Here is a 49,254-nt window from a genome sequence, read left to right as displayed (position 1 = left end):
GGAGCCAGACGGGCATTACCGTGGGACATGAAGACCTCTTGGGTTCGGCTGTGTGTGGTAACCACCAAACCTAAGAGGTCTTCACCCTATTCACGTGTAACCAACGTGGTGTCTCAGTACACCTAGGCCGACCGGACTGCTGCTTCCCCGGCGTCGCGTGCCAGCAGGTCACCGCGGAATCCGGCCTGGTAGGCGCGCCGGCCCAGGATCAGCGTGTATGCCCAGTAGGCCGCCAGCACCAGCGCACCAATGGTGATCCGCAGCCAGGCGGGAAGGCCGCTGGGAGTAACGAATCCTTCCACGAGGCCGGAAATGAACAGGACCACCACCAGCCCCAAGGCCACGGTCATCAGGGACCGGCCCTCCTGCGCCAGCGCGGCAATCCGGGTGCGCGGCCCGGGAGCAACCATGGCCCAGAAGATGTGCAGGCCCGCTGCCGCGGCGATGAAGATGGCCGTCAGCTCCATGAACCCGTGCGGCAGGATGTAGGTGAAGAAAGTGTCCAGTTCACCGAAGGAGGCCATGGTTCCGGCCGCGGTGCCCACGCCCACGGCGTTTTGGTAGAGGATGTAGGGCCCCCAGATTCCGGTGACGCCGAAAGCAACTGCCTGCAGTGCGATCCAGGCATTGTTTGTCCACACCATGCCGGCAAAGGACGCTGCCGGGTTCTCCGAGTAATAGGCGGCGAAGTCGGATTCAACGTACCGGCGCAGCTCGGCATCAGTTCCGAGTGCTGCCAGGACGCCGGGGGTGTTCACCACCCAGTAGCCGGTCAGCGCCGACACCAGGACGAACAGCACCCCGATGATGACGGTGAGCACACGGACGCGGTAAAACGCAGCGGGCAGTGAATAGACGAAGAACCCGGCAAGATCCTCCAGGAAGTTCGACCGGGCACCAGTGAACCGCGTCCTGGCCCGGGAAAGGCGCATGGACAGGGCAGCCGAGAGGGCCCCTTCCGGAGCCACCGAGCGGATGACGGAAAGGTGGGTGGAGGCGCGCTGGTAAAGCTGCAGCAGTTCATCTGCCTCGGCTCCGCTGAGGCGGCGGCGGGCAATCAATTCATCAAGCCGCTTCCAGTCCTGGCTGTGTACGGCGGCGAAGGCATCCAAGTCCACGCCTCCACCCTAGCGGGCGCAGCGGCGTTGCCCGCATGACGACGGTCCGGATGGGTAAAGTGGGTCCCCAGGGAAGAAGGCACCGCGCAGCATACCGGCCGCGCGGGCCTGCGGGACACGCTGAGATGGAAGCAGGGGGCTGGCATGAGCGCGATCGTAACCGGAGAGGCCGTTGTCCTCGAGCTGCGTCCGGCGTCTTTTGCGGCCCGGGGACTCAGCGTCCTGATCGACGTCGTTTCCCAGCTGCTGCTACTGCTGCTGCTGTTTTTTCTCATCGGGAACACCCTCGACGGCGCGCTGGACCCGGCACTGACGCGTGCGCTGCTGCTGGCCTGCGTCGTCCTGGTGATCGTGGCGCTTCCCGTGGCAGTGGAAACGCTGACCCGGGGCAAGTCGCTGGGCCGGCTGGCGATGGGCCTGCGGATCGTACGTGACGACGGCGGTGCAGTGCGGTTCCGCCAGGCGTTCACCCGGGGGATCCTGGCCGTGCTGGAGATCTACATGCTCGCCGGGTCCCTGGCTTTCGTCACGGCGGTCTTCAACGAAAAGTCCAAGCGCCTGGGCGACATGCTTGCCGGGACGTATTCAATGCGTGAGCGGGTCAAGGCACCGGAGCCCCCGGCAGTGGACATGCCCGCAGAGCTCGCTCCCTGGGCAGACCTGGCGGACATCGGCCGGCTGCCCGATCCCCTCTCCCGCCGGGTGTCCCGCTTCCTGTCCCAGGCCGCACGGATGGCGCCGCCCGCCCGCTCGGCGATGGCTGCCTCGCTGGCGTCCGAGGTTTCTGCCTTTGTTTCCCCGCCGCCGCCTGCCGGGACCTTTCCCGAGACGTACCTCCGCGCCGTCGTGGTTCAGCGGAGGGAGCGGGACTATGCGCGGCTGAGCGCGCAGCATGAACGGACCGAACAGCTGGGACGGCGCCTGCACCGGCTTCCCTTCACTGACGCCTAGCGGAACTGCTCCCCCAACGCAGGCAGCCGTGCCGCTTCGCGAAGAAGCGGCACGGCTGCCCTGTTGCTGCCTGCGTTTCGGCTTAGTACCGGTAGTGGTCCGGCTTGTACGGTCCGGCCACGTCCACGCCGAGGTACTCGGCCTGGGACTTGGTGAGTTCACTCAGTTCGACGCCGAGGGCGCCGAGGTGCAGCCGGGCCACCTTCTCGTCGAGGATCTTGGGCAGCACGTACACCTGGTTGGCGTACTCCGGCGTGCCGTCTTCCTTGTTCTGCCCGTACTTGGTGAACAGCTCAATCTGGGCGATGGTCTGGTTCGCGAAGGAATTGGACATCACGAAGGACGGGTGGCCGGTGGCGTTGCCGAGGTTCAGCAGGCGGCCTTCGGAGAGCACGATGATGCTGCGCTGGTTCTCCGTTCCTTCGTCGAAGATCCATTCGTGGACCTGCGGCTTGATTTCAACCTTGCGGATGCCGGACACCCGGGCCAGGCCCGCCATGTCGATCTCATTGTCGAAGTGGCCCACATTGCCCACAATCGCCTGGTGTTTCATCTGCGCCATGTGGGAGGCCATGATGATGTCCTTGTTCCCGGTGGTGGTGATGAAGATGTCGCCCTGGCCAACAACCGATTCCAGGCGCGCCACCTGGTATCCGTCCATGGCAGCCTGAAGAGCGCAGATCGGGTCGATTTCAGTGACGATCACGCGGGCGCCCTGCCCGCGCAGCGCTTCGGCTGCACCCTTGCCAACATCGCCGTAGCCGCAGACGACGGCGACCTTGCCGCCGATCAGGGTGTCCGTGGCACGGTTCAGGCCGTCCGGCAGCGAGTGGCGGATGCCGTACTTGTTGTCGAACTTGGACTTGGTGACCGAGTCGTTGACGTTGATCGCCGGGAACAGCAGCGCACCGTCAGCAGCAAGCTGGTAGAGCCGGAGCACACCCGTGGTGGTCTCTTCCGTCACGCCGCGGATGCCCTTGGCAATTTCAGTCCACTTGCCCGGAGCTTCGGCCAGCGAGCGGCGCAGGGTATCCAGGATAACCGTGTACTCGTAGGAGTAATCGGGGTCGTCTTCGGACGGGTTGGCCGGAACGGCGCCTGCTGCTTCGAACTCAACGCCCTTGTGCAGCAGGAGCGTGGCGTCGCCGCCGTCGTCCAGGATCATGTTCGGCCCGCCGGAGCCTTCCGGCCAGGTGAGGATCTGCTCGGCAGTCCACCAGTATTCCTCGAGGGTCTCGTTCTTCCAGGCGAAGACCGGAACGCCCTTGGGGTCCTCCGGCGTCCCGTCCCCCACGACCACGGCGGCAGCGGCCTCGTCCTGGGTGGAGAAGATGTTGCAGGAGGCCCAGCGGACCTCGGCACCCAGGGCCGTCAGGGTTTCAATCAGCACGGCGGTCTGCACGGTCATGTGCAGCGAGCCTGCGATCCGTGCACCGGCCAGCGGCTGGCTGGGGCCGTATTCGCGCCGCAGCGCCATCAGCCCGGGCATTTCGTGCTCGGCCAGGCGGATCTGGTGGCGGCCGGCTTCGGCCAGGGACAGGTCAGCTACTTTGAAGTCGATGCTCACAGGTTCAGTGTCCTCAGTTCTTCGGTGTTTCGGCCGGGGCTTCGGATGCCGGCAGCAGCACCGGTATGCCCTCTTCAATGGCATAGCGCACTGGCTTGCCGTCCGGTCCGGGGGCGGTGGAAAGGAGTTCGTTCCCCTCCTGCACCAGGTGCGAGTGGGTCTGCGGGCAACGCAGGACATCCAGGAGATCGGCGGTCAGGTTAGCCATGGCTGCGGCACTTCCTTGCGAAACGGTTGACTGGTCACGGCCGCGGTTCATCCCCGGCTGATTTCTCCAGCCTATAGCGTGCGGCGCAGCACGGCTTAGCTCAGCTGGGTTCGCTGACTTCTTCGCGCAACACACGAAGGTGGGAACGCCGGGAACCGGGGAGCTCCGCCGGCGGTTCCAGTGCGTGTTTGCCGCTGCGCCGGGCCGGCTCTTCGGCCGCGGGAGCTTCTTCGGCCTCGCGGACGGCGTCCACCAGGGCTGAGAGCTCGTCCGGACCGGGCGTGCGCGGCACGGTTCCGAGGTCCAGCCGGAGGACCTGCCAGCCGCGCGGGGCAGTCAGCCGCTGGGCATGCAGCTCGCACAGGTCATAGCAGTGCGGTTCGGCATAGGTTGCCAGCGGGCCAAGCACCGCCGTGGAATCCGCGTACACGTACGTCAAAGTTGCGACGGCGGCCTGCCGGCACGCTGAACGTGAACAAAGACGTAAGGATCCCACGGATCAATACTCTACCCCGGGGCACCTGCCGGTCCGGGCAGCCACGCCGGGGCCGGCTGCGGCCCCGGTACGGTCTCCCCGGGGCGCGGAGTGCGGGCTAGAGTAGGTGCCATGCCTCCAGGATCTTCCTCAAGCATCGACGGCGGATCCGGCGCGGGCGAGCCGGGTCCTGCTGCGGCGCGCCCGTTCCGCCGGCGGCGCCGCAACCGGCACGGACGCGGTCTGCGCGGGGAGCTGCTCCCTGCCCACCTTGCCGGTTCCCGTACCCGCGCTGAACGTTTCGACGACTGGGTCATGGAGTCCGCGCAGCGGCTGGAGCGGCTCTGGGGCGAGGACATCCAGACCTACCAGTTCATCGTCCAGGAAATCCCGGACGGCCTTGAGGAACTGGTGCGCCGGGGCGGCTCCATCCCGCTGGCATCCTCAAGCCCGGGGAACGGGCCCAGGCCTCCGGTGATCACCATTTACCGCCGCCCGGTGGAGTCCACGGCGCGCGGCCTTGTCCCGGTGAACGAGCTCATCCACGACGTCGTGGTGGAACAGCTTGCGTCGCTGAAAGGCATGGACCCGGAATCCATCGATCCCACCTACGGCCGCTTCCGCCCGCTCTAGGCACAGGCGGCAGGCTAGTAGCCGATTCCCACCTGGATGGACCGGCTGCCTGAGGTGCCCTCGGGAAGCGGCAGCACCGAGATGCCCGGCCCTTCGCCGGTCACAAGCTGCGCTCCGTAAACCGCTTCACCAACAGCGCTGACGAGGACGGCTGCCAGATCTCCGCTGCCGAGGTCGGATGGCTGCAGTGAAAGGGTCCTGCCGCCGGGAACCTTGATGGTTTTTTCTTCCTGCAGGGTTCCGTTTGCACCTACCGCCCGGACCCGGACCTCGGCGTCACCGTCAGGTGCCGTCAGGACCAGGGCGGAGCTGCCGCCGGGAACGGCGACGGCAAGGTGCTCACTGCCCAGCCTGGTGTCTGCCGGGGCTATGGCCAGCTCTACCGGCTCTTCGGGTTCAGTGCCGCGGCTGAAGACGGCGGATGCTGCGACGGCGACGTCGGCAGACAAATCAAGTGAGTACGTGCCGGCCGGCAGTTCAGCCAGCGGTATCTTTCCAACCGACCCGGCCGGAACGCTGAAGATGCCGCCGCCCGGAATGTCCACCTCTCCCTTTTCCCCGAAGACCCGCAGGTGCACTGAAGCGTCCGAGGTACCGGGAACTGCAACGTTGAGCACGGGCTGGACTGATTCGTAGCCTTCCTGTTTCTGGAGGGCCCGGGTTGCCTCCGGAGACTGAAGTGCCACGCCCGTAATTACCTGGCGGGGCGCAGGAGCTGCGGTGGGTTCGATGATTTCCACACCGCCGGCGGTCAGGCCGCGCAGGATGCTCTGTTCGATGAAGGCGCTGACCGGTCCCCCGGAGCTGCGCACCCGCACGGCTGCCGATTCCTGCCCGGATGCCAGTCCAGCAAGGACGATGGAACGAGTCTGGCCCGGAGCCACGACGATCCCCCGGCTGCCGCCGGCTTCCACCCGTCCGTCCGAGCCGAAGATCTCCAGGTCGACCGTTGCGGCTGTCACTGACGGGTTGTTCAGCCTCAGCACCGCCGTGGCGCCGACCGTGGTCCTGGCGCCAAGGAGCCACATGTCATTCGAAGGGGTCTGGCAGTTGGCCGCCGCCAGTCCGGCAAGGTCGCCGTCAGTGGCGGTGTAGCCCATGACGGCGTTGGCCGTGGCCGGCTGCTCACCGGCAGGTTCGGCTTCGAAGGCAGTCACCCCGTCGACCTTCTGCTTGGCCAGCACCCCGGCCAGCCGGGTGCCGGCGAGCGGAACTTCGTCATTTTCCGCGAGGGAGGCCACGGCTTCGCCGCTGTTCAGCAGCGAAAGCCGGGCTGGAGGCAGGGATGCTCCCGCCGCACCCACCACCGCGGTTGTGACCGCCGTGGAAGCTGACTCGGATACCGGGCTGAACTCCGCGTCGGTGGACGTCACATTCCCGGCGAGCAGGCGCAGCGGCTCCGGGCATACTCCGGTAAGCACTCCGGCCGGGACTCCCGTAGCCGGCGGCGGCACCGCCAGCTCGGAACGGGAGGGCGCGGCGATGGCGCCAGCAGCCACGAGGGCTCCCGCCGTGCCCAGCACGACGGTACCGGAGATTGCGGCATAGGCCTTCCGGCGGCCGGCAGCGCGCCGGCCGCGTCCCTCCGCCCGCGATGCCCCGGTCCCTGGAGTCCCCGTGGGATCGGTCATCAGTGCACTCCTTCAGAAGAATTTTCGGTAGCCGGCACGCCCGTCTGGGGCAAGTCCCGGCGGGCAGCTCCGCTGCCTCCGCGGTTCCTGCCCCGGGCCGTCCTGCCCCGGCGGGAACGGCCTGCGTTCCGGTCCCTGGCCATGGCCGGTTCCGGGTCAGGTGCCTGCCCTCCGGAGCCGGCAGCCGGTTCCGCTGCGGCGTCGTCCGCGGTTTGGCCGGTCTCCGCAGCCGCGGCACGCACCGGTCCCTGTTTTCCGGGCAGGCGGATGACGCCGGAGCGCGACGGCGTGGGAACCGCCAGCAGGATTGTCAGGCCAAAGACGATCACCTGCACGATTCCGGTCCACGGTTCCCAGGGGCTCGAGTAGCTGACGCTGAGAGATCCGCCCGCCGCCGGAAGGTCAAACGCCTGTGCCCAGCCGTCCGTGGACGGTTCAAGCTTCTTTCCGTCCAGGGTCGCCTGCCAGCCGGTGTCGGCACGTTCAGCCAGCACCAGACGGCGGCCCTCCGGCCCCTCCGGGATGTCTGCATCGACCGTTGTCTGGGCGGACGGAACCAGTTCCAGGGTCTGGCCGTCGGCATCGACTATGCGAACCCGCGCCGTCTCGCCGGCGACTGTTTCGGTACCCTGTTCATCCAGCGACCCGGTAACCCGCCACAGCCATCCGGAACCGGTCTGGCCTACGGCCGTCAGGCCCGGCACAGCGTCCAGCCGGTCGGCCAGCAGCTCGGCAGCGGTATCGGAAGTCTGGAGAACCACGAAGCCGACACCCAGCCGGCTGAGTTCTTCCCGCGGATCCACTCCGGTTCCCGCGGTAATTACCGCGACAGCGCTGCGCAGGGCGGCGCTGGCGCCGTCGTCGGCTGCCGGCGTTTCCTGCCCCGGCGCGCCTTCGACACCGCGGGCTGCGTAGGCAGCGTTGAGGCCGTCCAGCGTACTGCCGCCGGAACGCATCAGCGTGGCGGTGATTTCGTCCCCGGGACCCACTGACAGCACCAGGGACCGGGTCTGGTCCTCGCTGTTGCCGCGGTCTGCAGCAGTAGCTGGCAGTACCCGCGTCTCTGTCTCCCGGACGGCCAGCCGGGTTCCCGGCTGCACTCCCCCGGTACCCTCGGCTGTCACCGTTCCGGTGGCCTGCGGAACTGTCCAGGCTGCCAGGCTCGCCGCCGGTCCGGCTCCAAGCAGGACGGCCAGGACAACGACGGCGGCAGCGGCGGGGCGGCGGGTGAGCCCGGTTTCGGTCTTGCGGGCAGCGAGCAGGCTGTCCAGGGCCGGCAGGGCAGCGCACAGCAGCGCGAACACGGCCGCAGACACGAGTGGACCGGGGAACGGTGTCACCAGCGCCGCGGCAGCGCTTCCCGTGACGAAGTAGGCTGCGGCGCCGGACAGCGCGAGGGCCGCGATCGCCATGATCCAGCCCAGCCTTGCCGTCGCCGCCCGTCCGGGAAGGAAGAGCGCCGCAGCGGAGAGGGCAGCCAGCGGCCCCCCTACCAGTACGGCGAGCACCAGTGCCCAGGGACCTTCCGGCAGGAAACCAAGTCCGGTGAGCGGGTCGGAGATGCCGAACGCCTCCGGGTAGCCAAGCAGCTGCTGCCACAGTGCCGCAGGAGTGAACGCCAGCGGCACACCGGGATCCGCAGCAGCTGCCCTGAGGTTGGCGGACAGCACCACCGGGAGCAGGAGGGCGGCGGACGGGAGCAGAGACCACCAGAGGGTCCGTGCCCGCGAGCGAAGCCACAGCGAGAGCACCAGGACCAGCAGGACGCCGAGGACGAACAGCAGCGGGGCGCTGGCGGTCAGCACCGACAGCAGCAGTCCGGCGGCGGCCGCGGCCGTCCAGCTCGGAACTCCGTGGACTCCGGGTTTACGCGGAGCCGTGTGGCCGTGATCCGCCGTGCTGCCGGTATCCGGTGCTGCCGTGCCTGCTCCTACCGCCCGTGCCATCGCCAGCACTGTCAGCGGCAGGACAATATGGGCCACCAGCGCACCGAGGCGGCCTTCCCCGAGGGAGGCCTGCAGGGCAGGCACTGAGCCCCAGGCCATGGCTGCCCAGAAACGCGCGCCGGGGCGCCGGGTGAGGGTCCCGGAAGCCACCCAGGCGGCCAGTCCGGCAAGCGGCATGGCCAGCAGGACCAGCACCACCACTGCTGCACTGGCGTTGCCCAGGCCGGCCGCGCCGAGCAGCCACAGGACGTAGTCGAACGGATCCCCGTGACCGGGGTAACCGGCTCCGACTTCGCTCCACCAGCCGCTGGCGTTGGCCCAGATGGCCGAAAGTGAGTCAGAGACCGGGAGGAGGGCTCCGCCGGTAAGTGCGGGGGCGCCGGCAAGCCGGTGCAGGCCGGTCAGCGACGCGGCAGTGAGCAGCAGGGCCGCAGCCAGGGCGCCTGCCCCGGACCAGGCCCGGCCGCGGGTGGCCAGCGCGGCAAAATCGTCGTGAGCGTCGCCGCTGGGTTCGTAGGCCTGGGGTGCAGGCTCGTTCTCGGTCCGGTAGGCGTTTGCTGCTGCCTCCGATTCATGGACTGAGCGCCGGTGCTCGCGCACCTCACGGGGCGTCGTCACCAGGGCACGGACGGTACTGCGTGGCAGCCTGCGGGTGGCTGCCGCTTTCCGCCGTGAGCGGTAGAGGTCCACTGGCCGCAGCACAGCGGCGATGCTGGAGATCAGGGAACCCGCGGCGTAACCCGGGTCCTTTGCGAGCATGCCCAGGAGGAACCGGCCGAGTCCGCCCAGGACGGCGCCCAGCGCCAGGAAAGGCACCTGCCAGGCGGGAGCATGCTTGAGGCGCAGGAACACTTCGGCCTTGCGGGCCGCCCTCGAGGAGGCCGCGGAGTTGGGACGGCTGCCGGCATGCCGGATGCGTGCGGAGGGCACCACTACTACGCGGTTGCCTGCCAGCCGGTTCCGCCAGCAGAGGTCAATGTCGTCTCCGGTGCCGGGCAGGGCCGGATCAAAGCCGCCGAGGGCATCCCAGGCGTCACGCCGGATCAGCATGCCTGCGGAGTTGACCGCAAAGATGTCGCTGCGGGAGTCGTACTGGCCCTGGTCCAGTTCGTCGACGTCGATCATGGTCAGGCGTTCGGCCCAGCGGCTAATGGAGACACCCACGTCAATGAGCTTGCGCGGGTTTTCCCATTCCACCTGCTTGGCCCCCGCAATGGTGACCGAGGGTGCCAGCTCGACGGCGCGCAGCAGCTGGGTGAGCGCTTCGGGGTCGGGGGCGGAATCGTCGTGGAGGAGCCACAGCCATTCATGGGTGGCGTCGTCGTGCCCGGCGCGCCGGGGCAGCTGCTCCAGGCCCGCCTTCACTGCTGCGCCAAAGCCGGACCGGGCGGGAGCGCCGATGACGGGGCTGCCGACCGGGAGTCCCAGCTGCAGGCGGGACGCCGACGCGTCAGTGGATCCGGCGTCGACGCCGATGCAGAAATCTGCCGGCCGGGTCTGGGCCGCCAGTGCGGAAAGTGTTTCGGGGAGGTACTCGGCACCGTTGTGGGCAACCACTACGGCACATACGCGGACGTGCGAAAGAATTAGACTGCCTGCTTTCGAAGCCGGCGGCGTTCCCGCTCGGAGAGCCCGCCCCAAATACCAAAGCGTTCATCGTTGGCCAGCGCATACTCGAGGCACTGGGAGCGCACCGTGCAGGCTGCGCAGACCTTCTTGGCATCCCTGGTGGAGCCGCCCTTTTCCGGGAAGAACGCCTCCGGATCGGTCTGCGCGCACAGCGCGTCAGCCTGCCAGCCGAGTTCACTTTCGTCCGCATAGCCGTCGCCCATGCCGGGCAGCCCGATCCAAACCGGACGCTGCTCCGTCTCCGCCGGGGCCGAGAAGAGCGAGACCGGCGGATCCAGCAGGTCTTCTCCGCCCTGAACCTCGCCGCCGGCGAGGGCCTCATGGGCAGCCAGGAAAGCCGTGGCCGCATCTTCCAGGCTTGCGCCTGCTCCCTCGCGGTAGCGGTCCGCGGCTTCGGGATCAGCGGGATCGACGTACCAGTCTCCGGGCACGCCGCGTGAGCCGTAACTCGTGGAAGCCTGCGCCTGGATGTCCGGCCGGCCCTGAATCTTCTCTGCTTGCCCCATGGAGTCCTCCCGGTGTAAATGCCCCAGCAGCGGATATCTGGATTCACCCAGGCGACAATCAGCCTGCTGTGAACGCATGTAGTTCATGGTTTGCTGGAACAAATCCGTTCCCTAATTACACGCGTGTAATACGGTCACGTCAAGCTGTTTCGGCATCCTATAGAGTCGGAACCGTCTGACGGCGGCGCGCCACGCCGCGAATTTGCCCAGCGTGGCTCCCGCGGCCCGGTCCAACCACAGCGAAAGCGAAAAGTACATGACGCAAAACCCGGTCCCCCGCATCCTGAACACGCTCAGGACGGAGCAGGCAACCTCTCCCGCCCTGATCTGGTACGGACCGGAGTCCGAGCGGGTTGAGCTCTCCGGAAAGGTCCTGGACAACTGGGTTGCCAAGACCTCTAACTACCTTGCGGAAGAACTTGACGTCGAACCGGGCACCACCGTAGAGCTGGATCTGCCCGTCCACTGGAAAACCCTCGTTTGGGCCCTCGGAGCCTGGCAGGCCGGCTGCTCAATTGCCTTATCGGCAGATTCAGCCGCGCAGGTAAGGGCAACGGCGGATAAACCCGCGCCCCGCGGCCCGGCGGAGATCGTCGCGGCGGTTGCCCTGCCGGCCCTGGCCATGTCCTGGCCGGGAACGCTGCCGGCGGAAACCAGCGATTATGCCGCGGAGGTACGCTCATTCGCCGACACCTGGGCCGGGCCGGAATACGGCGGCGAGCCCGCGGTGGCGGTTGCCGGCGGCCCGGGGACGGCGGGAACCCCGTTCGATGCCCTGCCTGAAGCAGGCCGCGGCGCTGCCGGTGCGCAGATTGTGCTGGCTCCCGCGGAAGCAGGAACAGCGAGGATCCTTGGAGCAGCACTCGGGGTCTGGTCCGCAGGCGGAACCCTGGTGCTGACCGGAGACGGAGTCGAAGCCACCGAGCGGATGCTCGCAGCGGAGAAGGTTACTGCTCGGCTTGGGGCCTGACCGGCTTGGCAGTCCCCGCCTCGGGTTCCTGGACCGCGGAGTGGGCCGGGTCCACGGTTAGTTCCATGGCCCGCTCCTCGGCTTCGGCGTCGCTGGCGGAGTTGTTGAACACCCAGTACCGGTAGGCGAAGAAACGGACCACGGTGGCGACGCCGATTCCTATGACACCTGCCATGAACAGCGTCCCGTTATCGGTGATGCCCATGGGGTAGCGGGCGATCCAGGTAAAGCCGGTGGAGATAAAGATCCCGATTCCGTTGATCAGGATGAACTGCCCGAACTCACGGGCCACGTTGGACTGGCGGCGGTGGCGGAAGGTCCACCAGCGGTTGGCCACCCAGGAAAAGATCGTGGCGATGGTCGCTCCGGCAAAACGTGCCTTGGCCGGGCTGCCCTCCATGACGGTGTGCATGAAGATCCATGTCAGGCCGTTGTCCACCACGAATGCGACTGCGCCCACGGTGCCGAACTTTGCCACCTCGCGCCAAAAAGCGGACGCCAGGGACCTGAGCCAGGAAATAAATGATCGAATCATGACCCTCCGCGGCCAATCATGTACGCACGGGGATCCCCGCCGGACGAAGGAACTGCCGCGCTATGGCACGGCAGAGACAACCCACTTTACCTTCAGTTGCCGGGATTTGGCCCTCGGCCCCCGGGTTTGGCCGGTGACACAGGGCGGGAAGTTGGCGCAGCTTCGGTAACCTGTACACGTGAGATTTCCTATTATCGGCGTTGTCGGCGGCGGCCAGCTGGCCCGGATGATGGCCCCGGCGGCCACCGAACTCGGGTTTGAGCTGCGCGTCCTGGCAGAAGGCCCCGACGTATCCGCTGTTCCCGCTGTAGCCCATGCCCCGGTTGGCGACTACACCGACTACGAGACCCTGCTGGACTTCGCCCGCGGAGTGGACGTAGTTACGTTCGACCACGAGCACGTCCCCGGTGAGCACCTGCGTGCGCTCCAGGCGGAAGGCGTGAATGTCCAGCCCGGACCGGACGCCCTGGTCCATGCCCAGGACAAGCTGGTGATGCGCGCCGCGGTGGACCGCCTTGGGCTGCCCAACCCCGGCTGGGCCGCTGTGTCCTCGGTTGCGGACCTCATCGATTTCGGCAAGGCCACCGGATGGCCCGTGGTGCTGAAGACTCCGCGCGGAGGCTACGACGGCAAGGGCGTGCGCATTATCGACGACGCCGCAGCAGCCGAAGCCGCCGCTGACTGGTTCACCGGCACTCCCCTGCTGGCAGAGGAAAAGGTTCCCTTTACCCGGGAGCTCTCTGCCCTGGTCGCCCGCACGCCCGGCGGCGAGTCCGCAGCCTGGCCGGTGGTCCACTCGATCCAGGTCAACGGCGTCTGCGACGAGGTGATTGCTCCGGCCCAGGACCTGGCCCCTGAGACGGCCGCCGCCGCGGCCGAAGCAGCCCTGCGGATCGCCGCGGAGCTGGGAGTTACCGGTGTCATGGCCGTGGAACTGTTCGAAACCCCGGGCCGCGGACCCGGTTTCCTGATCAACGAGCTGGCAATGCGGCCGCACAACTCCGGGCACTGGACCATGGACGGCTCCGTGACCGGACAGTTCGAACAGCACCTGCGCGCCGTACTTGACCTGCCGCTGGGCAGCACCGCCCTGCTGGGCGGCGTGGCCGTGATGAAGAACTTCCTCGGCGCCGACAACCCCGACCTGTACCTTGGTACCCGGCTGGCCCTTGCAGCCGAGCCTGCCGCCAAGGTCCATAATTACGGCAAGTCGGTGCGTCCGGGGCGCAAGGTCGGCCACGTCAATGTAGTCGGAGCGTCCGCGGCGGACCTGCCGGCCGTCCGGCGCAGCGCCGAGAGGGCCGCAGCAATTATCCGCGACGGCCGCGAACCGAATGAGGAGAAGGCATGAGCACCGCCAACAAGCCGCTGGTCGGCCTGGTCATGGGGTCCGATTCGGACTGGCCCGTCATGGACGCAGCCGCAGCAGCCCTGGCCGAATTCGGCATTCCCTACGAAGCCGACGTCGTCTCCGCGCACCGTATGCCGGCTGACATGATCGCCTACGGCCAGGAGGCCCACCGCCGCGGCCTGCGCGTCATCATTGCCGGTGCCGGCGGCGCCGCTCACCTGCCGGGCATGCTTGCCTCCGTGACTCCCCTGCCCGTCATCGGCGTTCCGGTTCCGCTGAAGTACCTGGACGGCATGGACTCCCTTCTGTCCATCGTCCAGATGCCTGCCGGCGTCCCGGTGGCAACGGTATCCATCGGCGGCGCCCGCAACGCAGGCCTCCTCGCCGTGCGCATGCTCGCCGCAGGAACTGATCCGCTTGCCGCCAGCCTGCAGGAAAAGCTGATCGACTTCGCCTCAGAGCTGCGCCAGAGCGCAATGGCAAAGGGCGCGCGGCTGCGCACTTCCGTTTCGGAAAGCGCCTAGGGCAGGCGCATGGCCAGCACAACGCCAGGTTCATCCGGAGCCGTCTACACTGACCCGGTCCGCTACCCCCAGTCGGCATCGCCGCGCCTGCGCAGCAAACGGGCCTTCCTGCTCCTGTTCCTGACCCTTGTGCTGCCCGGCTCGGCCCAGATCGTTGCGGGAGACCGCAGGCTGGGCCGCACGGCCCTTCGCATCACGTTCCTCGTCTGGGCAGCCGTGATCGCGGTAGCCGTGGTGGCTGTCACCAACCGGATCCTGCTGGTGAACATCTTCACCAACAGCTGGGCCTCTTTCCTCATCATGGCGCTGCTGGCAGCACTGGCCGTGGGCTGGGCCCTCCTGTTCCTGAACACCTTCCGCATCATCCGCCCGCCCCTGCTGCAGCGGAACGTACGCCCGGCCGTTGCCGGTGCCATGGTCCTGCTCATGGTCCTCACCAGCGGTTCCCTGGGCTACGGCGCGTGGCTGCTGAACGTCAGCCGGCAGACCTTCGACAACATCTTCGCTTCCGGTCCCGCCTTCGACCCGGTGGACGGACGCTACAACTTCCTCCTGCTCGGCGGGGACGCCGGTGCCGACCGCACCGGACTTCGACCGGACAGCATGTCCGTGTTCAGCGTTGATGCGGACACCGGCCAGATCGTCACGCTTAGCCTGCCCCGCAACTTCCAGAACGCCCAGTTCAGCGCGGATTCCCCGCTCTGGCAGGTATTCCCGGAGGGCTATAACTGCGGTGACGAGTGCATCCTGAACAGCCTCTACCCCGTGGTCACCGAGCAGTATCCCGATCTCTACCCGGAGTCCGAAGATCCCGGTGCCGAGGCGATGATGGATGCAGCCGGCGGAATCCTGGGCCTTGAAATCCAGTCGTACGTCATCGTGGACATGGAGGGCTTCTCCAGCCTGATCGATGCCATGGGCGGCGTGAAGATCGACGTCGGCGGCTGGGTTCCCATCACTGCCGGTGAGATCCCCGGCACCAACCGCCACTACCCGCCGGACGGCTGGATCGCACCCGGAGTCCAGACCATGGACGGCTACACGGCCCTCTGGTACGCCCGATCCCGCGAATTCGTCACCGACTACCACCGCATTGCGCGCCAGCAGTGCGTCCAGCAGGCAATGGTCGCCCAGCTTGATCCGGCGACCCTGCTGACCCGCTTCCAGGCCATCGCCTCCGCCGGAGAAGAGGTGGTCCACACGGACATTCCGCAGGACCAGCTGGGCAGCTTCGTGGACCTTGCCCTGAAATCCAAGAACCACGAGGTCCAGCGGATGACCATCGGCCCGCCGGACTTCGGCACGGCAGCGGACAACTTCGTGACGTACCCGGACTTCGACCTTATCCATACCCGGGTGCAGGAGATGCTCACCAAGTCCGCTGCTGCTGCAACGGAGGCTGCTGAGCAGCCGGCTCCGGAACCCGTGGACGACGGCGCGATCGGCCAGTCCGACCCCGCGGAACCCGCACAGCCCGAGGAACCGGCCGCACCCGCACCGGAACCCGCAGCGCCTGCCGGACCTGAAATCACCGAGGAATACCTCCAGGAACTGGCGACCATCGGCGACACCGCTACGCTGGGCATGCTGCTGGACAACAACGGGAACTGCAGCGCAGGCTGACCCGCCGGATCCTCATCCCTCCAAAGCCCGTGTTTCCGGTTCCCCGGCACACGGCCAGACGCACCGAAGAGAGAGACATGTATCTGCTTTCAGGCACCCTCCGCCCCTACGCCTGGGGCTCCCTGACAGCCATGGCTGAGCTCTTCGGCCGTGATCCCAGCGGGGACCCCGAAGCCGAGCTCTGGTTCGGTGCCCATCCGGGAGCTCCGTCCGCAGTCCTGGGAGCGGAAGGCGGCACGCTGGACGAGCTCATCGCGGCTGACCCCGAACGCCTGCTGGGCCGGGAGACCACGGCAGTGCACGGACCGGCACTGCCGTTCCTGGCGAAGGTGCTCGCTGCCGGTTCCCCCCTCTCCCTCCAGGTCCATCCCACCAGGGAGCAGGCTGCTGCCGGCTTCGCTGCCGAGGAGGCAGCGGGGGTTGACCGTGCTGCGGCAGACCGGAACTACAAGGACGCCAACCACAAGCCGGAAATGATCTTCGCGCTGACGGATTTCGAAGCGCTGTGCGGGTTCCGCCGTCCCCAAGATGCGGCCCTGCTCTTCCGGGCCGCTGCCGGACTGGTAGAGGCATCCGGCCGCCCTACACCTGAGCTGTTCGCCCAGACGGCCTCCGACCTTGAATCCGGCCGCCCCGAACCAGAGCGCCTGGAGAGTGTTTTCCGCCGCCTGATCGGCGGCGGCGAGGAGGTCCGCGCAGCGGTGGCAGCCGCAGCCGAAGCAGTCCGGTCGCTGGACGGGCCTGCCCTCGCGGAGCTGGATCCGGCGGTCGCTGAGCTCGGCGCGCTGGACGGCTACTATCCCGGAGACCCCGGAGTCCTGATTTCCCTGCTCCTGAACCGGGTGTCGCTCTCCCCCGGCGAGGCGATCTACCTCCCGGCAGGGAATGTCCATGCCTACCTGCGCGGCCTTGGCGTGGAGGTCATGGCGTCTTCGGACAATGTGCTGCGCGGGGGCCTCACCCCCAAGCACGTGGACCTGCAGGAACTGCTCAGGACCATCGACTTCCAGGCCCTGGGAATCCCCCGAGTTGAGGCAGAACGCACGGGACTGGGCCAGGAACTCTACCGGCCGCCGTTCTCCGAGTTCGCGCTCCAGCGGCTGGAACTGGCGCAGACGGCCGGTCCGGCCAGCATGTCGGCAGCGGATGTTCCGCTGCTGCAGAACGGACCCACGCTGGTCATCGCGCTGCGCGGCTCGCTGGTGCTGGACTCACCGAAACAGGACCTGATCCTCAACCCGGGCGACTGCGCGTTCGTTGGCGCCGATGAGGCGCCCGTGATCGCCAAGCTGGCGTCCCATTCTGCCCAGCACGACGACGGCGCGCTGGCTTTCGCCGTGACCGTCGGGTCAGCTGCCCCGGCAGCTGACCCGGACGCCCCCACCCTGCGGCTCTAGCACCTGGTACGGCGGGAGCCGGGAGCCGGAACTAGCGTCCCAGCCTGTTCCGGAGGGCACTGACGCCGCCGCGGACCTTCCGCAGGGCGGTCTTGGCCAGCGGAAGCGCGGTGGTAAAGACCGGGTAGAGCGGCGAAAGCGGCTTGTCCCAGGTTCCGGCCAGCATGTTCTCGTGCTGCGCCCAGCCCATCTTGAACTTGGAGACGCCGTCATTGAGCAGGCCGTTGAAGTCGTAGCGGGTAATGCCGCGGGCCTTCATCTCCTGGATGGCAAGCCACTTCAGGGCATAGTTCGCGCGCAGGCGTTCGCCCTCCTCGCTCATCCCGCCGTACAGCTCGAACGCGGTGAAACCGCTGGCAGAAAGCCACAGGAACGCCACCACGTCGCTGCCCTTGAACGCGGCGTAAACCGGGGAGTCCTCGCCCAGGTTGTCGAAGATGTCCAGGTAGTAGCCGTCTTCATGGATGCCGAAACCTGCGCGTTCGGCGGTCTGCTTGTACACCGCCAGGCACTGCTGCAGCTCTTCTCGCCGCACGGCCCGGTACTGCAGGTCTTCGCGCCCGGACTTGCGGATGTACTGCCGGTGCTTTTTGCTCATGGCTCCGAGCAGTTCCTCTTCGTCCCTGCCCAGGTCGAGGATGAGGGTGCGCGGAATCAGGATGGTGTTCGTGCTGGGCCGGAACCCGGCTGCGGGCAGCGCGGCTGCCGGCTGGGAGTCAGCGTCCCAGTCCGGTTCAATGGTCAGCGCCACTGCATGGTGTTTTTCCCTGGCGTAGCCCGCAACCGCTGCGAGCAGTTCGGCTTCCCTGCCCGGCTCTCCCTGCGGGCCGCGCGGAATGTAGGCCAGCGACCGGAAGGGGAACGGGAGCCGGCGCAGCAGCAGCTGGGCCGTGCCAACCACGCTGCCGCCGTCGGAAAGAAGCAGCCGCTCGGCCTGCCAGCCGTGCTCGGCCTTGGTCTTTCCCCAGCCCCACAGCTGCTGCGGGTGCCCGTTGAACTGGTTGACGAGGCTGTTCCAGCGGGACGGGTCAGTGCAGGGAGTAACGCTCAATGTCATGCCAACTAGCCTACGTTGAAGCCGGCACAGGCTTCGAACGCGGGGTTGTTATGGAGCTGAAACCGATGGCGGTCCAAAAACCCCGAAAATAGTAAGCATGCTTTGTTAGGCTCGAATATGGCTACTTCGACCCCCAGAACATCCAGTCCATCCGAACCGGCAGGCGCGGGAGTCCAGGGATCGCAAAGCTACTCGGGCAGGGACCTGGCCCGGCAGCTTACGGTCACCGTGTCCTTCATCATCTGCATCGCCGGGTCAGTTGTCGGCGTTGGAGTCTTCGGCGGCACCCCCATCGCCGAAGCAGCCGGCGGGGCCCTGAGCGCGGACGCCACCTACCTTGCCCCGGCAAGCCCGGCCTTCTCGATCTGGTCCGTCATCTACACCGGCCTCGGCGCGTACACCATCTACCAGTGGCTGCCCTCGCAGCGCGCCTCCAACCGCCAGCGGCGGCTTGGCTGGCTGGTGTCCGCTTCACTGATCCTTAACGCCGCCTGGATCCTCAGCGTGCAGGCCGGTTCCGTTCCGCTCTCCGTCGTTGTGATTGCGGCACTGCTGGTGGTCCTGGCGCTCATCTTCAAGCGTTACGCCCGCAGCCGTCCAGACAGCCTGCTGGGCGCCGTCGTCGTCGATGGAACCCTGGGCCTGTATTTGGGCTGGGTCTGCGTGGCCATCTGCGCCAACATTGCCTCGGCCCTGACCTCCGGCGGCTTTGACGGCTTTGGGCTGGACCCGGTGGTCTGGGCAGGCATCGTGCTGGCTGCTGCCGCCGCCGTCGGCGTTGGACTGGCACTCTACGGCCGCGGCCGCCTCGCCCCGGCTGCGGCGCTGGCCTGGGGCCTGTCCTGGATCGCCGTCTCACGGATCAATGGAGAGCTGCTTTCAACCCCGACGGCTGTCATGGCCGCCGTGGCTGCCGCCGTCGTTGTGGTCGCGGCGGTTGGGGCGAGGGTGGCGGACATCCGCCGCAGCTAGCCCACACAGAAGGGAAGGGGCCCGGACATTGTCCGGGCCCCTTCCCTTCTGCAGCTGTCGCTCAGCGCAGGCGGGCGTAGGACTCCCACTTGTGCGACTGGTGCTCACCGTCAACCACGCGGATGGTGCCGGACTTTGAGCGCATCACGATGGACTGGGTGAGGACGCGGTCCTTCTTGTAGCGCACACCGCGGACCAGGTCGCCGTCGGTGATGCCGGTGGCGGCGAAGTAGCAGTTGTCGCTGGTGACCAGGTCGTTGGTGGAGAGCACTCGGTCAAGGTCGTGGCCGGCGTCGATAGCCTTCTGCTTTTCCTCGTCCGAGGTGGGCCACAGGCGGCCCTGGATGACACCGCCGAGGGTCTTGACGGCGCAGGCGGTGATGATGCCCTCGGGCGTGCCGCCAATGCCCATCAGCGCGTCGACGTCGGTGCCCTCGCGGGCTGCCGCGATGCCGCCGGCAACGTCGCCGTCCATCAGCATCCGGGTGCGTGCCCCGGCGTCGCGGATTTCCTGGACCAGCGGCTTGTGCCGGTCACGCTCAAGGATCATGACGTTGAGCTGGTTGATCTTCTTGCCCTTGGCCTTGGCGATCAGGTGCAGGTTCTGCTTGACCGGCAGGCGGAGGTCCACCATGTCTGCGGCTTCCGGACCGGTGACCAGCTTCTCCATGTAGAAGACGGCGGAGGGGTCGAACATGGTTCCGCGTTCAGCTACGGCCAGCACGGCCAGGGCGTTGTTGATGCCCAGGGCAGTGAGGCGGGTGCCGTCGATCGGATCCACGGCGACGTCGCAGAGCGCACCGGTGCCGTCACCCACGTGTTCGCCGTTGTAAAGCATGGGGGCTTCGTCCTTCTCGCCTTCACCGATCACCACGACGCCGTTGAAGTGGACGGTGGAGATCAGGGAGCGCATTGCATCCACGGCAGCGCCGTCGGCGGCGTTCTTGTCGCCGAACCCTACCCAGTGGCCGCCGGCTATGGCGGCAGCTTCGGTAACGCGGACCAGTTCGAGCGCGAGGTTCCGGTCCGGCTCGTCGTCTCCGACTGCCAGCGCGGGTGAAAGAGTTGAGTACTGGGCACCTTGGGACACGTCTAACCTCATCTTTGAAATTCGGGCCGCGCTGTCTGGAATTGTCTGGAACTGTCCGTAAAACAGTCCCAAACAGCGCGCCCGCCTGCTGTTCCTTGCTCCGATCATAGTCGCCAAGTGGCCCGCGCCACCGCTGGCCGCCGGGATTTCACGCCTTCAGGCTGCCCGATGAGGCTGCCGGCAGCCGCGCAGGAATAGGACTTGCCGCCCTGGATAGGCGATCATGGAAGGGTGAGTGAGCAGCAGCAGCCCGAAGAGCCCGTAACCCCCACCCTGACCACCAAGCAGGCCAAGCGTGCCAACGCTACGGTCATTGGAATGCTCATTGCCACCGGACTTACGCTGGCAATTGTGCTGGTGCCGGTGCTGCTGAACCCGTATCAGAAGGCCCAGCCGCGCAACGTGGACGTACAGGCCATTGCCGCCGAAGCAGCCGGCGACGCCGGGTACGATCCGCTGGCCCCCGACCTGCCCGAGGGCTGGACCTCCAATTACGCCCGGTGGGATTCCGGCGTCAACAGCGGCGTACCGGCCTGGGAAGTGGGATATCTCACCCCGGACACCGAGTTCATCCGCATGACACAGACCAATAACGCGAACCCCACCTGGGTATCGCAGACCACCAAGGACTCCTTGGTCGCCGGTGAACGGACCGCAGGCGGCGCCACCTGGCAGCTGCGGGACAGCGCCAACGGCGAAGCCCACCTGGTCACGGAGGTCAACGGCATGACCGTTGTCCTCAGCTCGGAGGGCGACCTGTCCTCCGTGGACGTACTGGCTGAAGCTGCACTCTCCGACCTCGCTTCTTCCGGCCAGTAGCACAACAGCCCCCGCTGTGGCCGACTTGGGGCGGTAACAGACAGCGCATCCGCACCGACGGGCCGTATTCTTGACCTGTGACCGAATTGAACAGCCCCCTTACTGCTCCCACCACTCCCGCCCAGGCCTGGCAGCGCCTGCGTGAAGGCAACGAGCGTTTTGTAGCCGGCACCTCCCGCCATCCGAACCAGGATGCCCCCCGGCGCAGCTCCCTGGTAAACGAGCAGAATCCCTTCGCGGTCATCTTCGGCTGCTCGGATTCCCGGCTCGCCGCCGAAATCATCTTCGACCTCGGCCTGGGCGACGTTTTTGTTGTCCGCACTGCCGGGCAGGTCACCGACGACGCCGTCCTCGGGTCGCTCGAATACAGCGTCGGCGTCCTGGGTGTCCCGCTCATCGTGATCCTTGGCCATGACAGCTGCGGAGCCGTGACCGCAGCCAAGCACACCGTGGACACCGGTTCAATGCCGGCCGGCTACGTCCGCAACCTGGTTGAGCGGATCACCCCGTCCGTCCTCGCTGCCCGCCGGAACGGCCTCGAGGACGTCAACGACATGGTGGTTGAGCACACCCGCCAGACCGCGGAGCGCCTGGTGGAAAGTTCCCGCCTGATTTCCGACGCCGTTGCCTCCGGCTCCACCGCCGTCGTCGGGCTCTCCTACCGCCTGGCCGAAGGCCGTGCCGATCTGGTGTCCAGCATCGGCCGCCTGGAGGCGGAAACCCCGGATCTCGCCGCCGGCTAGGCCGGGACGGGCCCCGCCCCAATCCGACACGCGTTTTCAGCGCCGGCGGGCACGCCGACTAGGCTGGTAGCCATGACTTCCAACTCCGCTGAATACCGCATTGAACATGACACGATGGGAGAGGTCCGCGTCCCGGTAAACGCCCTTTACCGCGCCCAGACCCAGCGCGCCGTGGAGAACTTCCCGATTTCCGGCAAGCCGCTGGACGACGCCCACATCGAGGCACTCGCCCGGATCAAGAAGGCAGCCGCGACCGCCAACGCCGAACTGGGAGTGCTCGACGACGAGCGCGCCAAGGCGATCGCCGCAGCAGCTGACGAGGTTGCCGCCGGCAAGCACAACGGACAGTTCCCGATCGACGTGTTCCAGACCGGCTCCGGCACCTCCTCGAACATGAACACCAACGAGGTTCTGGCCGAGCTTGCCACGCGCGCCCTGAAGGCCGCCGGCAGCGAGACTTCCGTCCACCCGAACGACCACGTAAATGCGTCGCAGTCCTCCAACGACGTCTTCCCGACCTCCGTGCACGTTGCCGCTACCTCCGCCCTGATCAACAACCTGATCCCGGCGCTGGAACACCTGGCCGCCTCGCTGGAGCGCAAGGCCGAAGAATTCAAGGACGTCGTCAAGTCCGGCCGCACGCACCTCATGGATGCAACCCCGGTGACCCTGGGCCAGGAATTCGGCGGCTACGCCGCACAGGTCCGCTACGGCATCGAGCGCGTGCAGGCTTCCCTGCCCCGCGTTGCCGAGGTTCCGCTGGGCGGCACCGCCGTGGGTACCGGCATCAATACCCCGGCAGGCTTCCCGCAGCGCGTGATCGAGCTGCTGGCTGCGGACACCGGACTGCCGCTCACCGAAGCACGGGACCACTTCGAGTCCCAGGCCAACCGCGACGCCCTCGTTGAGGTCTCCGGCATGCTGCGCACCATTGCGGTGTCCTTCTCCAAGATCGCGAACGATCTCCGCTGGATGGGCTCCGGCCCCAACACCGGCCTGGGCGAAATCGCCATCCCCGACCTGCAGCCGGGCTCCTCGATCATGCCGGGCAAGGTCAACCCGGTCATCTCCGAGGCCGTCATGCAGGTTGCCGCACAGGTAGTGGGCAACGACGCCGCCATCGCCTGGGCAGGCACCTTCGGCTACTTCGAGCTCAACGTCGGCATCCCCGTCATTGCCTCGAACCTGCTGGAGTCGATCCGCCTGCTGGCCAACTCCTCCGTCATCATGGCGGACAAGATGATCGACGGCATCGAAGCCAACGTGGAGCGCGCCCGCTACCTCGCAGAGGCCTCCCCCTCGATCGTCACGCCGCTGAACAAGTACATCGGCTACGAGAACGCGGCCAAGATCGCCAAGTTCGCGGTCAAGGAAGGCAAGACCATCCGCCAGGCCGTCGTCGAACTCGGCTTCGTCGAGCGCGGCGAGGTCACCGAGGAACAGCTCGACGCCGCCCTCGACGTCCTCTCCATGACCAAGCCGCCGCAGGCTTAGTTTCCGGCGAAAGTGACAAGGGGGCCGCCCGCAGGCGGCCCCCTTTTTGCTGCCCCGGACTGCCGCCGCCGGGGAGCTATTTGCACTCATGCTGTCAGCGTGCAAAAGTTTACTTCGTGAAGAATAGTGCAGCTTTCGACGGCGGCCTCCGGGAACGCAAACGGGCAGCGACCCACAGCGCCATCACCAGCGCCGCCCGCGGACTCACTGCCGAACACGGTCTGGCCGGCTTCACGGTGGAGGAACTCTGCGAGCAGGTGGGAATCTCCCGCCGTACTTTCTTCAATTACTTCCCGGCGAAGGAAGATGCCGTGCTTGGGGCCCCCGCCGCGCTTCCGGAAGAACTCACCGAACCGTTCACCGCGGCCGGATCACCGGGGCCCGGTCTGTCTTCCAGCCTGCTGCAGGACCTCGTTGACCTCTCCGTGGCGTACATGGAGTCAATGGCCGTTTCCCGCGCGGAGCTGGCCCAGCTCAAGGACGCCCTGTCCACCGAACCGCGGCTTGTCCTGAAACTCATGCAGGGCACCCGGGAAGCCGATGAACGCCTGCGCGGGCTCATTGCCCGCCGCGAGCACCTCGATCCCGCGGATCCCCAGGTGGTTGCCGTGTCCACAGTCTTTTCCGCGCTCATCCAGCGGGCCGGACCGGAATTCTTCGATCCGGACAACAAACTCAGCTACCGGGCGGTGCTGACCTCCGCGGTGGAGTCCGCCCGGGCCGTGTTTTCTTCCTTCTCCCCCGTCACTTCCAGCAAGGACCCTTCATGACCACCACCGCCGCGCGCTCCTCCGGACCGCTGCTGCTGACCCAGAAACGCATCTGGATCATTTTCTCCGCCCTCATCGCGGGCATGCTTCTCTCATCCCTTGACCAGACCATCGTCTCCACGGCCATGCCCACCATCGTGGGCGAGCTTGGCGGCGTCGAGCACCAGACCTGGATCACCACGGCCTATCTGCTGGCCACCACCATCGTGATGCCGATCTACGGCAAGTTCGGTGACGTCCTGGGCCGGCGCAACCTCTTCCTCTTCGCAATCGCCCTGTTCACCATGGCCTCCGTGGGCTGCGCCTTTGCGACCGACTTTTGGATGTTCGTCCTTTTCCGCGCCATCCAGGGCCTGGGCGGCGGCGGCCTGATGATCCTCTCCCAGGCGATCATCGCGGACATCGTTCCGGCCAATGAACGCGGCAAGTACATGGGCCCGCTGGGCGGCATCTTCGGCCTCTCCGCCGTGGCCGGCCCGCTGCTCGGCGGCTTCTTCGTGGACCACATGACCTGGCAGTGGGCGTTCTACATCAACATCCCGATCGGCATCGCCGCCTTCCTGATCGCGTTCTTCACCCTCACCCTGCCCAGCAAGAAGGCGGAGAAGCGCATCGACCTTCCCGGCGTCGTCCTGCTGTCAATCGCCACCACCTGCCTGATCTTCTTCACGGACTTCGGCGGCGACGCCGACCGCGGCTGGACCGATCCGCTCACGCTCGTTTTCGGTGCCGGCCTCCTGACCGCAGCGTTCGCCTTCGTGATGGCGGAGAGGCGGGCACAGGATCCGATCATTCCGCTGAGCCTGTTCAAGAACCCGATCTTCGTCAACAGCACCGCGATCGGCTTCACGCTGGGCATGGGCATGTTCGCCGCCCTCGCCTTCGTGCCGACTTTCCTGCAGATGTCCACCGGCACCTCCGCCGCTGCCTCGGGCCTGCTGATGCTGCCGATGATGGTGGGCATGATGGGCACCTCCATCTGGTCCGGCCTGGCCATCACCAAGACAGGCAAATACAAGAAGTACCCCATCTCCGGTGCGGTCCTGGTCCTCGCTGCCCTGCTGTGGATGACCATGCTGACGGCACAGACACCCGTGTGGGTCATCTGCTCGCAGCTGTTCGTCTTCGGCGCCGGGCTCGGCCTGATCATGCAGGTTGTGGTGCTGGTAGTGCAGAACTCCGTTCCGGTGGACCAGATCGGCACCGCCACGTCCTCAAACAACTACTTCCGTGAGGTCGGCGCCTCGCTGGGCGTAGCGATCTTCGGCGCCATGTTCACCACCCGCCTCTCCGAGAACCTCATGGGTGTCTTCGAAGGCGCCGGGTTCGACGCCGCAGCGGCCGGAGAGGCAACGGCCACGCTGCAGCCCGCCGCCATGGCCGCCCTCCCCGAGCCGATCCGGGACGGGATCGTCAACGCCTACGCGGAGTCCCTGGCGCCGGTCTTCTGGTACCTGGTGCCCTTCCTGGCACTCGCGCTGATCCTGGCCTTCTTCCTGAAGGAGATTCCGCTCTCCGACGTTGCCGGCATGGTGGCGCGGGGCGAGGCCGTAGGCGGCGCGGAAGCGGACCGGCTGGAGGCCGAGCGGCTGGCCGGTGCCAGTTCGCCGGCGGACGGCAAGGCTGATGCTGCTCCGGAGGAGACGGATGCGTCCGGTCCGGAGAACACCCCGGAACAGAGCCGGTAAGGCCGATAAAAGGAGCGGGACCCGCGCCTACACCTCGAAGACGGGCACGCCCGTCGAGTTCCGGGCCAGTTCTATGAGCATGCGGTGCCGGGTGTTCAGCTCCGGAAGCCCGTCGAGGGCGAACCAGCCCACCTCGGTGGACTCGTCGTCGTTCACCCGGGCGTTTCCGGAAACCCAGGCGCACCGGAAGACCAGGTTCAGGAACTGGCAGCGGTCTTGGTTGGGGAACATGATCGGGTCTGTGGTGCCCACGTGGATCAGGTGTTCCAGGCGTGCCTGCACCCCGGTCTCTTCCTCGACCTCGCGCAGCAGGCCAGGGCCCGGTTCCTCGCCCGGTTCAAGGATGCCGGTGATGAGCGTCCAGCGTCCGTTGTCCGCCCGGCGGCAGAGCAGCACTTCGCCTGCGGGGTTGAAGACGACGGCGGCGACTCCGGGCAGCCACAGCAGTTCGTGGCCCACTTTTTCGCGCAGGGAAAGGATGAAGTCCGGTGTGGGCATGGCTCTACTCTAGGCCAGGGACTGCGAGCGCCAGCAAAGCACCGGCGAGCATAAACGGACCGAAGGCTATCCGTGTTTTGCCGGTTCCCCGGCGGGAGACCACCAGTCCCAGCCCCCACAGGCCACCGAGCACGAATCCGGCTGCGGCTCCGGCCAGCAGGTAGCCAAAGCCCGCGAATCCGAGGTAGAGGCCCAGGACTCCGGCCAGCTTCACGTCTCCCAGGCCCAGGCCGGACGGCGATGCAGCGCGCAGCAGGAGGTACCCGGAGAGCAGCAGCACCCCGCCGAGTGCCATCGACGTGAAGCGTCCAGGCTCCCCGGCGGTGAGCGCGGCCGCGCCGAGCAGAAGCGCGGATACGGGATAGGCCGGGACTACCAGCCGGTCCGGCAGGCGCCGTGTCCGGATGTCAGCAACCGTCAGCTTCCACGCCAGCACCACCAGGTAACCCAGCGCCGCCAGCAGCAGCAGCGCGGACAGCCACGGTCCGCTCCAGTACTCCCCCAGGATCCCCCACATGCGCCCTACGGTACGCCACGGCCGAACCGGGCATACCGCAGGACGCAGCGGCTGTGGATTACCTACCCGATCGCGCCCTCTTCCAGGAGATCCGTCACCAGTGCCGCGATGGGAGACCTTTCGGAACGGGTCAGTGTCATATGCCCAAACAGCGGATGGCCCTTGAGTGTCTCCACCACGGCCGCTATCCCGTCATGGCGGCCCACCCGCAGGTTGTCCCGCTGGGCAACGTCATGGGTCAGGACCACCTTGGAGTTCTGCCCAATCCGGGACAGCACGGTAAGCAGGACGTTCTTCTCAAGTGACTGTGCCTCATCGACGATCACGAAGCTGTCGTGCAGTGAACGTCCGCGGATATGGGTCAGCGGCAGCACCTCAAGCATGCCCCTGTCCAGGACTTCCTCCACCACTTCCCGTGAGACCAGGGCCTCCAGGGTGTCGAAGACGGCCTGGCCCCACGGCCCCATCTTCTCCGCCTCGCTGCCGGGCAGGTAGCCCAGTTCCTGGCCGCCCACGGCGTACAGCGGGCGGAAGACCACCACTTTGCGGTGCTCCCGGCGTTCCAGGACGGCTTCCAGCCCGGCACAGAGCGCCAGCGCGGACTTGCCTGTTCCGGCCCTGCCGCCAAGGGACACGATGCCAATCTCCGGGTCCATCAGCATGTCGATGGCGAGCCGCTGCTCCGCGGAGCGTCCGTGAAGCCCGAAGACGTCCCGGTCGCCGCGGACCAGCCTCACCTGCTTGTCGGCTCCGAGCCTGCCCAGTGCCGACGAACGCCCGGAGAGCAGCACCAGGCCTGTGTTGACCGGCAGGTCTGCCGCTTCGGGCACGAACACCGGCTGGTGTTCGTACAGTGCGCTGACCTCGGCGTCGCCGGTCTCGACTTCCACCAGGCCGGTCCAGCCGGTGTCCCGGACAAGTTCGTTGCGGTACTCATCAGCAGTAAGTCCAACCGCCGCCGCTTTCACGCGCAGCGGCAGGTCCTTGGAAACCACCGTGATGGTGCGTCCCTCATCGGCGAGGTTCCTGGCCACAGCGAGGATTCGGCTGTCGTTTTCCGAGCCGCGGATTCCGAGCGGCAGCACCTCGAGCGAAACATGGTTCAGTTCCACCCGCAGGGTTCCCCCGGAGTCCCCGATGGGCACCGGCCGGTCCAGGCCCCCGTGCTCCACACGCAGGTCATCAAGCAGGCGCAGAGCGGCACGGGCAAAGTAGCCGAGCTCCGGGTCGTTGCGTTTGCTTTCAAGTTCGCTGATGACCACCAGCGGAAGAATGACCTCGTGTTCGGCGAAGCGCAGGATGGCCTTGGGATCGGACAGCAGGACAGAAGTATCAAGCACGAACCCCTGGGGCTGGCCGGCGGCGCCGGTGTGTTCAGGCAGGGATGCTTTGGTTACGGCCACTTAGAACTCCAGTCAGGGACCGCAGGCCCCGAATAGCTAGAAGTGTTCTTCTCCGCAGTCCGGCACGGGATGCCGGACTGCGGCCTCCCTGCAAACACACTGTGCAAAGCATGTCCGAGCATCCGGCCTCCGGTTCCATCAGCATGGGGCTGATCGATACGTAAAAGCTACGCCCGGCTGCGTGCTGCCGGACACAGGGACACGAACGAGTTGGATTTGTTCACACCATGTTTACGTACCGGGAGCCAGGCTGCCCGGAGTCAGCCGTGCAGGTGTCCGGGATGCCCCCACGACGCCGCTGCGGCCGCCGCCAGGGCGACGATCGCCGGCCCAAGGGCGGCCAGTCCCAGCAGCAGGTATCCGGCGCCCCCGCACAGCGAACCAAGGGTCAGTGAAGACCAGAGCAGCAGGTACCGGTGCCAGCCGTTGCCGCGTTCCCCGAACAGCGCGGCCGTGACCTTTTGCCCCAGCTTGACCAGGGTTCCGGTCATGTACGTGATCCCGATCGAGACTTCCCCGCCCCGCTCAAAGACCGCGTTGAGCAGGCCCATGGACGCCGCGAGTGCCGGAGCCAGGACGCCTTCGGCGCCGGGCAGGGTACTACTGGCCCACGCGGCCCCGAGGACTGCTGCAGACAGCAGGCAGATGGCCGGGCGGCGGTGGCGGTTCAGGACCCGGCGCAGGACGGAGGCGGCCACCACGCCCAGGAAGAAGGCGGCAATCAGTCCGAAAGCCTGCAGGAAGCCGCTTAGCGAGGTATTTGCCACCGCCGCTCCGGCCCGGGTTGAATTCCCGGTCATAAAGGACACGAAGTAGCCGCCAAGGTGCAGGAAGCCGACGGCGTCAACGTAGCCGGCGGTCCAGGCCAGACCGGAGGCCAGCGCAATTTCCGAACGGGTGTGCTGCAGCATTTCCAGTTGTACCGGTCAGGATCCGAATCGCCGCTGGCGGCTGGCATAGTCACGCAGCGCCCGGAGGAAGTCGACCCGGCGGAAGTCCGGCCACAGGGCTTCGCAGAAGTAGAACTCGCTGTAGGCGCTCTGCCACATCAGGAAACCGGAAAGCCGCTGCTCTCCGGAGGTACGGATCACCAGCTCGGGATCGGGCTGGCCGCGCGTGTACAGGTACTCGGAGATCTGGGCATCGCTGAGCTCGGCGGTGATCTCTTCGATCGGCTTGCCCTGGGCCTGTGCGTCGCGCAGCAGCTCCTTCACGGCGTCGACGATCTCCCGCCGCCCTCCGTACCCGATGGCCACGTTCACGTGCAGTCCGGTGGCCGACGCCGTCGCCTCGCCCAGGCGCTCAAGCTGGCAGCTCAGTTCGGTCGGCAGGATGTCCAGCGCACCCACAGGCTGGACCCGGAGGTCGCCCTTCTCCCCCAGCCGGTCCAGGGTATTGGCAATGATGCCCAGCAGCGGCTCCAGCTCGTCCGGATCGCGGTTAAGGTTGTCAGTGGAGAGCATGTACAGGGTCACTACCCGCACACCGAGTTCCCCGCACCAGCCCAGGAATTCGAGGATCTTGTCTGCCCCGGCTTGATGCCCGTCGGACGTCGGCGCCCCGGCAAGCTTGGCCCAGCGGCGGTTGCCGTCCACCATCACGCCGATGTGCTCGGGGATCCGGTCCTTGACCAGGCTGCGGCGCAGGCGGCGTTCGTAGTAGGCGTAGACCACACCGGGAAAGCGCACGGGTGACTCACCTGCCTATCATTCTGAACGGGGGCCGCGGAACGCGGTGGCTTTTCTCATCTCAAGGCTACCGCGCAGCGGCGGTCCACCTGTGCAGGAGGGAGCCGAGCCGTGGCTACCGTCAGGTAACCTACCGGGTCGTAAGTTAGGATTGGCAGCATGAGTTCATCCCCGGAACGAGTACCGGTCCAGCAGGATCCCGAATCCCGCCAGTCCCCGGGACCGCTGGAATCAGCCGTTGAATCCGTGGCCGACGCCCTGGACATCAAACCCCGCCTGAGAGGGTGGCTCCACGCCGGGGCCGCGCCCCTGGCGCTGGCTGCAGGCATAGTGCTCGTGGTCCTTGCACCCACCACCGGCACCCGCATCGCCTCCGCCGTGTACGCCCTCACCGGCATCCTGCTGTTCGGTGTCTCGGCGGTTTACCACCGCGGCAACTGGAGCCCGAAGGTCAAGACGGTCCTGAAGCGGCTGGACCACACGAACATCATGCTGGTGATTGCCGGGTCCTACACTCCGCTGGCCTGGTCGCTGCTGCCGCGGGAGCAGGCCGTGGTGCTGCTGGTCATTATCTGGAGCGGCGCCCTGGCCGGGATAGCGTTCCGCCTGCTGTGGCTGCACGCTCCGCGCTGGCTGTACACGCCGGTCTACATCGCCCTGGGCTGCGCGGCTGTCTTCTACATTCCGGATTTCTGGACGGTGAACATGCCCGCAGCCATCCTGGTGATTGCCGGCGGTGCCGCGTACATTGCCGGCGCGGTCATCTACGCCATGAAGCGGCCCAATCCCTCGGTCAACTGGTTCGGCTTCCACGAGATCTTCCATGCCTTCACGCTGGCCGGATTCACCTGCCACTACATTGCGATCATGCTGGCGGTCCTGTCCGTCCAGGGCTAGTTCGGGCCAGGTGCCGGTCGGGCCGGCCGCACAAGGATTAGGTCCGGGCGGCCAATTCGGCTTCCAGTCCGGCAACCGATTCCACCGGCCGCCTGCACACCATCCCGCGGCAGACAAAGGCCAGGGCCGGAGCGTCCGTTTCCCGGCCTTCGAGCAGGCCGATGCTGTCTGCTTCCCCGTGGGCGATCACCAGCCCCGGGCCCCCGGCGGCCCGGCCTGCGGAGAGCAGCTGCGCCACCTTCCCGGGATCGGTTCCGGTGACGGCCAGTTCCTGCGGGCCGTCCAGGAGGAACTGCTGCACGGCCATGGACCAGCCCACGGCCTGGGGAATCGCCGGTGCCGCACGCTGTACATGCGCCGTGAGTCCTTCGGCCAGACCGCGGTGCCATCCGGGCCCGCCGTAGGAAGCGGAGGTGAGGAGCACTCCGGCCAGGAGTGCGGTTCCGCTGGGAACGGCGTCGTCGAGGGGGTTTGCGGCGGACTGCCCTCCCTGTGCCTGCCGGATTTGCTCAGCTTCCAGCGCCGTGTCAGAGAGTCCGTCGGGCCCCAGGAACCGGTCGACGGCGGTGGCCGCCAAATCCTGTGCGGCACGGTGCCAGCGCGGGTTGCCCGTTGCCGCGTACAGCGCGAAGAGGCCTTCAGCCACGCCGGCGTAGTCCTCCAGCAGCCCTTCGATCCCCTGTGCCTGTCCGCCGCTTGAAACCCGGCGCAGGATCCGGCCGTCCCAGTGCACATCAAGCAGGTAGCCGGCCGCGGTCTCGGCAGCGGGGAGCATCCATTCTTCGGGCATTCCGGCGTCCGCAAGGGCCAGCGCGGCGTCAGCGAGTCCAGCGACTGCCAGCCCGTTCCAGCCGGCCACGACTTTCCCGTCACGTTCAGGCTGCGGGCGGACGGACCGCGCCGCTGCCAGGGCCGCGCGGGCATCCTGCCACACCGCTGCCTGGGCGTCGTCCGGTATGGCGCGCAGCCGCAGCGTGCTTCCGGGCAAACGATGGGACGCGCCGTCGTCGGCATCTAGATCAAGCAGGTCCAGGGCGGCGGAGCCTGCACCCAGGATCTCTTCGAGCTCAGCCCGGGTGAACACGTAGGTTGCGCCCTCAACCCGGTGTCCGTCCACCAGGGTGTCGGCGTCCAGGGAGGAGGCGAATGCCCCGCCGGGAACGGACAGGCCAGCGGATATCCACTGCGCGGTCTCCCGTGTAACCCGAAGCGCCAGCGATTTCAGGTCGACGTCTGCTGCCAGCCGGGAGAAGTGTGCGTAGATCCGCAGCAGCTGGGCGTTGTCGTAGAGCATTTTCTCGAAGTGCGGCACCTGCCAGCGCCGGTCGACCGCGTACCGGGCGAAGCCTCCCCCGACCTGGTCATACAGTCCCCCCAGCGCCATGGCGGTGAGGGTGCGTCCGGCCAGCTCCGCGGCGGTGCCAGCCGTCGCGGCGCTGCCATGGGCGTGGGCGAGGAGGAAACGCAGCAGGGGCGACGGCGGAAACTTGGGTGCTCCGCCAAACCCGCCGTATTCAGTGTCTTCAGCCGCGGCCAGGGCGGCGACGGCCGCCTCCAGCGCCTCTGCTGCACCGCTGGCGGGTTCAGGGAGCGGAACCGATGCTGAGAGGTTTCCCAGCAGGCTGCGGTTCGCCAGCTGGTTCGAGGCAAGATGCTCGGCGATCTGCGCTGCGCTTTGCTCGACGTCGCTGCGCCGGTCGCGCCAGGCAGCGGAGACTGCTTCGAGTACCTGGCGGAAAGACGGGGTGCCCTGGAGCTGCCGGGGCGGAAAGTAGGTCCCGGCGTAGTAGGTCCTGCCGTCGGGAAGGGTGAAGACGCTCATGGGCCAGCCGCCCTGCCCGGTGAGGGCCTGGGTGGCTGCCATGTAGGCGGAGTCGACGTCGGGACGTTCCTCCCGGTCCACCTTGATGCTGACGAAGTCCCGGTTCAGCAGCCGGGCAATCTCCGGGTCTTCGAAGGATTCGTGCGCCATGACATGGCACCAGTGGCACGCTGCGTAGCCAATGGAGATAAAAACGGGCACGTCACGCCGCCGGGCTTCATCGAACGCGTCGTCCCCGAAAGGCCACCAGTCCACCGGGTTTCCGGCATGCTGGCGCAGGTAGGCGGAGGCCTGGTTCTTCAGCCGCTCCGCCATTGCCGCTATCCTGCCGGGTTGGAGCTCGAGGGCCGGGGGCCGGCGTGGTCCGTCTTCTCAGCGGCGTCGAGGGCCGCATCCTCTGCAGCTTCATCACCGGCGGACGCCTCAGCGTCCGTTCCGTCAGCTTCGCCGGTCACCTGGGAGCGGTACCGGACCCGCCGGATCCGCTTGACCATGTCCCGGATCAGGAACACTACGCACAGCGCCAGGAACAGCGTTGCCAGGAAGCCCAGCAGGCCGGGAGTGATGTCCCCTTCCTCAAGGCCGGGCTTCAGGTCGCCCTCAATGGGGTTGGTGACAGTCAGGGTCAGGCTGTACAGCAGGTTCACGAAGTTTCTCTCTCTTGGCAGAAGTCGGCGCACAGGGCACCGGATCTACCCTCTATCGTATGCCAGCGAAGAGGTCGTTTTCAGGGACCTGTGACGGGACCCGGGATTCAATCAGCGAATAGTCTTCCCAGGGCCATACCCTGCGCTGCATGTCGGTGCTGACGGCGAAGAAGAAACCTTCGGGGTCCACCTGCGTGCGATGGGCCTTCAGGGCTTCGTCACGCACCGGGAAGTACTCGCCGCATTCAACCTGCGTGGTGGTGGGGTGAAGCGGAGCGGGCGGCTGGTGACCCTCGGTGTCTGCTTCAAGCCAGGCAGCCAGGCGCTCGGCGTAGGGAGACTCCAGCCCGGCCGCCGTCAGCGCCTCATGCAGGGCACGGAAACGTTCCGGGTTGAACCCGCGGTCGTAGTAGAGCTTCAGGGGTTCCCAGGGTTCCCCGGTGCCCGGGTACTTTTCCGCGTCACCGGCTGCGTGGAAGGCTTCCACCGCAACCTTGTGCGCCATGATGTGGTCCGGGTGGGGGTAGCCGCCGTTTTCGTCGTAGCTGACAATCACGTGGGGACGGAACTCCCTGACCAGCTTCACCAGCGGAGCTGCAGCAGTCTCAAGCGGGCGCAGGGCGAAGCAGCCTGCCGGCAGTTCCGGCAGCGGGTCGCCTTCGGGCAGGCCGGAATCCATGAAGCCCAGCCAGCGGTGCTCAATGCCCAGTGCGGCCTGGGACGCCGCCATTTCACTGCGCCGCAGGCCTGCCAGGTCCCGCTTGGCCGCGGGAATATCTGCTGCGGCGGGATTGAGTACGTCTCCGCGCTCTCCGCCCGTGCAGGTGGCGACCATCACGCGGACGCCCTGGGCCGCATAGGCGGCCATGGTCGCTGCGCCCTTGCTCGCCTCGTCATCGGGGTGGGCGTGAACCGCCAGCAGGCGCAGTTCTCCGGGCACTGAATTGGTTTCGCTGGACAACGCGGCTACTCCTGACAGCCGGCGAAAAACGCCGACAAGAATGTTCGATAAACTGAAACAGTGAGCACTGAGGACAACAAGCGGGACAACACCGGGGACAGCACCGGAGACGACTCCGCCGGCACACCGGGTCCCGAGCGCCCCGCGGACTCTCTGTCATCCGAGACAAGATTAGCCAATCGGTACGGCGCACCCAAGCCGGGCCTCAGTGCCCGGACCAAGATAGTCCTGGGCTCCCTCGCCGGGGCTGCGGCAGTTGGTGCCGTGATCTTCATGGCCATCCCCTCCGGCGCCGGCACGCTGACGTCGAAGGACGTAGGGTTCGAGATCCCGGACGCCGCCTCCGCCGTCGTCGACTTTAACGTCACCCGGCCCGCTGACTCCACCGTGGACTGCGCGGTCCAGGTCCTGAGCGACAGCTACGCCGTCGTGGGCTGGAAGACGGTACGGATTCCGCCGTCGGAGGATCCCACGGTGTCGCTGAGCACCTCCGTCCGCACCGATTCCCTGGGAGTCACCGGCGGTGTCAACGCGTGCTGGATTGTGGAGCAGGACTCCTAGGTCTTACGCCGTGAAAAACGGCCGCCGGAGAAACCCGGCCCCCATGTCTTGGGTTTGTGCCTCCTGCTGACTAGTATGGAGGCTACGTTATGCCCCGCCCAGGTGATCGCCGGATGAAATCCGAGCAAACCGGTCACCGTCCGGCGGGGTCTTTGCTTGTAAGGCCGTCCGGCCTCACAGCAATTTCAGCCAAGCCGAACCTGTTCCATGGGTTCGGATGTCATATAAGGAGAGACCCGTGTCTACCAACAGCGCATCTGTCGCCTGGCTCACGCAAGAGTCTTACGACCGCCTGAAGGCGGAGCTGGACCACCTTTCCGGCCCGGGCCGGAGCGAAATCGTTGCACGAATCGAACAGGCACGGTCCGAAGGCGACTTGAAGGAGAACGGCGGCTACCACGCCGCCAAGGAGGAGCAGGGCAAGGCTGAAGCCCGCATCCGCCAGCTGACCCAACTCCTTGAGAACGCGCACGTCGGCGAAGCACCGGCGGATGACGGAGTGGTTGAACCCGGCATGCTGGTTGAAGCCAGGATTGCCGGCGACCTGGAGCGGTTCCTGCTCGGCAGCCGCGAGATCGCCGGCGACAGCGACATTGACGTCTACAGCGAAAAGTCGCCGCTGGGCGCCGCGATCAACGGCCTGCGTGCCGGTGAATCGACGTCGTACACGGCGCCTAACGGCAAGAGCATCACCGTGGAGATTGTCTCCGCAACTCCGTACGCCGGATAGCCAGGCCGGCTTTTAGGAACGGGTCCGCCAGCCGGCGGGCCCGTTCCTGCTTTCCGGGGACGGGTCCTTCCGCCGCAGCAGGATCGCGGCGGCCACTCCCCCGGCAGCACCAAAGAGGTGCGACTGCCAGGACACCCCTGCGGCTGTGGGCAGTACGCCCCACAGCAGCGAACCGTAGATGAGGAAGAGCAGCCCGCCCAGCAGGATCTGGATCAGGTCCCGGTTGTAGAAGCCGCGAACCATCAGGTAGGCGAACAGCCCGAAGACGACGCCGGAAACTCCTATGGTCAGTCCCCCGCCGAACAGCCACACGCCCACTCCGGACGCCAGCCAGCAGATGGCCAGCACGGCCGCGAACCGGCGCAGCCCTTCCAGCAGCACCAGGAATGCGAACACCAGCAGCGGCAGGGAGTTGCTGATCAAATGCCCCGTGCCGGCGTGCAGCAGCGGGGAAAACACGATCCCGTCCAGTCCGTCCAGCTGCCGGGGAAGAATCCCCAGATCCGGCAGCAGCGTGGCCTGGAAGGGCAGGGTCAGCAAGTAGATGATCCACAGGCCCGCCGTAAAGCAGGCCGCAACAACCAGTGCGCTCTTCGCCCGCTGCTTCATGGCTTAGCCGTGAAGGACTACTGGCTGGAAACCTTCGGCGCGCAGGTTCTGCAGCACCTTCTCGCAGTGTTCGTGCCCCTTGGTCTCCATGTTGATGGTGATTGCTACGTCGCCCATGCTGATCGATCCTCCAACCCTGGTGTGGTCCACTCCGGTGACGTTGGCGTCGGATTCGGCGATGATCCGCGAAATTGTGGCCAGTGAGCCCGGACGGTCGTCCAGCAGCATCCGCACAACCAGGTAGCGGCCGGCGGCCGCGAGGCCGCGCTGGATAACCTTCAGCATAAGCATCGGATCGATGTTTCCGCCGGAGAGGATGACGGCAGTGGTGCCCGGGTTCTGGATTTTTCCGTCAAGCAGTGCTGCGACGCCGACCGCACCGGCGGGTTCGACCACCAGTTTGGCCCGCTCCAGCAGGAAGATCAGGGCACGGGCCAGCGAATCCTCGCTGACGGTGACGACGTCGTCGACCAGTTCCTTGATGATCGAGAACGGCAGCTGTCCCGGCCGCCCGACGGCAATGCCGTCGGCGATGGTTGAGACCTTGCTGAGCGGCACCAGTGCGTCTGCCGCCAGGGAGGGCGGGTAGGCAGCGGCATTCTCTGCCTGGACGCCGATGATCTTTACTTCCCGGCCCAGTTCGCGGGCCCGTTCCTTAATAGCGACGGCGACCCCGGCCAGCAGCCCGCCCCCGCCGACGCCCATCAGCACCGTGTCCAGGTCCGGGATCTGCTCCAGCAGTTCCAGGCCCAGTGTTCCCTGCCCCGCCACGATGTCCACGTTGTCGAAGGGGTGCACGAACACTGCACCGGTTTCATCCGCGTAGCGCTGTGCTTCAGCCAGCGCCTCATCCACGTTGTGCCCGTGCAGCACCACCTCCGCGCCGTGGCCCTGCGTGGCGGCGAGCTTCGGCAGGGCAACGCCCAGCGGCATGAAGATCCGGGCCTTGATGCCCAGCCGTGCAGCGGCAACGGCGACGCCCTGCGCATGGTTGCCGGCCGACGCCGCGACCACGCCGCGTGCCTTCTGTTCCTCGCTGAGCTTGGCCATCCGCACGTAGGCGCCGCGCACCTTGAAGGATCCGGCACGCTGCAGATTCTCGCACTTGAGGAATACCTCGGACCCGGTGAGCCTGCCCAGCGCCCGGGACTGCTCAATGGGAGTGTGGGCAATAACCCCGTCCAGCAGCTTTGCGGCGGCCTGGATATCGTCAAGGGTTACTGGCAGCTGGGGTGAATCGGTCAACGTGGGTTCTCTTCTTTGGTTGCGGTGGGTTCTTTGTCCTGGCCTGCGCCGGAGGTGAGGCTCTCGGGGTATTCGTCTTCGTCGTCGTCTTCCGGCGGTGCGGTGCCCGGCGGCCCGAATTCGCTGTCCCGGCTGAGCATCGGGTCGTGTTCCCACTGCCGGCCGGCAATGTAGCGCACGGTGGCATTCAGGATCGCCATGAGGGGAACCGCGAAGAGCGCGCCGGGAATGCCTGCCACGAGGCTGCCTCCGGTGACGGCCAGGATCACGGCCAGGGGATGCAGGGATACGGCCTTGCCCATGATCAGCGGCTGAAGGATATGGGATTCGATCTGCTGCACCACGAGCACGATGATGAGCATGAAGACGGCGTTGGGCCAGCCGTTGGCGACCAGCGCGAGCAGCACGGCGATACCGCCGGTCACGAACGCGCCGATCAGCGGGATGAAGGAGCCGAGGAACACCAGCACGGCGAGGGGAAGTGCCAGCGGCACCCCGATCAGCGCCGCACCGCCGCCAATGCCGACCGCGTCGATGAACGCGACCACCATCTGCACCCGGACATAGTTGGTCATGGATTCCCAGCCGCGGATTCCTGCGCCAAAGGCAGCCGGCCGTGCCCGCTGCGGCATCAGGCCCACGGTGAACCGCCAGATCTTCCGTCCGTCGAGCAGGAAGAAGACCAGCGCGAACAGTGTCAGCAGGATTCCGGCGGCAAAGTGCCCGGCGCTGGTACCGACACTGACAGCCCCGGAGAGGATGCTGGCTGTGTTGTCCTGCAGCGCCGAGGTCGCCTCATTGAGCAGGCTGTCGATCTGGGTGGAGGTGACCCGCAGCGGGCCGTCTGCGAGCCAGCCCTGGATCTGGTCGAAACCTGTGATGACCTCGTCCCAGAGGTCGCGGAAGCCAAGGGCCAGCTGCCGGCCTACCAGGGTCAGCGCGGCAACGATCAGGCCCAGGAAAGAGACGATTGTGACGGCGACAGCCAGTCCGGAGGGCACTTTGTTCCGCCGCAGCCATGAGCTGACCGGCGCCAGCAGGCCTGCCAGCAGCGCGGCGATCATCAGAGGAATGATCAGGAGGGAGAAGTGGGCCAGCAGCCACACCAGTCCCGCGCCGACAACCAGTACGACGCCGAGCCGCCAGGCCCAGGAGGCGCTGACACGCAGCGCGTACGGAACGTCGTCGCCTGCACGGTGAGAGCGCACCGCGGCGGCCTGCACGGCCTTGGGCGCGGCAACTTTGCGCGCATGTGGTCTCATGGGCTCATCTTTCCATATTCAACTGGTCATTCCCTGACCTTTACGCTGGCTCCAGCTCAGAGGACAGCCAGGATTCCCCACTCGGCGCTGAACCGTTCGCCCGGCTCCAGCCAGCGCAGTCCATCGCCGGAATTGAAGCAGTTTGCCGGGGCCGTCATGGGCTCGATCGCCACGGCGCAGTCCCGTCCCGGGAACTTGTCCGTGACGAAGACATGCACGTAGCCAAAGTCCTGTTCGGCCCAGAGCTGTACGCTGCGGCCGTCGGGGGCGCTGAGCTGATGCCGGAAGAGTCCTTCGCGTGCGGTCAGATCCGTAAAGGCCGCGTCGAGGTCCAGGTCCCCTACCCGCCGGCCGGGACGGAGATCGTCGGCACCGCTGACGTTGACCTTTTCGGTGGGGATCAGGGCGGCATCGGTACTCAGGCGGGAGGCGGCATCGACCCGGAGGGTCAGGTCCTCGCTGGGCACCTCTCCCAGGCGAAGGAAGGGATGGGCGCCGAGTGCGAACGGTGCCCTGCCCGTGCCGGCATTGGCCAGGGACTGCCGGACCCGCAGTCCGCCGTCGTCGTCCAGGCTGTAGCGCACCTCGTGGACGAGGTGGAACGGGTAGCCGTGCTGTGGGAAGATCTCGGCGCTGAGCACAACCGAATCCGGCGTGTGCTCAACTGCCGTGTATCCCGTGTTCCGCAGCAGTCCGTGGATCGCGTTCTGCAGCTTCGGTTCCGTGACGTCCAGCTGCTGCTCCTGCCCGTCCAGTTCCCAGCGCGCGCCGGCAATCCGGTTGGCCCACGGCGCCAGCAGGATTCCGGCAGCCGACGGCGGAATGCTCTCGTCCGCATAGGTTTCAACCAGCTGTGTGCCCGCTGCCGTGTAGCTGCGCAGGGCCCCGCCCAGTGAGGCGACGACGGCCGCTGCGTTTCCTTTTTCAAGGCGGTACTGAGTACCCGTCGCCGGACGGGCTGTGTCCCTGGTCCCAAAAGTCATCCTCTAAGCCTAGACCCGGCACTGCTCTCTCCGGCGAGGGCGGCCCTCATTCCTCGAAGTGTGTCCTGACCCGGTCGCTGACCGCTGCCACCACCCCGGCCGCAACGGTGCGGATCTTGATGTTGCGGGTGTTCGAGACGCTGCGCAGGATCTCCACTGCCGTCTCCTGGCTGCAGCTGTTCTGGGCCATGATGATGCCCACGGCTATGTCCACCACCGTCCGGGATTCAAGTGCGGCCTGCAGGTTCCGGGCCCGGTTCAGGTGCGCATCGATCCGGAGCGCCAGCCGCAGCGTGCGCGAGGCTTCCAGGGCCGTCCGTTCCACCATCCGCAGTATCCGGGGCTGGAACAGGTGTGGCCGGGGCGAATAGGCGCAAAAGGCACCGCGCGCTGTCCCTTCCAGCGCAAGCGGGACAGCAGCCAGGCTGCGGACGCCGTCTTCGGCGCTGGTCCCCGGGAACCCGTGCCAGCGCCGCTCGGTCCAGGCGTCCGTCACCACAACTGACGTTCCGGTGGAGATGGCCTCCGTCCCGGGTCCTGTTTCGGTGAACACCGGCTGTGCCATCCTGGCGGCGCGGTCGTCACTGTGTCCTTCGGCCCGGGTCCGGCGCGGACGGTCTATGAGCACCGAGCAGCCCAGCACCTGGCTGCCCAGCAGGGTGAGCGTCAGCACGGCCAGTTCGGACAGATAGGCCTGCAGTTCTTCGGCTCCCAGCAACAGCTCCTGGAAGGCGGCGGCAGGCTGCGGATTCACCTCAGTCACGATTCCCCCTCGATCAGTGAGTCCCGATGGTACGGATCCTCAGCTGCCCGCAGAAGCGGAATCGGCTTAAACAGCGGAGGGACCGCAGCTTCCGCGCTGCGGTCCCTCTGCCGTTGCCGTTATCCGGCCTGGCTGCTGCGTTAGTCGTCGCCGCGCAGGATGGCCAGGATGCGGATGATTTCTACGTACAGCCAGACCAGGGTCACGGTCAGGCCGAAGGCGGCGGTCCAGGAGTAGCGCTGCGGCGCACCGGCCTTGACGCCCTGCTCAATGGAGGTGAAGTCCATGATCAGGGAGAAGGCGGCCAGGCCCACGGCCAGCAGGCCAATGATGATGCCCAGCGGGATGCCGGCGATCTCCACGCCACGGACACCCCAGGGGTCATCGACAACGCCGAAGATCATCAGTCCCACGTTGACCAGCGAGAACACCGCGTAGCCAATGATCGCGATCATGAAGAAGCGCATCGCCTTGGGCGTTGCACGGACCTTGCCGCTCCTGAACAGGACAAGGGTTACAGCAAAGACTGCCAGCGTACCGACGACGGCCTGCAGGCCGATGCCCGGGTACATTGCGTCCAGTACCGCGGTCAGGGCGCCGAGGAACATGCCTTCGAGAAGTGCATAGCCAAGGATCAGGGCAGGAACCGGCTCACGCTTGAAGGCGTTGACCAGTCCCAGGACAAAACCGCCAAGCGCGCCGACAATCATCAGCAGGCCGGCCGCACCGGGCAGTACGAAGACCGGGATCGCAGCACCCAGCAGAACTACTGCCAGGCAGCCGAGGGTCTTCATGATGACGTCGTCGTACGTCATCCGGCCCGTCTCCCGCGGACCGGCCGCTGGTGCTGAGTAAAGGTTCTGCAGGTCCTGCGGGCTCATTGGGTCCTGGCCCGCGAAGGGACCGCCTGCAGGAACGGTGGGCGCTCCGCCGCGGGTTTGGGAACGGAAATTCTTTCCGTTGAAAACCGGGTTGCCGCCTAGTGCCATGAAAGTGTCCTCCGTCTTGGGGGGGCTTGGTTAAAGATCAGCCTACCAATGTGAACGTACGGACGGTCCGGATGATTCCGGGGCGGGCCAGCGCTTTTGGTAACGGTTTGGTACGCAGTGGGGCCAAAACGGGCCGGGGACTTCCATAATGAAGCACCCGGCGGAGTCGTTACATGATCGCGACACAACCTCGCACATTGTGTCACCCCACCGAAACAATCGCCGGGTAGCATGATCACCATTCGTGACCGACATCACAAAGGTCACATATAAAATGCGTCGAAAACCGGCGCATATATACCCCCGGCGGAGGTAATTCACTTTGGGAAGAATATCGGCACTCGCCCGGTATATGGGGATGCTCGCGGCGGTGCTAGGCATTTTTGCCGGCCTGCTGCTTGCCGCTCCAGCCGTGCATGCAACGACAGCTCCACCCCCGGCGTCGGAATCCCCGGCCCCGGAGAGCAGTACCGAAGCAACAGCGCAGGACTCCGGCAGTTCCGGGGACGAAGTGACCGACGGCGCCGAGTACCAAGACCGCATCAGCGGTGTCCTGCGAAACGAAGGTTCACCGGTTGCCGGCGTCACCATCAAGGCAAGCGGCAACGGCTATGAAGCCGAAACTGAAACCGCCGAGAACGGCTCCTGGTCCATCGGGGTCCCTGAGCAGGGTGCCTTCGAGGTCGAACTGGATGAATCCACGCTCCCCGAAGGCGTGGCCCTGGCCGAGGGCCAGCAGAATCCACGTACCGTCACTTTTGCCGGCACCTCGAACATCACCACGCTGTTCCTCCTGGGCGAAGGCATCGTCCTGCAGGGTGATACCTTCGGCACCAAGCTCGTAGAGCGTGCGGTCGCCGGACTGAGCTTTGGGCTGCTTCTGGCGCTTAGCGCCGTCGGCCTTTCCCTGATTTTCGGCACGACCGGACTCACCAACTTCGCCCACGGCGAGATGGTCACCTTCGGCGCAGTGCTGGCGTTCGGCTTCTCCGCCCTTGGCCTGCCGCTCTGGCTGGCGCTGATACTGGCGGTGGTCGGCGGCGCAGGCCTTGGCTATGTGCAGGACGCCGGGTTGTGGAAACCGCTGCGCAAGCGCGGAACGGGCCTGGTCCCCATGATGATCGTGAGCATCGGCCTGGCACTGGCTCTGCGCTACACCATCCTCTTCTTCTTCGGCGGAGCTACCCAGCAGCTGCCGGATTCGCAGAGCCCCATGCTGGAGCTTGGCCCTGTCTCGATTTCCCGGAACAACCTGGTTTCCCTGGCTGTCTCCCTGGTGGTCATCCTGATCGTTGCCGCGCTGCTGCTGCGCACCCGGATCGGCAAGGCCACCCGTGCCGTTGCCGACAACCCGCCGCTGGCAGCCGCCTCGGGCATCGACGTCGACCGTGTGATCCGCATTGTCTGGATGGCCGGCGGGGCGCTGGCTGCCCTGGGCGGCATCCTCTGGGCCTACTACCGCCCAGGGGTTTCCTTCAACATGGGCCAGCAGATCCTGCTGCTGATCTTCGCTTCAGTCACCCTGGGCGGACTTGGGACGGTCTTCGGTGCACTCATCGGTTCGATCATCGTGGGACTTTTCGTGGAGATCTCCACCCTCTGGCTCGAGGCGGACCTGAAGTACGTCGGCGCGCTGCTCATCATGATTCTCGTCCTCCTGGTTCGGCCGCAGGGTATCCTCGGCCGCCGAGAGCGCATAGGTTAGGGGCCTCGACATGGACTTTGGAAACATCCTGCTGGGTGCAGTCAACGAATTCTTCACACCCACCACCGCGGCCTATGCCCTGGCAGCCCTCGGGCTCGCCGTGCACTTCGGCTACACCGGCCTGCTGAACTTCGGCCAGGCCGGCTTCATGGCGATTGGCGCCTACGGCTTCGCCATTCCCACCCTGAGCTTCAACGCTCCCCTCCCCGTTGCCCTGCTGATCGCGATGCTTGCATCCGTCGCGTTTGCGGTGCTCCTGGGCCTGCCAACCCTGCGCCTGCGGGCGGACTACCTGGCAATCGTGACCATCGCCGCCGCGGAAATCATCCGCTACGTGGTGACTACCAACGGCCTGACGGAAGTCACCGGGTCGGCCAACGGCCTGGCGGCTTTCGAGGGCGGCTTCTACTCGCTCAACCCGTTCGCGCCCGGGCAGTACAACCTGGGCCCGTTCAGCCTGAACGAACGGGATCTCTGGATCCGCGTCGTTGCCTGGAGCGTCGTCGCGCTGGCCTGCCTGGTGATCTGGCTGCTGGTCCGCAGCCCCTGGGGCCGCGTGGTCAAGGGCATCCGCGAGGATGAAAACGCCGTCCGCTCGCTGGGCAAGAACGTCTACGCCTACAAGATGCAGGCACTGATCATCGGCGGCATGCTCGGTTCGCTGGCAGGCATCATCTTCACGCTCCCCCGCGGTGCGGTGCAGCCGGCGAACTACGGCACTGAGCTCACGTTCTTCCTGTACACGGCGCTGCTGCTCGGCGGAATGTCCACGGTGCTCGGTCCGGTGATCGGCGCCATGATCTTCTGGGCTGTGCTCTCCCTGACCCAGGGCCTGCTCTACGGGGCAATCGAGTCCGGGGCCATCACCTTCCTGAACACTACCCAGGCCGGGCAGCTGCGTTACATCCTTGTAGGTGTAGCCCTCATGCTGCTGATGATTTTCCGGCCGCAGGGCGTGCTGGGCAATAAGAAGGAGCTGTCATTCGCATGAGCCATCAAGCAGAAAGCCCGCAGCCGCCGCGCCGTCCCGGTGCCCACGCGGCTGAGCCGGCAGTGGAAACCGTGCCGGCCGGGGCAGCGCCGGCGGAGACTGACCAGCAGACCAGCTGGGCAGGCAACAAGTACATGACGGATGACCGGCCGATCGCCGCCGATGCCATCGGCCCCGGCTGCCGCAAACGCGATCCAATCCTGGTTGCCTCCAACGTGACCCGCACCTACGGCGGTATCAACGCCGTCGACGTCGAGCACGTGGAGATTCCGCGGAACAAGATCACGGCCCTGATTGGTCCCAACGGCGCAGGCAAGACCACGCTGTTCAACCTGCTCACCGGATTCGACACCCCGCAGTCCGGGGAATGGAAGTTCGAGGACCGTGACCTCGCGGGTGTTTCGGCCTACAAGGTGGCCCGGATGGGCATGGTCCGGACCTTCCAGCTGACCAAGGTCATGGGCAAGCTGACGGTGCTGGAGAACATGCGCCTCGGCGCCAGCGAGCAGCCCGGCGAGGCCCTTCGCCGGGCATTGTTCCGGCCGCTGTGGAAGAAGCGCGAGAACGAGATAACCGAACAGGCCGATGCCCTGCTGGCCAAGTTCAAGCTCGATGCCAAGCGCAGCGACTACGCAGCCTCGCTTTCCGGAGGCCAGCGCAAGCTGCTGGAAATGGCGCGGGCACTGATGGTCAATCCCAAGCTGGTCATGCTCGACGAGCCGATGGCAGGCGTTAATCCGGCGCTCACGCAGTCCCTGCTGGACCACATCAAGAACCTGAAGGCCGAAGGAATGACTGTCCTGTTCGTGGAACACGACATGCATATGGTCCGCCACATCGCAGACTGGGTGATCGTGATGGCCGAAGGCAAGGTAGTGGCCGAGGGGCCGCCTGCCGAGGTCATGAAGGACCAGGCCGTGATCGATGCGTACCTCGGTGCACACCATGATGTGGACCTCGGCGACTCCGAAGGCTTCGAGAAGCTGGAAGCGGTTCTGGAGAAGGATCCGGATTCAGATATTCAGGGCGGTGAGGGGCTGGCCCCCGTGACGATCCAGGAACGTAAGGACATGGCATGACTGCTGAGAATTTCGAGGGCGACTCGGTCGTCAAGGTCACCGATCTGGTGGCCGGCTACATTCCCGGTGTCAACATCCTCAACGGGTGTTCGATCGAAGCCCGCCGCGGTGAGCTGATTGGAATCATCGGCCCGAACGGTGCGGGCAAGTCCACGCTGCTGAAGGCCATGTTCGGCCTGGTGAAGGTCCACTCCGGCACCGTCATGGTGCGCGGCCAGGACCTCACCGGCCTCAAGGCCAACAAGCTGGTCACCCGGGGTGTTGGGTTCGTTCCGCAGAACAACAACGTGTTCGCTTCACTGACCATCGAAGAAAACCTGCAGATGGGTCTTTACCAGCAGCCGAAGAACTTCAAGGAACGCTTTGAGTTTGTGGCGGACCTGTTCCCGGAGCTGAAGAAGCGGCGCAGCCAGCGGGCCGGCTCTCTTTCCGGCGGCGAACGGCAGATGGTTGCCATGGGCCGGGCGCTCATGATGGAACCGGCAGTGCTGCTGCTGGATGAGCCGTCGGCAGGCCTCTCCCCCGTCAAGCAGGATGAAACCTTCCTGCGGGTGCATGAGATCAACCGTGCCGGCGTCTCGGTGATCATGGTGGAGCAGAACGCCCGGCGCTGCCTGCAGATCTGTGACCGCGCGTACGTGCTGGACCAGGGCAGGGACGCGTACACCGGTACCGGCCGCGAGCTGATGAAGGATCCCAAGGTTATCCAGCTGTACCTGGGCACCCTCGCCGATACGGCATAGTCCATCGTCAGAGCAGTGCCCGCCTGGAGTTTCGGCTCCGGGCGGGCACTTCGCTTTTAACCTGCCGCTCGTCCGGAACGGGCGGGGGCGGGTGGTGAGCGGGGGGGGGCGGGCCGTGCCCGCACCACGGGCCATCCGTCCGCGGCTGGCCTGGTCCATCCGCCGTTGCGCCCATCCGTCCGCGGCTGGCCTGCACGTGTTGGCCGCCCTCCGAGACGACTGCAGGCACACGGCGAAGGGCCCCTGCCGAAGCAGGGGCCCTTCGAGTGGTGCGGTGGTGATAGTGGTGTATCGGCCTGCCTAGAGCTTGCCAACCTCGGAGCGGCTCGGAACCGGCTTGTTGTCGGCGTCGAACTGGTAGATACCGATGTAAGCCTCGGTCGGGTCACCGTTCTCGTCGAAGCTGACCGGTCCGGAGTAGCCGTCGTAGTCGATGTCGCCTCCGCCGCGCAGGATGGTCACGCAGCCTGCGTAGTCGAAGCACTTCTCGCCTTCAGCAGAGACTCCCTGCAGCTCGGCGGCCATTGCGGCTCCGTCGGTGCTGCCTGCAGCTTCAGCCGCCAGGGCCAGCATGGTCACAGCGTCGTAGCTTTCGCCGGCGTAGGCCCAGTCCTTCAGGGCCGGGTCGACTCCCAGCAGTGCGTCCTTGAAGTTGTCCGAAGCGAACGGGCCCGGGATGGTGCCCTGGGCGCCTTCAAGCGTGCCCGGCTCAAGGTCGGCACTGTAGTCGGAGGTGTTGCCGTCGACGAAGAAGATCTGCGACGGGTCAACGCCCTTGCCGGTGAGCAGCGGTGCGATGCTCTTGGCCTGGTCGAAGCTGATGACCACGATTGCGTCCGGGTTTGCAGCGGTGACGGTGTCCACCTGGCTGCTGAACTGCGAGTCGCCTTCGTTGAACATCGATTCTGCAACTACCTGGCCGCCGGCTGCCTCGACCGAGCCCTTGATGTTGGACTGCAGGCCGGTGCCGTAAGCATCGTTAAGGACGATCATGCCTACGGTCTGGGCGCCGCATTCCATGATGTAGTTGCCCAGGGTCCGGCCCTGGAGAACGTCGGAGGGAGCGGTGCGCCAGTACAGGCCGTTGTCGTCCCAGTCGGTGAAGTCCGGTGACGTGTTGGCCGGCGAGAACTGGATGACTCCGGCACCGGTGATCTGGTTGATGACAGTCTTGGAGACACCGGAGGAAGCGGCACCGACAATGGCGCTTACATCCTGGCCCAGCAGGTCGGTCACGGACTGGGTGGCGATGTCCGTGGTGGTGTCGCCGGAGTCGCGGTGCACTACCTCGACCGGCTGGCCCAGGACGCCGCCGGCTGCATTGATTTCTTCTACGGCGAGGTCGACGCCGGCAATTTCCGGCGGGCCGAGGAAGGCGAGGGCGCCTGTCGTGGGCAGCAGGGTCCCGAGCTTGAGCGGGGTATCCGTGGTTCCCGTGGAGGCGGGGACCGCTGAGGGGTCGCCCTTCTCTCCGGGATCCTCGCCGGTTCCTCCCTGGCTCTCCGGGCAGGAAAGGACCGAACTGTTTGCTGCTGACGAAGAATCCTCGGACGGTGAGGAGTCGGTTCCGGAGTCGCCGCCGCTGCCGCAGGCTGAAGCGAACAGGGCTACGCCCAAGCCCAGTGCTGCCATCTTTGCTGCGCGGCCGTACCCATCCCCGAGGCCAAGCGGCCCGGTCTTGCGAAGTGCAGTCATGTAGTTTTTCTCCCCGATCGAAAGGCGGGTGCCTTTGATGCTGTCATCAGGTGTTCCTGATAAGAGAAAAAGCTAATGGAATAATGTGACGAAGATAAGAGCTTCCGGTTACAGCCTTGTAACACTCATCACACCTGTGACCGGCATGTTGCACGATGCTCAAACCGGTGGTTTAAGATAGTTCACTTTGTACCCCAGGTGGGACTCGAACCCACAACACAAGGATTTTAAGTCCTCTGCCTCTGCCATTGGGCTACTGGGGCCCGCACACCGGAACGACGGCGGTCTGGCCGGGTTCGAAGCGCATAAACCAGCCTACTTGAGGGCCCCGGAAGCACAGAAACCGGTTGGCTCCCAACGAAGCCGGACCCGTTAAACCGCCAGCGGCGGCCGTCCGGAAGGATCCGGATCGGCCGCCGCTGTATGGCAGTTTCGCTGGTGTTACTTTGCAGCAGGCTTCTTGGCAGGCGTTGCAGCCTCCACGAATGCCTTGCGCGGGTTCTTCAGGTGCAGCAGCTGCGTGAAGTCGCGGCCCCAGACGAAGTTCGATACCCAGCCGGAAACCACGCGGAACTTGCGCTCGAACATCGGCATGGCCATGCCATGGTAGCCGCGGTGGGCCAGCCAGGCCGGAAGGCCCTTCATGCCGAAGCCCATGATGTTGGCAACGCCCTTGTACTGGCCCATGCCGGCAACCGCACCGAGGTTCTTGTGGCGGTATTCAACAACCTGGCCCTCGCCGTAGCGGTCGGCAAGCAGGTTCTTGGCAAGGCGCTTGGCCTGGCGCACGGCATGCTGTGCGTTCGGGACGCAGAAGCCGCCGACGCCGCCGCCGGTGAGGTCGGGAACAGCCGAAACGTCGCCGGCTGCCCAGGCACCTTCCAGGGGGCCGTCGTCGCCGGTGATCCGCAGTTCGGCGTTGGCGCGCACGCGGCCGCGGTCATCGATCGGGAAATCGGTGGCGCGGACCATCGGGTTGGCCTGGACGCCTGCGGTCCAGATGAGGGTGTCAGCTTCGAATTCGCCGGCCGGGGACTTGTCCGCCATGTTGATCAGCTTCAGCAGGCCGCCTTCGGCGCTGGCCAGGGAGGTGTTGAGCAGGACTTCGATGCCGCGCTCACGCATGGAGGAGACAACCCACTCGGCCTGGTCGGGCTTGACCTCGGGCATCACGCGGCCCATGGCTTCGATCATGACGAAGCGCAGGTCCTCCCGCTTGAGGCGGTTGTTTTCGCGCACGGCGCCGCGGGCCATGTCTTCGATTTCGGTGATGGTCTCGATGCCGGCGAAGCCGCCGCCGACGACGACGAACGTCAGGGCGCGGGCACGCGCAGCCTGGTCGGTCATCAGGGAAGCGGTCTCGATGCGCTCAAGTACCTTGTTCCGCATTTCAACGGCTTCTTCGATGGTCTTCATGCCGATGCCGACCTCGGCGAGGCCCGGAATCGGGAAGGTGCGCGTCACGGAACCGGCGGCCATGACGACGTCGCGGTAGCTGAGTTCGAAGGGTGCGCCGCCGTCTGCCGGCTCCACCGTTGCGGTGTGCGTGGCGTGGTTGATGGCCACGACCTTGCCGGAGATCAGCTCGGTGTCCTTCAGGTGCATGCGGTGGGAAACAACGGCGTTGCGCGCGTTGATGGTTCCGGCTGCGACCTCGGGAAGGAAGGGCTGGTAGGTCATGTACGGCAGCGGATCCACTACCGTAACGATCCCGCCGTTGGCCTTGACCTTCTTTTGGAGGTTCTTGGCTACGTACAGACCGACGTAAC

46 protein-coding genes and 1 tRNA gene (1 of these 47 cut by a window edge) are annotated in these 49,254 nt (G+C 66.3%); 20 read left to right on the top strand and 27 right to left on the bottom strand.

What is annotated here, in order from left to right; genetic code table 11:
* Positions 1 to 122: 122 nt before the first annotated feature.
* Complete coding sequence (locus NGB94_RS10145; RefSeq protein ID WP_325790494.1) at positions 123 to 1,118, bottom strand: stage II sporulation protein M; 996 nt, start codon at positions 1,116 to 1,118, stop codon at positions 123 to 125.
* Positions 1,119 to 1,262: 144 nt separating this feature from the next.
* On the opposite strand from NGB94_RS10145, the gene NGB94_RS10140 reads away from it, so the two are divergent.
* Complete coding sequence (locus NGB94_RS10140; protein WP_325790493.1) at positions 1,263 to 2,069, top strand: RDD family protein; 807 nt, start codon at positions 1,263 to 1,265, stop codon at positions 2,067 to 2,069.
* A gap of 82 nt (positions 2,070 to 2,151) precedes the next feature.
* Here the strand turns inward: NGB94_RS10140 and ahcY are convergent, their stop codons facing one another.
* The 3 genes from ahcY to NGB94_RS10125 all read right to left on the bottom strand — a co-directional run bounded on the left by ahcY (position 2,152) and on the right by NGB94_RS10125 (position 4,340).
* Positions 2,152 to 3,636, bottom strand: coding sequence for an adenosylhomocysteinase (gene ahcY, locus NGB94_RS10135; RefSeq protein WP_325790492.1), 1,485 nt, complete (start codon positions 3,634 to 3,636; stop codon positions 2,152 to 2,154).
* 13 nt (positions 3,637 to 3,649) lie between these two features.
* Entirely contained in the window at positions 3,650 to 3,844 is a 195-nt protein-coding gene (locus tag NGB94_RS10130) for a hypothetical protein (protein ID WP_325790491.1), read from the bottom strand.
* A gap of 100 nt (positions 3,845 to 3,944) precedes the next feature.
* The gene (locus tag NGB94_RS10125; protein ID WP_325790490.1) at positions 3,945 to 4,340 is read right to left on the bottom strand and encodes a DUF3499 domain-containing protein; all 396 of its coding nucleotides are present in this window, start codon (positions 4,338 to 4,340) and stop codon (positions 3,945 to 3,947) included.
* 111 nt (positions 4,341 to 4,451) lie between these two features.
* Here NGB94_RS10125 and NGB94_RS10120 point away from each other — a divergent pair, with 111 nt between their 5' ends.
* Entirely contained in the window at positions 4,452 to 4,952 is a 501-nt protein-coding gene (locus NGB94_RS10120) for a metallopeptidase family protein (RefSeq protein WP_325790489.1), read from the top strand.
* Between the two features lie 14 nt (positions 4,953 to 4,966).
* On the opposite strand, the gene NGB94_RS10115 is transcribed toward NGB94_RS10120, so the two are convergent.
* The 3 genes from NGB94_RS10115 to NGB94_RS10105 are packed head-to-tail and all read right to left on the bottom strand — an operon-like array spanning position 4,967 to position 10,664.
* Positions 4,967 to 6,583, bottom strand: coding sequence for a DUF5719 family protein (locus NGB94_RS10115; RefSeq protein WP_325790488.1), 1,617 nt, complete (start codon positions 6,581 to 6,583; stop codon positions 4,967 to 4,969).
* Positions 6,583 to 10,086: a glycosyltransferase family 2 protein gene (locus NGB94_RS10110; protein ID WP_325790487.1), complete on the bottom strand. Its 3,504-nt coding sequence runs from the start codon at positions 10,084 to 10,086 to the stop codon at positions 6,583 to 6,585. The genes NGB94_RS10115 and NGB94_RS10110 overlap by 1 nt, the downstream gene beginning before the upstream one ends.
* 29 nt (positions 10,087 to 10,115) lie before the next feature.
* On the bottom strand, positions 10,116 to 10,664 hold the full coding sequence (locus tag NGB94_RS10105; RefSeq protein WP_325790486.1) for a WhiB family transcriptional regulator: 549 nt from the start codon (positions 10,662 to 10,664) through the stop codon (positions 10,116 to 10,118).
* Positions 10,665 to 10,920: 256 nt separating this feature from the next.
* Between NGB94_RS10105 and NGB94_RS10100 the strand changes: the two genes are divergently transcribed.
* Entirely contained in the window at positions 10,921 to 11,634 is a 714-nt protein-coding gene (locus NGB94_RS10100) for a TIGR03089 family protein (RefSeq protein WP_325790484.1), read from the top strand.
* Here the strand turns inward: NGB94_RS10100 and NGB94_RS10095 are convergent.
* Positions 11,612 to 12,169 (bottom strand): GtrA family protein, encoded by a 558-nt coding sequence (locus tag NGB94_RS10095; RefSeq protein ID WP_325790483.1) that lies wholly within the window; start codon positions 12,167 to 12,169, stop codon positions 11,612 to 11,614. The two genes, NGB94_RS10100 and NGB94_RS10095, sit on opposite strands and share 23 nt — an antisense overlap.
* 178 nt (positions 12,170 to 12,347) lie before the next feature.
* On the opposite strand from NGB94_RS10095, the gene NGB94_RS10090 reads away from it, so the two are divergent.
* From NGB94_RS10090 to manA, 4 genes are all read left to right on the top strand, one after another.
* On the top strand, positions 12,348 to 13,520 hold the full coding sequence (locus tag NGB94_RS10090) for a 5-(carboxyamino)imidazole ribonucleotide synthase (RefSeq protein ID WP_325790482.1): 1,173 nt from the start codon (positions 12,348 to 12,350) through the stop codon (positions 13,518 to 13,520).
* Positions 13,517 to 14,044 carry a 5-(carboxyamino)imidazole ribonucleotide mutase gene (gene purE, locus NGB94_RS10085; protein ID WP_325790481.1) on the top strand — a complete coding sequence of 176 codons (528 nt, stop codon included), beginning with the start codon at positions 13,517 to 13,519 and terminating at the stop codon, positions 14,042 to 14,044. Before NGB94_RS10090 ends, purE begins: the two co-directional genes overlap by 4 nt.
* 9 nt (positions 14,045 to 14,053) lie before the next feature.
* Entirely contained in the window at positions 14,054 to 15,667 is a 1,614-nt protein-coding gene (locus tag NGB94_RS10080) for an LCP family protein (RefSeq protein ID WP_325790480.1), read from the top strand.
* Between the two features lie 77 nt (positions 15,668 to 15,744).
* Entirely contained in the window at positions 15,745 to 17,064 is a 1,320-nt protein-coding gene (manA, locus tag NGB94_RS10075; protein ID WP_325790479.1) for a mannose-6-phosphate isomerase, class I, read from the top strand.
* Between the two features lie 31 nt (positions 17,065 to 17,095).
* On the opposite strand, the gene NGB94_RS10070 is transcribed toward manA, so the two are convergent.
* A complete protein-coding gene (locus NGB94_RS10070) occupies positions 17,096 to 18,121 on the bottom strand; it encodes a lipid II:glycine glycyltransferase FemX (protein ID WP_325790478.1) in 1,026 nt (341 codons plus the stop codon).
* A gap of 117 nt (positions 18,122 to 18,238) precedes the next feature.
* Here NGB94_RS10070 and NGB94_RS10065 point away from each other — a divergent pair, with 117 nt between their 5' ends.
* Positions 18,239 to 19,093, top strand: coding sequence for a tryptophan-rich sensory protein (locus tag NGB94_RS10065; protein WP_325790477.1), 855 nt, complete (start codon positions 18,239 to 18,241; stop codon positions 19,091 to 19,093).
* Between the two features lie 61 nt (positions 19,094 to 19,154).
* Here the strand turns inward: NGB94_RS10065 and glpX are convergent, their stop codons facing one another.
* Positions 19,155 to 20,195: a class II fructose-bisphosphatase gene (gene glpX, locus NGB94_RS10060; protein ID WP_091606747.1), complete on the bottom strand. Its 1,041-nt coding sequence runs from the start codon at positions 20,193 to 20,195 to the stop codon at positions 19,155 to 19,157.
* Positions 20,196 to 20,414: 219 nt separating this feature from the next.
* Between glpX and NGB94_RS10055 the strand changes: the two genes are divergently transcribed.
* The 5 genes from NGB94_RS10055 to NGB94_RS10035 all read left to right on the top strand — a co-directional run bounded on the left by NGB94_RS10055 (position 20,415) and on the right by NGB94_RS10035 (position 25,697).
* On the top strand, positions 20,415 to 21,002 hold the full coding sequence (locus tag NGB94_RS10055) for a DUF4245 domain-containing protein (RefSeq protein WP_325790476.1): 588 nt from the start codon (positions 20,415 to 20,417) through the stop codon (positions 21,000 to 21,002).
* A 77-nt stretch (positions 21,003 to 21,079) separates the two neighbouring features.
* Complete coding sequence (locus tag NGB94_RS10050) at positions 21,080 to 21,745, top strand: carbonic anhydrase (protein ID WP_325790475.1); 666 nt, start codon at positions 21,080 to 21,082, stop codon at positions 21,743 to 21,745.
* Positions 21,746 to 21,817: 72 nt separating this feature from the next.
* Positions 21,818 to 23,239 carry a class II fumarate hydratase gene (locus NGB94_RS10045; protein ID WP_325790474.1) on the top strand — a complete coding sequence of 474 codons (1,422 nt, stop codon included), beginning with the start codon at positions 21,818 to 21,820 and terminating at the stop codon, positions 23,237 to 23,239.
* Between the two features lie 116 nt (positions 23,240 to 23,355).
* Positions 23,356 to 24,009 (top strand): TetR/AcrR family transcriptional regulator, encoded by a 654-nt coding sequence (locus tag NGB94_RS10040; protein ID WP_325790472.1) that lies wholly within the window; start codon positions 23,356 to 23,358, stop codon positions 24,007 to 24,009.
* A complete protein-coding gene (locus tag NGB94_RS10035; protein ID WP_325790471.1) occupies positions 24,006 to 25,697 on the top strand; it encodes an MDR family MFS transporter in 1,692 nt (563 codons plus the stop codon). Before NGB94_RS10040 ends, NGB94_RS10035 begins: the two co-directional genes overlap by 4 nt.
* A 27-nt stretch (positions 25,698 to 25,724) precedes the next feature.
* Here NGB94_RS10035 and NGB94_RS10030 read toward each other — a convergent pair whose 3' ends face one another.
* From NGB94_RS10030 to NGB94_RS10010, 5 genes are all read right to left on the bottom strand, one after another.
* Positions 25,725 to 26,195 (bottom strand): NUDIX domain-containing protein, encoded by a 471-nt coding sequence (locus tag NGB94_RS10030; RefSeq protein ID WP_325790470.1) that lies wholly within the window; start codon positions 26,193 to 26,195, stop codon positions 25,725 to 25,727.
* A 4-nt stretch (positions 26,196 to 26,199) separates the two neighbouring features.
* Complete coding sequence (locus NGB94_RS10025; RefSeq protein WP_325790469.1) at positions 26,200 to 26,712, bottom strand: prepilin peptidase; 513 nt, start codon at positions 26,710 to 26,712, stop codon at positions 26,200 to 26,202.
* A gap of 62 nt (positions 26,713 to 26,774) precedes the next feature.
* A complete protein-coding gene (locus NGB94_RS10020; RefSeq protein WP_325790468.1) occupies positions 26,775 to 28,115 on the bottom strand; it encodes a PhoH family protein in 1,341 nt (446 codons plus the stop codon).
* A gap of 260 nt (positions 28,116 to 28,375) precedes the next feature.
* Complete coding sequence (locus NGB94_RS10015) at positions 28,376 to 29,026, bottom strand: YoaK family protein (RefSeq protein WP_325790467.1); 651 nt, start codon at positions 29,024 to 29,026, stop codon at positions 28,376 to 28,378.
* Between the two features lie 15 nt (positions 29,027 to 29,041).
* Positions 29,042 to 29,803 carry an isoprenyl transferase gene (locus NGB94_RS10010; RefSeq protein ID WP_325790466.1) on the bottom strand — a complete coding sequence of 254 codons (762 nt, stop codon included), beginning with the start codon at positions 29,801 to 29,803 and terminating at the stop codon, positions 29,042 to 29,044.
* Positions 29,804 to 29,962: 159 nt separating this feature from the next.
* Here NGB94_RS10010 and trhA point away from each other — a divergent pair, with 159 nt between their 5' ends.
* A complete protein-coding gene (gene trhA, locus NGB94_RS10005) occupies positions 29,963 to 30,700 on the top strand; it encodes a PAQR family membrane homeostasis protein TrhA (protein ID WP_418910638.1) in 738 nt (245 codons plus the stop codon).
* Positions 30,701 to 30,737: 37 nt separating this feature from the next.
* Here the strand turns inward: trhA and NGB94_RS10000 are convergent, their stop codons facing one another.
* From NGB94_RS10000 to mca, 3 genes are read right to left on the bottom strand one after another with little or no spacing between them, the layout of a single operon-like run.
* Complete coding sequence (locus tag NGB94_RS10000) at positions 30,738 to 32,837, bottom strand: thioredoxin domain-containing protein (RefSeq protein ID WP_325790465.1); 2,100 nt, start codon at positions 32,835 to 32,837, stop codon at positions 30,738 to 30,740.
* Positions 32,838 to 32,842: 5 nt separating this feature from the next.
* Entirely contained in the window at positions 32,843 to 33,169 is a 327-nt protein-coding gene (locus NGB94_RS09995; RefSeq protein ID WP_325790463.1) for a hypothetical protein, read from the bottom strand.
* A gap of 52 nt (positions 33,170 to 33,221) precedes the next feature.
* Positions 33,222 to 34,130 (bottom strand): mycothiol conjugate amidase Mca, encoded by a 909-nt coding sequence (mca, locus tag NGB94_RS09990; protein WP_325790462.1) that lies wholly within the window; start codon positions 34,128 to 34,130, stop codon positions 33,222 to 33,224.
* Between the two features lie 60 nt (positions 34,131 to 34,190).
* On the opposite strand from mca, the gene NGB94_RS09985 reads away from it, so the two are divergent.
* Together NGB94_RS09985 and greA are read left to right on the top strand one after the other, a co-directional pair.
* On the top strand, positions 34,191 to 34,691 hold the full coding sequence (locus tag NGB94_RS09985; protein ID WP_325790461.1) for a DUF4307 domain-containing protein: 501 nt from the start codon (positions 34,191 to 34,193) through the stop codon (positions 34,689 to 34,691).
* Between the two features lie 238 nt (positions 34,692 to 34,929).
* Entirely contained in the window at positions 34,930 to 35,421 is a 492-nt protein-coding gene (gene greA / locus NGB94_RS09980) for a transcription elongation factor GreA (RefSeq protein WP_325790460.1), read from the top strand.
* Positions 35,422 to 35,433: 12 nt separating this feature from the next.
* Here greA and NGB94_RS09975 read toward each other — a convergent pair whose 3' ends face one another.
* The 6 genes from NGB94_RS09975 to NGB94_RS09950 all read right to left on the bottom strand — a co-directional run bounded on the left by NGB94_RS09975 (position 35,434) and on the right by NGB94_RS09950 (position 41,272).
* Complete coding sequence (locus NGB94_RS09975) at positions 35,434 to 36,030, bottom strand: rhomboid family intramembrane serine protease (protein ID WP_325790459.1); 597 nt, start codon at positions 36,028 to 36,030, stop codon at positions 35,434 to 35,436.
* A 3-nt stretch (positions 36,031 to 36,033) separates the two neighbouring features.
* Positions 36,034 to 37,275, bottom strand: a complete 1,242-nt coding sequence (gene ilvA / locus NGB94_RS09970) for a threonine ammonia-lyase (RefSeq protein WP_325790458.1) — start codon at positions 37,273 to 37,275, stop codon at positions 36,034 to 36,036.
* Positions 37,272 to 38,537 (bottom strand): AI-2E family transporter, encoded by a 1,266-nt coding sequence (locus tag NGB94_RS09965; protein WP_325790457.1) that lies wholly within the window; start codon positions 38,535 to 38,537, stop codon positions 37,272 to 37,274. The genes ilvA and NGB94_RS09965 overlap by 4 nt, the downstream gene beginning before the upstream one ends.
* Positions 38,538 to 38,593: 56 nt before the next feature.
* Complete coding sequence (locus NGB94_RS09960) at positions 38,594 to 39,520, bottom strand: aldose 1-epimerase family protein (protein ID WP_325790456.1); 927 nt, start codon at positions 39,518 to 39,520, stop codon at positions 38,594 to 38,596.
* A 46-nt stretch (positions 39,521 to 39,566) separates the two neighbouring features.
* The gene (locus NGB94_RS09955; RefSeq protein ID WP_325790455.1) at positions 39,567 to 40,283 is read right to left on the bottom strand and encodes a GAF and ANTAR domain-containing protein; all 717 of its coding nucleotides are present in this window, start codon (positions 40,281 to 40,283) and stop codon (positions 39,567 to 39,569) included.
* Between the two features lie 140 nt (positions 40,284 to 40,423).
* Positions 40,424 to 41,272, bottom strand: coding sequence for a Bax inhibitor-1/YccA family protein (locus tag NGB94_RS09950; protein ID WP_325790454.1), 849 nt, complete (start codon positions 41,270 to 41,272; stop codon positions 40,424 to 40,426).
* Positions 41,273 to 41,624: 352 nt separating this feature from the next.
* Between NGB94_RS09950 and NGB94_RS09945 the strand changes: the two genes are divergently transcribed.
* The 4 genes from NGB94_RS09945 to NGB94_RS09930 all read left to right on the top strand — a co-directional run bounded on the left by NGB94_RS09945 (position 41,625) and on the right by NGB94_RS09930 (position 45,790).
* The gene (locus NGB94_RS09945) at positions 41,625 to 42,977 is read left to right on the top strand and encodes a branched-chain amino acid ABC transporter permease (protein WP_325790508.1); all 1,353 of its coding nucleotides are present in this window, start codon (positions 41,625 to 41,627) and stop codon (positions 42,975 to 42,977) included.
* Positions 42,978 to 42,987: 10 nt separating this feature from the next.
* Complete coding sequence (locus NGB94_RS09940; RefSeq protein ID WP_154578574.1) at positions 42,988 to 43,968, top strand: branched-chain amino acid ABC transporter permease; 981 nt, start codon at positions 42,988 to 42,990, stop codon at positions 43,966 to 43,968.
* 134 nt (positions 43,969 to 44,102) lie between these two features.
* Positions 44,103 to 45,047: an ABC transporter ATP-binding protein gene (locus tag NGB94_RS09935; RefSeq protein WP_325790507.1), complete on the top strand. Its 945-nt coding sequence runs from the start codon at positions 44,103 to 44,105 to the stop codon at positions 45,045 to 45,047.
* A complete protein-coding gene (locus NGB94_RS09930) occupies positions 45,044 to 45,790 on the top strand; it encodes an ABC transporter ATP-binding protein (protein WP_325790453.1) in 747 nt (248 codons plus the stop codon). Before NGB94_RS09935 ends, NGB94_RS09930 begins: the two co-directional genes overlap by 4 nt.
* A 300-nt stretch (positions 45,791 to 46,090) precedes the next feature.
* Here NGB94_RS09930 and NGB94_RS09925 read toward each other — a convergent pair whose 3' ends face one another.
* The 3 genes from NGB94_RS09925 to NGB94_RS09915 all read right to left on the bottom strand — a co-directional run.
* Positions 46,091 to 47,485 carry an ABC transporter substrate-binding protein gene (locus tag NGB94_RS09925; protein WP_325790451.1) on the bottom strand — a complete coding sequence of 465 codons (1,395 nt, stop codon included), beginning with the start codon at positions 47,483 to 47,485 and terminating at the stop codon, positions 46,091 to 46,093.
* Positions 47,486 to 47,675: 190 nt separating this feature from the next.
* A tRNA-Leu gene (locus NGB94_RS09920) sits at positions 47,676 to 47,748 on the bottom strand.
* A gap of 178 nt (positions 47,749 to 47,926) precedes the next feature.
* Positions 47,927 to 49,254: the 3' portion of an NAD(P)/FAD-dependent oxidoreductase gene (locus NGB94_RS09915; protein WP_325790450.1), read on the bottom strand. 55 nt of this gene lie beyond the right edge of the window; the window shows 1,328 of its 1,383 coding nt (coding positions 56–1,383); its start codon lies beyond the right edge, outside the window; the stop codon is at positions 47,927 to 47,929.

The organism is Arthrobacter koreensis, from assembly GCF_035792275.1.
GTDB classification, from domain to species: domain Bacteria; phylum Actinomycetota; class Actinomycetes; order Actinomycetales; family Micrococcaceae; genus Arthrobacter_B; species Arthrobacter_B koreensis_A.
The sequence above is the reverse complement of the archived record's forward strand: the minus strand, read 5'-3'. Positions and strand labels throughout refer to the sequence as shown.

What these genes read in the sequence shown, in the direction of transcription:
- NGB94_RS09950 (WP_325790454.1), bottom strand. Translation starts at nt 41,272, where the DNA reads ATGGCACTAGGCGGCAACCCGGTTTTCAACGGAAAGAATTTCCGTTCC.
- NGB94_RS10140 (WP_325790493.1), top strand. Translation starts at nt 1,263, where the DNA reads ATGAGCGCGATCGTAACCGGAGAGGCCGTTGTCCTCGAGCTGCGTCCG.
- NGB94_RS09940 (WP_154578574.1), top strand. Translation starts at nt 42,988, where the DNA reads ATGGACTTTGGAAACATCCTGCTGGGTGCAGTCAACGAATTCTTCACA.
- NGB94_RS10035 (WP_325790471.1), top strand. Translation starts at nt 24,006, where the DNA reads ATGACCACCACCGCCGCGCGCTCCTCCGGACCGCTGCTGCTGACCCAG.
- manA (WP_325790479.1), top strand. Translation starts at nt 15,745, where the DNA reads ATGTATCTGCTTTCAGGCACCCTCCGCCCCTACGCCTGGGGCTCCCTG.
- NGB94_RS10030 (WP_325790470.1), bottom strand. Translation starts at nt 26,195, where the DNA reads ATGCCCACACCGGACTTCATCCTTTCCCTGCGCGAAAAAGTGGGCCAC.
- NGB94_RS10065 (WP_325790477.1), top strand. Translation starts at nt 18,239, where the DNA reads ATGGCTACTTCGACCCCCAGAACATCCAGTCCATCCGAACCGGCAGGC.
- glpX (WP_091606747.1), bottom strand. Translation starts at nt 20,195, where the DNA reads ATGAGGTTAGACGTGTCCCAAGGTGCCCAGTACTCAACTCTTTCACCC.
- NGB94_RS09945 (WP_325790508.1), top strand. Translation starts at nt 41,625, where the DNA reads ATGGGGATGCTCGCGGCGGTGCTAGGCATTTTTGCCGGCCTGCTGCTT.
- NGB94_RS10120 (WP_325790489.1), top strand. Translation starts at nt 4,452, where the DNA reads ATGCCTCCAGGATCTTCCTCAAGCATCGACGGCGGATCCGGCGCGGGC.
- NGB94_RS09935 (WP_325790507.1), top strand. Translation starts at nt 44,103, where the DNA reads ATGACGGATGACCGGCCGATCGCCGCCGATGCCATCGGCCCCGGCTGC.
- NGB94_RS10100 (WP_325790484.1), top strand. Translation starts at nt 10,921, where the DNA reads ATGACGCAAAACCCGGTCCCCCGCATCCTGAACACGCTCAGGACGGAG.
- NGB94_RS10105 (WP_325790486.1), bottom strand. Translation starts at nt 10,664, where the DNA reads ATGGGGCAAGCAGAGAAGATTCAGGGCCGGCCGGACATCCAGGCGCAG.
- NGB94_RS09960 (WP_325790456.1), bottom strand. Translation starts at nt 39,520, where the DNA reads ATGACTTTTGGGACCAGGGACACAGCCCGTCCGGCGACGGGTACTCAG.
- NGB94_RS10045 (WP_325790474.1), top strand. Translation starts at nt 21,818, where the DNA reads ATGACTTCCAACTCCGCTGAATACCGCATTGAACATGACACGATGGGA.
- NGB94_RS10070 (WP_325790478.1), bottom strand. Translation starts at nt 18,121, where the DNA reads ATGACATTGAGCGTTACTCCCTGCACTGACCCGTCCCGCTGGAACAGC.
- NGB94_RS09930 (WP_325790453.1), top strand. Translation starts at nt 45,044, where the DNA reads ATGACTGCTGAGAATTTCGAGGGCGACTCGGTCGTCAAGGTCACCGAT.
- purE (WP_325790481.1), top strand. Translation starts at nt 13,517, where the DNA reads ATGAGCACCGCCAACAAGCCGCTGGTCGGCCTGGTCATGGGGTCCGAT.
- NGB94_RS10015 (WP_325790467.1), bottom strand. Translation starts at nt 29,026, where the DNA reads ATGCTGCAGCACACCCGTTCGGAAATTGCGCTGGCCTCCGGTCTGGCC.
- trhA (WP_418910638.1), top strand. Translation starts at nt 29,963, where the DNA reads ATGAGTTCATCCCCGGAACGAGTACCGGTCCAGCAGGATCCCGAATCC.
- NGB94_RS09925 (WP_325790451.1), bottom strand. Translation starts at nt 47,485, where the DNA reads ATGACTGCACTTCGCAAGACCGGGCCGCTTGGCCTCGGGGATGGGTAC.
- NGB94_RS09965 (WP_325790457.1), bottom strand. Translation starts at nt 38,537, where the DNA reads ATGAGACCACATGCGCGCAAAGTTGCCGCGCCCAAGGCCGTGCAGGCC.
- NGB94_RS10115 (WP_325790488.1), bottom strand. Translation starts at nt 6,583, where the DNA reads ATGACCGATCCCACGGGGACTCCAGGGACCGGGGCATCGCGGGCGGAG.
- NGB94_RS10025 (WP_325790469.1), bottom strand. Translation starts at nt 26,712, where the DNA reads ATGTGGGGGATCCTGGGGGAGTACTGGAGCGGACCGTGGCTGTCCGCG.
- NGB94_RS10095 (WP_325790483.1), bottom strand. Translation starts at nt 12,169, where the DNA reads ATGATTCGATCATTTATTTCCTGGCTCAGGTCCCTGGCGTCCGCTTTT.
- NGB94_RS10080 (WP_325790480.1), top strand. Translation starts at nt 14,054, where the DNA reads ATGGCCAGCACAACGCCAGGTTCATCCGGAGCCGTCTACACTGACCCG.
- NGB94_RS10130 (WP_325790491.1), bottom strand. Translation starts at nt 3,844, where the DNA reads ATGGCTAACCTGACCGCCGATCTCCTGGATGTCCTGCGTTGCCCGCAG.
- NGB94_RS09975 (WP_325790459.1), bottom strand. Translation starts at nt 36,030, where the DNA reads ATGAAGCAGCGGGCGAAGAGCGCACTGGTTGTTGCGGCCTGCTTTACG.
- NGB94_RS10000 (WP_325790465.1), bottom strand. Translation starts at nt 32,837, where the DNA reads ATGGCGGAGCGGCTGAAGAACCAGGCCTCCGCCTACCTGCGCCAGCAT.